Genomic DNA, 57,671 nt, shown 5'->3' with positions numbered 1-57,671 from the left:
AAAACTTCACTTAGATACGACGCTCCCTCTTACGGTTAAACGGTTTATGTTATTAAAGCTCGGTGCTCGTAAAGAGCATTTGTTACCTGCACTCGAAAGAGTCAAAGCAACGCATTTACTCGAGCAACCGATGCAAAAATTATCAGGCGGTGAAACTCAACGTGTTTTACTGGCTCGCGCCCTACTCAATAAACCTGACCTGTTAGTGCTCGATGAACCCGCTCAAGGTGTCGATATTACAGGCCAAGTTGCACTATATGATTTAATTAATCAATTAAGAACTGAGCTTAATTGTGCTGTATTAATGGTTTCCCATGACTTACATCTCGTGATGGCAAAAACAGATAAAGTACTTTGCATTAACGGCCATATTTGCTGTTCTGGCGCGCCAGACGTTGTTTCAAACCACCCTGAGTTTGTGGCAATGTTTGGTTATCGGGGTGCTCAACAACTCGGTGTATACCGTCATCAACATAATCATCAACATGATTTAGAAGGCAATATTATTGTTGGTCACCAACACAGCAAGGACTGCAAACATGATTGAGTTACTATTACCCGGCTGGGTAGCAGGCATGCTACTTGCCATTGCGGCAGGTCCTTTAGGCTCTTTTGTTGTGTGGCGCCGAATGTCCTATTTTGGCGATACACTAGCTCATGCTTCATTGCTAGGCGTCGCATTTGGGCTTCTATTAAATATCAACCCATTCTATGCTGTTATTGCTGTCACTTTGTTATTGGCCTTAATTTTAGTTTGGCTAGAAAAGCGGCCACAACTTGCTGTTGATACTCTACTGGGTATTATGGCGCACAGTTCACTGTCTTTAGGTTTAGTCGTTGTTAGCTTGATGGCTAATGTCCGTGTTGACCTAATGGCTTACTTATTTGGTGACTTACTCTCAGTCAGCTATGAAGATATTATAACGATTTTTATTGGCGTTATTGTCGTTTGCGGGTTGCTTTTTTATCGTTGGCGGGCACTTTTGTCCATAACGGTTAGCCCTGAACTTGCTTTTGTTGATGGCATTAATATTCAAAGACTCCGTTTATTACTAATGTTAGTTACCGCACTAACAATTGGCATTGCAATGAAGTTTGTCGGGGCGTTAATTATTACGTCTTTATTGATTATACCCGCAGCAACGGCTCGACGTTTTGCTCGAACACCTGAGCAAATGGCCTTTATCGCTATCTTAATTGGTATGATTGCTGTGACTGGTGGGCTAACACTTTCTGCTTTCTACGATACCCCTGCTGGGCCGTCTGTCGTATTGGTATCGGCTGTTCTATTCGTACTTAGCTTAACAATAAAAGCGAAAAATTAATTTAAGCTATGCATTTTAGTCATCACACGCTGTTTTTAGCACAGATGGCCCCAATATTGATAACAATATTGGGGCCATACTTATTTATTTTATATAATCAAATTTCTTTAGGGGTTAAACCAAAGTGGTTATATGCATGAACTGTCGCCATTCGGCCTCGAGGAGTGCGCTGAATAAAACCTTGCTGGATAAGATAAGGTTCTAATACATCTTCTATGGTTTCACGCTCTTCCCCGATAGCTGCTGCAAGGTTATCAACCCCGACTGGGCCACCCATAAATTTATCAATAATAGCAACTAAAAGCTTTCTATCTAAATAATCGAAACCAGCAGCATCCACATTTAACATGTCTAAAGCTTGGTTAGCTATTAGCCCATCAATTGAACCATCACCTTTCACTTGAGCAAAATCCCGCACACGACGTAACAAACGGTTGGTGATACGTGGAGTTCCCCTCGAACGCATAGCAACCTGTAAGGCCCCTTCTTCGGTGATATCTAACCCCATGTATTGGGCACTACGTTTGACAATATGTTGTAAATCGTCAACTTGATAAAATTCTAAACGTTGCACAATACCAAACCGGTCACGTAATGGTGATGTGAGCGACCCTGCCCGAGTCGTTGCACCAATTAACGTGAAAGGAGGGAGATCAATTTTAATAGAGCGCGCTGCGGGCCCTTCGCCTATCATGATATCTAGCTGATAATCTTCCATTGCGGGATAAAGTATTTCCTCAACAACTGGGGATAATCGATGAATTTCATCAATAAATAGGACATCATGGGGCTCTAAATTAGTTAACATGGCAGCTAAATCGCCGGCCTTTTCTAATACAGGCCCTGAGGTTGTACGTAGATTAACGCCTAATTCATTCGCAACAATCCCTGCCAACGTTGTTTTACCTAGCCCTGGAGGGCCAAAAATGAGTAGGTGATCAAGTGCATCGCCTCGCATTTTCGCTGCCTGAATAAATATCTCCATTTGGTCTTTAACCTGAGGCTGACCAATATACTCATTCAATAGCTTTGGCCTGATCGCACGGTCAATAGCTTCTTCATCTGACTGTAATACTTCAGCAGTTATTAGGCGATCGGCTTCAATCATATTAAAAATCTCTCAATCAAAGTGCTGCACGAAGGGCATCACGGATCAGTGTTTCAGAGTCACTATCCGGTTTTGCGACTTTACTCACCATACGGCTTGCTTCTTGTGGTTTATACCCTAAAGCAATCAGTGCGGCTGCGGCTTCCGCTTCGATATCAGCCATATTTGGTACTTTGCTATTTACACTTGGCAGATTAATATCGCTATTTTGATTAAATAAATCCCCATTGAGGCCTTTGAAGCGGTCTTTCATTTCGACCACTAAACGTTCTGCGGTTTTCTTACCAATTCCAGGTAATTTAACCAGTGATGCTATAGCTTCTTGTTCAATAGCGGACACAAATTGTTGAGCAGACATACCGGATAAAATTGCGAGGGCTAATTTGGGGCCAACACCATTTACTTTGATCAGCTCTTTAAATAGCGCCCTTTCTTGCTTATCATTAAACCCATATAGTAATTGAGCATCTTCACGAACAACAAAGTGAGTGAACACAATCGCTTCTTGACCAATTTCGGGCAACTCATAGAAACAAGTCATTGGCATATGGACTTCATAACCAACACCTTGTAGTTCTAATAATACGATTGGAGGTTGCTTTTCTAAAACAATACCACGTAAACGACCTATCACATTGAAGCCCTCTATTGCTATCTAAACCCTGAACATACTATCTAAACCCTGAACAGGTTGATTTATTATCATTAATACTGTTGTTTATACCATAAAAAATGCTGGATGCATATCCAGCTACGCGCTATTTATTAATAAGCAATTCTGTTTAAGATAAACTCGCTATCTTAAACGACCTCGAGTTAAAACTAACCGTGGGTCGCCAACTTTTAAAAGGTTTTGATTGAAATGGCAATGTGTTATCGCAATTGCCAAAGCATCTGCCGCATCAGATTGTGGACTCGCTGACAACTTCAGAATCGATTTAACCATATGTTGTACTTGGCTTTTTTCTGCGGCTCCTGTGCCTACAACTGTTTGTTTAACCTGACGAGCCGCATATTCAAATACGGGTATATTCATGTTTGCAGCGGCGACAATCGCAACTCCCCGAGCTTGCCCAAGTTTTAATGCTGAATCCGCATTCTTCGCCATAAAGACTTGTTCAATGGATAATATATCCGGTTGATATTGAGTGATAATTTCCGAGACGCCCGCGTAAATTCGTTGCAGACGACTTGGTAAATCATCAACTTGTGTACGAATACACCCACTACCTAAATACAGTAGTTGCCGGCCTTGTTGGCGAATAACACCGTACCCCGTAACACGAGAGCCAGGGTCAATACCTAAAATAATCGCCATATAAATTTACTTATGCCTCTTTATATTAATCATGTTGTTCTAATAAGCTTCATAATACTATCAATTTCAATCAAATAGCTATTTGAATATCAAATCCAACATTCAGAATAGTGATAATAAAGGCGAGTTATGGCACTGATACTTAGCCAAGTATAGCGAATAAAAGGAAGGAAAGCATCGAAGGCGTTAGAGAAAACAGGCTGCATCAGCCCGCTTTCTCTACGCGGATTATGCTAAATGACTAGGCCGCCATTTAGTGCCTCACAACTTACAGTGTGGCAGCGACTTCGTCAGAAATATCACCATTGTGGTAAACTTCCTGAACGTCGTCTGAATCTTCTAACATATCGATAAGACGTAACAATTTAGGCGCTGTTTCTGCATCTAACTCGGCTTTAGTTGATGGGATCATTGAGACTTCTGCAGCTTCACTGGTGAAACCCGCAGCATCTAATGCATCTTTCACTTCACCAAAAGTTTCTGGCGTTGTGTAAACATCGATTGCGCCATCATCATAAGTTTCAACATCATCAGCACCCGCTTCTAATGCCGCTTCCATGATCGCATCTTCATCAACACCAGGCGCATAAGTGATTACGCCGCGTTTAGTAAATAAGTAAGAAACAGAGCCGTCTGTCCCCAAGTTACCACCAGTTTTAGTAAATGCATGACGCACTTCAGAAACAGTGCGGTTACGGTTATCACTTAAACATTCAACCATAACAGCCGTTCCGCCTGGGCCATAACCTTCATAAATGATGGTTTCCATATTATCGTTATCATCATTACCCACACCACGAGCGATAGCACGGTTTAAGGTGTCACGAGTCATGTTGTTAGATAATGCTTTATCTACCGCTGCACGTAAACGTGGGTTTGTTGCGGGATCACCACCACCTAAACGCGCTGCAGTCACTAATTCACGGATAATTTTAGTGAAAATTTTACCGCGCTTAGCATCTTGTGCCGCTTTACGGTGTTTGGTGTTGGCCCATTTACTATGACCTGCCATGAAATATCTCCAAAAAACGTCAATAAATAATTAAACAGCAAATTCTAAAATAGCCTGACTGTTGCTCCAGGATTTCGTTAAGCTCGCCGCTTCATCTGGTGCTAGCCAACGATATTCGCTGTGTTCCGTCAGTAATGGCATTTTTTCTTCACTTTGCACCATTTTAAACCAATGTTCTTTGCAATGCGTAACATCGGGTGCATAACGATGCCTGAAATGTGGGAAAATTTCAAAGATGATACTGTGCGACAAATCTTGCAGCTGGTTTTGATCAACCTCAAAACCTGTTTCTTCTTTAATTTCACGACACGCCGTTTCATACGGTTTTTCATCAGGCTCCAAACTTCCAGTCACTGATTGCCAAAAGTCTGGGTCGTCTTTACGTCGTAACATAAGCACCCGTCCACTATTTTGAGCCACAATAATGACTAATACTGATTCTGGGTGCTTATATTTTTTCATTGAACTTACTCTTCGTCTTTCGCAACCACAGCGATAGCAAGTTCCGTTAATGCATCCGGGTTAGCATGGCTCGGTGCATTCGTCATTAGACACGCGGCCGCTGTTGTTTTCGGGAAAGCAATAACATCACGAATATTATCAGTTCCTGTTAACAGCATCACTAAACGGTCAAGACCAAATGCTAAGCCTGCATGTGGTGGTGTACCATATTTCAATGCATCTAATAAGAAGCCAAATTTTTCGCGTTGGTCTTCTTCATTAATACCTAAAATACTAAATACTGTTTGTTGCATTTCGTTGCGGTGAATACGGACTGAACCACCGCCAACTTCGTAGCCATTGATGACCATATCATACGCATTAGCAACGGCTTCTTCAGGTTTACTCGCCAGTTCTTCAGGTGAGAAATCTTTAGGAGACGTAAATGGATGGTGCATCGCAGTTAACCCGCCTTCACCATTATCTTCAAACATTGGGAAATCAATCACCCACAGTGGCTGCCAGCTATTTAAATCGGTTAATTCAAAGTCACGACCGACTTTCAAGCGTAGCGCACCCATTGAATCGGTCACCACATTTTTCGCGCCCGCGCCGAATAACAAGATATCGCCATCAACGGCACCAGTACGGTCTAATAACTGGTTAATCACGTCTTCACTCAAGAATTTTGCAACTGGACTTTGAATACCGTCAAGGCCTTTAGCTCGCTCGTTGACTTTCATCCAAGCCAAGCCTTTCGCACCATAAATACCAACAAATTGACCATATTCGTCGATTTGTTTACGGGTCATAACTGCGCCACCGGGGACTTTCAGAGCCGCAACACGACCTTTCGGGTCGTTTGCTGGGCCTGAGAACACCGCAAATTCAACATCTTTTACGATATCCGCAACATCCACCAGCTCCATTGGGTTACGTAAGTCTGGTTTATCTGAACCATAACGACGCATAGCTTCCGCAAAGGTCATGATTGGGAAGTTGCCTAAATCAACCCCTTTTACCTCTAACCATAAATTACGGATCATACGTTCCATAATTTCACGCACTTGCTCTGCGGTCATGAACGAGGTTTCAACATCGATTTGGGTGAATTCAGGTTGACGGTCCGCACGTAGGTCTTCATCACGGAAGCATTTTACGATTTGATAATAACGGTCAAAACCTGACATCATCAGCAATTGCTTAAATAATTGTGGTGATTGCGGTAATGCGTAAAATTTACCTTTATGAACACGGCTTGGTACTAAATAGTCACGAGCACCTTCTGGCGTTGCTTTGGTTAGCATTGGCGTTTCAACGTCCAAGAACCCTTCTTTATCCATAAAGTTACGAACAAAGCTGGTGATTTTAGCACGCGTACGCAGACGGTCAGACATCTCTGGGCGACGTAAATCTAAATAACGATATTTTAAACGACGCTCTTCTGTATTTGTTTGGTTGCTATCTAACGGCAGTGGCTCTGACTTATTAAAAACATTCAGTTCTTCAGCAAAAACTTCAATTTCGCCCGTTGCCATGTCTTTATTTTTTTGGCTATCTGGACGTGCGCGTACTGTCCCTGTGATTTGGATACAGAACTCATTACGCAGCTCTGACGCTTTTTCAAATATGTCTTTACGATCGGGATCGAAGAAAACTTGCACGATACCTTCACGGTCACGCATATCGATAAAAATCAAACCACCTAAATCGCGGCGGCGGTTTACCCATCCACTAAGAGTGACCTTTTGGCCTTCGTGAGCGATGTTTAACTGCCCACAATAATTAGTACGCATACAATATCCTTTTACTCAGCTGTTGTGCTTTTGCTTGCTGCGGGATTTTGGCATTTTGCTGAACCCTATTTATTTGCGAAACACGGGCTGAAAATTCAGAATGTCAAAAAGGCAGACATTATACAGGAAATTCTGTTAGACAAATAGTTACGTATTCTACATAACGCGTAAACCATTTTGTTTTTAATCATATTTTCATCAATTATTGTTTTACTAATCAACAATAATAAAATTGAATAGCGAGATAGACGTCTATCACGATGATCCTATCGATTTTAAGGGACTATCCGCACCATGTACATATTGCAGCAAAGGTTTATTTCATCAGCTCGAAGCCTTTTTGAGTAAAAAATCACCACTTAATGCATTCCAATTCAATTATTGATTAATAAATACCTCTTTAATCATTAATCTTTCTATTTCAGAATCGTTACCTTTTTCAGTTTGCTATAATCGCAATATATAGATATAACGCTGAATTAATCACCATCTGCAGTTTAAGGACTACCCATGAAAAAAATTATACTTGCCACTTCCATGTTCGTACTACTTGCTGGATGCCAAAACATGAAACCCGCAGAGACTGATAATACAAAAACTTTTTATATTGATTCTTCACTTGCTGATTGTATGGGCGTTGCCCCAATGAAGTGTATGAAAGTGAAAGAAAACCCAAGTGATGACTGGCAACTTTTTTATAGCTCAATTCAAGGCTTCGAATATCAACCAGGCTTCTCTTATACTGTACAAGTGAAGCAATTCGATGTACCTAACCCACCGGCTGATGCCCCAAGTATTCGTTATGAATTGATAAAAATCGTTGAAAAGAAATAGCATTTAAAAATTTAATTTAAGTCATTAAGTAATTTTATCAGTTTACTTAATGACTCACTTATAACCATAATTATTTTATCATCAGTAAATAATAGAGTGACCCTATTATGAGTGTTAAAATCATCGATAAGCTTGGGTTAATCACCCTATCAGATCACAAAATTGCGATGGTGCGTTCCCATAATAAAAGTTTGTTTTATATACCCGGTGGAAAACGCGAACAAGGTGAGACGGATGTACAAGCACTCTGCCGTGAGATTGCCGAAGAATTAAAACTCGACTTAGTTATCAGTTCTATCCGGTTTTATGGCGAGTTTATTGGCCCTGCTGATGGAAAATCAGATGGAACGCAAGTCCGTATTCGTTGCTACTTTGCGGACTATAGAGGCGAACCCCATCCTGCTGCTGAGATTGCCGAATTGGATTGGTTTAGCATTAACGATTTACCTCGCTGCTCAAGCACGGCAGTGACCATTCTGTCACAATTAAAAAAAGACGGATTAATTCAATAAAGCATATATGATTACTTAAAAAAGTTGTGATTTCATTTGTCGAACGGCTTTTTAGGATTTACAATTCACCAAATATTGTTAATACCCATTACTATAACTTATATTTTTAGGTGTTTTCATAGTTTGATTCGTTTTATGGTGGAGTAAAAAATGGTCAGCTCTTTGTACGCTGTACTGGGTGCCTTACTGCTGCTTAGATTATCCTTAAATGTTGTGAAGCTGCGTAATCAATACCGTATAGCTTATGGTGATGGCGGTTTTTATGAGTTGCAAACCGCAATCCGCGTTCATGGTAATGCCATCGAATACATTCCCATCTCTTTAATTTTATTGCTTTTAATGGAAATGAATGGCGCACAAGTGTGGATGATTCATATTTGTGGCTTGATCTTAATTGCAGGGCGAATACTGCACTCTTATGGTTTAAAAAATCACGATTACTCATATCGCCGTTCAGGCATGGTAGCAACTTACCTTGCTATGGCGCTGATGGTTATCGCCAATACTTATTACCTACCTTGGCTACAAATCGTTTCATTTAATCTTTAGTTTTTATTCTCTGTAACGGCACGAATTATTAATGTGCCGCTCATTATTTCATTGCTTATGGATTGATTTTCAGTAGACTGCCTTTCTGATACAATCCTTCCCTACTTTTGTTTTTGATTAATACAGAACTTATGTCAAACTCGGATCCAACCTCAAAAGACCGCCTTTTCTCTGCGCCTATCGCTAACCTTGGTGACTGGCAATTCGATGAAAAAGTTGCTGAAGTATTCCCTGATATGATCCAACGCTCCGTGCCAGGGTACTCTAATATTATTACGATGATTGGCATGCTAGCGGGTCGCTTTGTCAAACCCAACAGCCATGTTTACGATTTAGGCTGCTCTTTAGGTGCAGCAACCTTATCGATAAGGCGTAATATTACAGTAGAAAAAAGCAAAATTATTGCTGTTGATAACTCCCCTGCAATGGTTGAACGTTGCCGCCGCCATATTGATGCCTATCGTGCTGACACACCGGTTGAAGTTATAGAAGGTGATATTCGTGATGTAAATATTGAAAACGCCTCTATGGTTGTGCTCAATTTTACTTTGCAGTTTCTCAACCCAGAAGATCGCCAATTATTACTCAGTAAAATTTATCAAGGGCTACAACCCGGCGGTATTTTAGTCCTTTCTGAGAAATTTAACTTCGAAGATAAAGAAATCGGTGAGTTATTATTCAATATGCATCACGACTTCAAACGGGCGAATGGCTATAGCGAATTAGAAATCAGCCAAAAACGTAGCATGTTAGAAAACGTGATGCTCACAGATTCTGTTGAAGCACATAAAGCGCGTTTAAAAAATGCAGGTTTTACTCACTGTGAAGTTTGGTTCCAGTGTTTTAATTTTGGTTCACTGTTAGCGGTTAAAGAGGCCTAAGCATGATTGATTTTGGTCGTTTTTACCAACAAATTGCGGTTAGCCCCCTAAGTCATTGGCTTGAAACGCTTCCGGCACAACTTTCAGCATGGAAAAAACAAGGGTTACACGGTGGTTTTTCTTCATGGGAAAAAATGCTAGATAACCTACCTGTAATGGTCCCAACTGATTTAGATTTACGCAACAGCGTGACTGCTACACGTGAACCCGAGCTCACAGCCGGTGAAACTCGGCGCCTGAATAATATTCTTGAACAATTAATGCCATGGCGTAAAGGCCCTTTTTCTCTCTATGGTGTGAATATTGATACCGAATGGCGTTCTGACTGGAAATGGGATCGCGTATTACCCCATATTTCATCACTAAAGGACCGTTATGTCTTAGATGTCGGTTGCGGCAGTGGCTATCACATGTGGCGTATGTTAGGGCAAGATGCCAAATTTGTTGTCGGTATCGACCCAACTGAATTATTTTTATGCCAATTTGAGGCGGTGAGAAAATTATTGGGCGATGACCAACGTGCGCACTTATTGCCTTTAGGTATCGAACAACTGCCAGAGTTAAAGGCATTTGATACTGTGTTTTCAATGGGTGTACTTTATCACCGCCGTTCACCTCTTGACCATTTGTGGCAACTTAAGAACCAATTAGTGAGCGAAGGTGAATTGGTTTTAGAGAGTCTAGTTATTGAGGGGGATGAATTTCAGTGTTTGATCCCCGGTGACCGTTATGCTCAAATGCGTAATGTCTATTTTATTCCCTCCGCTAAAATGCTCAAAGTTTGGTTAGAAAAATGTGGTTTTGTTGATGTCCGGATTGTTGACCAAGAAGTGACCTCTTTGGAAGAGCAACGCCGTACACAATGGATGAAAACAGATTCATTGGCTGAATTTTTAGACCCTAATGATAAAACCAAAACTATCGAGGGCTACCCTGCACCATTACGCGCTATTTTAGTTGCTCGTAAACCATAAAAAAATGCCTATGGCAATTACGCCGTAGGCATTTTATTTCATTTTTATCAAGATATTACATTGTTATTTGCCATAAATTATAAAAGGCAATTCGGCCAGCTAACTCCGCTAAAATAACGGCTAGCGCACATAAGCCTAATATTACAGATGAGTTTCTTCCGCGATATAACAGAGCCGGATAAACGAACAGCATCACCGCTAATACGACTAACTGGAAGCTCCAAAAACCAGCTTGTTCAGCGCTAATCTCTGGTCCTGTTTCGCCTAAAAATGACACATAAGCGGCACGAGTGGCAAAAATAATAATTGAACCAATCAAAAATGCCATCGCCCCTAACCGCTGAGCACCGAATAGAATAGCCAATGCGCCACCAGCAATTAACAGAGTCATCCACATTTGTACTGTTGTGAAAACAGTAAACCAATTGGCTACCGTCGCAATATTATACACTTGAGGAATTGACCAGACGAATGCCAAACCAAAAATAACCGTGGCAACATTACACAGTTCACTCAGCGCTTTATTTTTAATAAACAAGGTGAATAATAAAGTTGCAGCCCCAAAAGCAACAAAAATACCACTAAGCAAAGCTTCATTACTCATTGGTGAACGGCCTACACCTAAAAGCATATTAAAGAAGCGCAGAGGCTGCCCAACGTGTAGCCCACCGATGGCTAGCGCAATGATCATAATGACAAATGCCGCTATATTGGAATGACGCAATTGGGTTTCGCTCAACATGCCCAGTTTTCGGCTCGCATATACCAATAAATATAAACCTGCTGCCGACTGCCCCAATACGGTGAAAAAAACGAGTGGAAGTTCGTGCATGTTATACCTCTGCTGGGTTTTGTAATTTACCGCTCTTGTCACCGCAAGGTTTAGCATCCTTGTGCGGCTTAATGACAATATTAGGATTAGTAAGAGCTGGGTTTGGCATGGGGGCAATCCCACTAATATTGCCATGGCGCTCGCGAAGAATGTTGATATCGTCAAAGTCCAATGCGCGTTGTGGACAAGATTCAACACAAACAGGTTTCATCCCTTTTTCGACCCGCTCATAGCACCCATCGCATTTACTCATCAATTTTTTCTTTTCGTCATACTGTGGTGCGCCGTATGGACAACGTAGTTCGCAGTAACGGCACCCGACACAAATGGTTTGGTCTACTACTACTAACCCATCTTGTTCACGTTTATGCATTGCACCGGTTGGGCAACCTGCAACACAGGTAGGGTTAGAACAATGATTACAGGAAATTGATAGATAGTAACTATAAATATTCTGTTGCCATATCCCCTCTTGCTGTTGCCAACTTCCACCACCAAACTCGTATACCCGACGGAATTTAGGCCCTAAATCAAGGTCCTTTTCATCCTTACAACTCACCTGACACGTTTTACAACCTGTGCATTTTGTTGAGTCAAAATAAAAACCATACTGTTTCATTCGTCACTCCTTATGCACGTTTCACGTCAACTAAGTTAGTATGTTGCGGATTTCCTTTAACGAGAGCGGAAGGCTGCTGTGTGGTGAGTGTATTAATACAGCCACCAATATCGACCCCCTCTTCATTGACTTCTCGCCAAGCACCTTGCGGAACTGCAATCACACCGGGTAATACGCGTTCTGTCACTTTTGCTTTAATATGCATACATCCACGGTCATTGAAAATTTCAGTCACATCACCATCTTGAATACCACGAGCAGACGCATCAATTGGGTTAATCCAATACTGGTGCGGAACGGCTTCGCGTAGCATCGCAATATTAAAATATGAAGAATGCGCATGGCCTTTATCGTGATAGCCAGTCATTTGCAGCGGGTATTTTTGTTTAGCTTGCTTATTTTCAACGCCTTCAGTATTCACACAATATTCAGGCACAGCAGGTATTCGCTGGTCAGCAGGGTAATCCCACTCTTTCGCTATCTTAGCGAGCCTTTCTGAATAAATTTCAATTTTACCCGATGGTGTTGGTAATGGTGAGGTTTCAGGTGAATCTCTGAATGGTTTTAAAGCAATATAATCTGCACTATTCGCCAATTTTCTATCAACAATTCCCATGTCATTCGTTTCTTCGAACGTTGGCAAATGTGGATTTTTTTCTCGCATCAAGTTATAGCAATGTTCTATCCACTGCTCATGTGTACGGCCTTCGGTAAATTGGTCTTTAATACCCAGTTTTTCAGCGATATCAGTTAAAACATCATAAGATTGGCGACATTCCCATAATGGCGTAATCGCATTTTGTAGGCGGATAGCATAATGGTAAGCACCACTGGCATACGAGTTATTAATTAAATCATTCGATTCAACACTGGTCACATCAGGTAAAATTAAATCCGCATATTTAGTCGATGGCGTCATATGCGTATCCCAAACCAAAATAAATTCACATAGGGACTCATCCGTTAGAATTTTGTGGGTTTTATTTAAGTCAGAATGTTGGTTACCCGTGACATTACTCGCATAGTGCCATAAAAATTTCACATTGGTTTCAAGTCGTTCTTTACCGAGCAGTGTCGAGTTTGTCGCGGTCATTTCGGTACCGCGCGCTATCGCATCTGTCCACATAAAACACGGAATTTTGGTTTTAACTGGGTTAGGAATAGCAAAACCTGGCACAGAATACGCTACGTTTCCTCCCCATCCCCCAGCATTCGTTCCTGGGCGTCCAATATGTCCCGTGACAATGGGTAACATCATCACAGCCCGTGCAGCTTGTTCACCTGATGCCGTTCTTTGTAACCCCCAACCTTGAGAAATCCACGCGGCTTTTGCATTACCCAGCTCACGAGCCAGTTGAATAATACGAGCTGGTGAGACGCCTGTAATTTGGCTAGCCCACTGCGGCGTTTTTTCAATACCATCATCACCGAGCCCTAAAATATAATCCTTATAGGAACCATTTTTTGGTGCGGACTCAGGGAGTGTCTGACTATCCCAACCCACACAGTATTGAGCTAAAAAGGCTTCATCCGTTAATTGTTCTTTAATTAATGTATGGATAATCGCAGCGACAAGCGCACCGTCAGTGCCCGGATAAATCGGGATCCATTCAGCACCTAGTGTTGTCACGCTATCAGTACGACGTGGGTCAATAATAATGACTTTAGCTTGGCTTTTTTCCAACGCTTTTAAGGTTTCGTAGAATTGCCCACCACCGGACATCCGTGTTTCCGCGATATTATGGCCAAACATGACGACTAAATCGCTATTGGCTATTTCAGATAACAGCGAATCATCCAACTTGCCATAAACATACGGAATAACACCGTTTATTTGTGCGGTTGAGTAGGTTCCATGTTGGTCAAGAAACCCACCTAATTGGCTTAATAACCGCTTGCAAGCATTACGTCCTTGTAAATTAGCACCGGTAGATCCTGAACCATACTGATAGTAAATCGCTTCATTGCCATATGTATCAATAGTTGAGCGCAATTTTTGTGCCACTATCGTCGTCGCTTCATCCCAACTGATCCGTTTAAACTTGCCTTCTCCCCGTTTACCTGTACGTAATAATGGGTATTTCAAGCGGTCTGGGTTATAGGTTTTCCAGCGAACAGAGCGCCCTCTCAAACAAGGACGTATTTGATGTAAACCAAACTGAGTGTCGTCATACATGGTTTCATTCGATATACGAGTAATGACGTCATCTTTCACATGTACTTTAAGTGGGCAACGACTGCCACAATTAACTAAGCATGCGCTGTATTTGATTTTTTCACTGACTTCATCTGGTTGAATTGTGATGGTTGGTGTTGCTTGAGCGGAAAAAGGTAGTGAGATGGAGCTGGCGATAGCCGTTGTTGTAGCGATAGAGGCAGAAGTTTGGATAAACTGTCGCCTACTCAGCGCTTTTTCCCTGATTTTATTGATCATTACATTGCTACCTTATTAATTATTATAAATTGAATTACTTAGTATTCTTATAGTAATTAGATAGTAGCCTTATAAAAAAAGTGGTTAATTGACATGCATCAACACAAGCAATAATTAAGCTATTAATGATAAATAAATCATATTATTAGTATTTCTATCGACTATTTTAGCAATAATTAACTGCATGGTAGCTAATAAACACTAAGAAAAACCAACTAATTGATTTTCCTTAGTGAATAACAATCTATTTAAAATTTCCATATCAAAGCCGTGCAGGTAAATAGTAAAGCTGCGTATTATGGCTAGCGGCAATTAAACGGAAACTTTTTCTGTAATAGAAATAAAGTCCTTCATCGCTTCTACTGTAGGGCCGTCCACACAATAGTGAGTAAATTCATCGGTTTCGCTATTAGAAGCCATTGTAACGCCTACTTTGCGGTAACTCATTGTTGATGGTACCGTTTTCCCTGCGGAACTGTGTACCTCAGATAAACCGATTTCCATGAATTTACTGAGGTTAGCTAAACGTACGCCCGCACCCGCCATAATTTGTGGGCCATTGATTTGCTGGCTTTTTTCTTGTAACTCTTTCAAGAGAGGTAAGCCCAACTCCGCGCTTTGTTGCTGCCCAGAAGTTAAAATGCGAGCCACGCCGAGTTCCTTTAATTGTTCTAAAGCTAACGATGGGTTAATACACATATCAAATGCGCGGTGGAAAGTAATATTCATCCCTTGAGCTATTTCCATCAACGTTTGCATCCTGTTGATATCAATACGCCCTTCGCTATCCAATATACCGATAACGGCGCCTGAAAAGCCCATTTCCTTAATCATGATTAAATCTTCACGGATCACATCAAACTCACTGATGTTATAGCAAAAATCGCCACCACGAGGACGAATAATAGGATGAACTGGAATATGTAGTTTCTCTTTCGCTAATTTCAGGTAACCATAACTGGGTGTCAGACCACCATCAGCGGCGCCAGAGCACAGTTCGATACGATCTGCACCATATTCTTGAGCCACTTGGGCACATTCAATTCCGAAACAACAGATTTCCAGTTTTGCCATGACAACCTCCGAAATAGAGCAATAAAACACTGGCTTTATGTGCCCAAAAAATAATGAAAGATTTAATGTCAAACGTTAACAATTCGCCTAATAATGCCATTTATCAAAAAATGTTATCGGATAGATATCACACCGCCAAAAGTTAACGGGTACTATTGATCAATAACGTTAATTACATCACTTATTTTTCACTTTCAATTATCTTTTTTAGCGGGAATGGATGGTATTTAACTGTTATCTCACCATTTGACACTGCTAATGTTGGATTTGGCAACCTTTCTTGCTGCCCTTTGGGTTGGCTCATTTTAATGCTATACCCTTGGGGTAAAGGTTCAGGTAATAACTGCAATGCCGCGGTTTCTAGCTGATTCGGCTCAACATCTATTACCATTTCGATGTGTTCCCAACTTTCTTTCGAGTAAATTTTGTCCTTTGGAAAAGGCAACTCAATGATAAATACATCTTGACCCTCGATATTTAATGGCTCACTTAGCTCATATAAACGAATCGGTCGGCCATTAATTATATTATCAGATAAAAGTTGGGCACATTGCATTAACCCTTGGTGCCAACGTTCTGCAGTTGCAATATGATGACAACGCACTGAAATATGGTCAATCGGAAAGGATGACAATAATACGTTTATCTCTTGCGCCATCTGTTGTAATTTACCTATGAATATAGGTAGGTCATCCCATAAATCTTGTAATTGCGAAATTTTGCTAAACTGTGGCACTTAACACCCCCTTTACAAAAACTTATCTGCTAAACAGTGGCGCAGACTGTAGCATGAGAGCCCCAAAATGTGGTATAAAACCTGCCGATTTTTCTCTTCCACCTTTTAGTTATGCGCATGTGATGGCACAATGCGGTAACTATGTTCGTAATTTAAGGTAATTCGGTGAATATTCAGGCGATTCTTTCAGATAAAATTAGTGCTGCGATGTTAGCAGCGGGTGCTCCAGAAGACAGTGATGCACTTGTGCGTCAATCCGCTAAAGCTCAGTTTGGTGATTACCAAGCCAATGGAGTGATGGGCGCTGCTAAAAAGATAGGGATAGCTCCGCGACAACTGGCTGAACAGCTTGTTAATCACTTAGATTTGGAAGGGATTGCCAGCAAAGTTGAAATTGCAGGCCCCGGCTTTATTAATATTTTCCTTGAGCCAGCTTGGGTTGAAAAGCATGTTGAAGATGCATTGGCTTCCCAGCGCTTAGGCATCGCGCCCGTCAAGCCTGAAACGATTGTCATTGACTATTCTGCGCCTAATGTCGCGAAACAAATGCACGTAGGCCACTTACGCTCCACCATTATTGGTGATGCTGCGGCACGCACTCAAGAATTTATTGGTCATAAAGTCATCCGTGCCAACCACGTCGGTGATTGGGGTACGCAATTTGGTATGTTAATTGCCTATCTTGAGAAAGTTCAAAATGAAGATGCCACCGATATGGCACTTGCCGACCTCGAAGAATTTTATCGCGAAGCCAAAAAACACTACGACGAAGATGAAGAATTCGCAGTCCGCGCTCGTGGCTACGTTGTGAAACTGCAATCCGGTGATGAATATTGTCGTCAAATGTGGCGCAAATTAGTAGATATCACTATGCAGCAAAACCAAGAAACCTATCGCCGTTTAAATGTCACTTTAACCGAAGATGACGTGATGGGCGAAAGCTTATATAACAGTATGCTACCCGGTATTGTTGCAGACTTAAAAGCCAAAGGTTTAGCTGTCGAGAGTGAAGGCGCGACGGTTGTTTTTCTCGACGAATTTAAAAATAAAGAAGGCGAACCAATGGGCGTGATCGTCCAGAAAAAAGATGGTGGCTTCTTGTACACAACAACTGATATTGCCTGTGCGAAATACCGTTATGAAACCCTTCATGCTGACCGCTCACTTTACTATATTGACTCTCGTCAACATCAACATTTAATGCAAGCATGGACCATCGTCCGTAAAGCAGGTTATATCCCTGAATCAATGGCACTTGAGCACCACATGTTCGGTATGATGCTAGGTAAAGATGGCAAACCATTTAAGACTCGTACAGGTGGTACCGTTCGTTTATCAGACTTACTGGATGAAGCGGTTGAACGTGCTCAAGCGCTGATCCGTGAGAAAAACCCAGATATGCCTGAAGATGAATTGCTCAATGTCGCAAATGTTGTCGGTATTGGCGCCGTTAAATACGCTGACTTGTCCAAAAACAGAACGACAGATTATATTTTCGATTGGGACAACATGTTAGCTTTCGAAGGAAATACCGCTCCGTATATGCAGTATGCGTATACTCGAGTGGCTTCTATTTTCAAGAAAGCCAATTTAACCCATGCAGACTTAACTCTGCCTATTTCATTACAAGACCCACGTGAAATTGCGCTTGCGACACGTTTGTTACAGTTTGAAGAAACCATTCTAACTGTCGCTCGTGATGGTACACCTCATGTGATGTGTGCTTATTTATATGAACTAGCTGGTTTATTCTCAGGCTTTTATGAGCACTGCCCTATCTTGTCAGCCGATGACGAAGCCCAGCGCCAAAGTCGCTTGAAATTGGCTGCATTAACTCAAAAAACTCTAAAAACGGGCTTAGATACTCTGGGCATTGAAACCGTTGAAAGAATGTAATTCAAATCAATAAATAGTCTATTAACGGTTCACTTTGGTGAGCCGTTTTTGTTTGCGCTGTTTCGCTAACTTTGTTGTTCGTTTTTGTAATTCATCGATATATTCATTTGCGCAATTACGGAGTACTAAGTTCCATTTACAAAGTATTTTTGCTTGTTCATAAAGTTCAGGGTTATTCGACAAACGGTTATTCTGTTGTAGCCAATCAGCAACACTCGCCCAGTCCCATAACGGGGATGTCCCTTTCAAACGTTGTACGGGTGTAGGGAAATGGCCTTTACCTCGAGCCCCATCTTTCAGCAAAGCCACTGCTTGACGGGTTAGCCCTGTCAATTCTGCAATATCACTTAACCCAACCAAAGCGGAATCAATAGATTCCACTTTTATATTCAGCGATGTACTTTCAACATCTGTAATCGCAGTTTCAATTGCAAGATCAAAAGATTCCGCTTCCCTATCAAATTCTAAATAAACCGATTTACCATAAAAGCACACCAATGCATCGCAACAGCCTGCGGCGAATAAGGTATCAACTAAGCCTTCCGTATCAGCAGTCACACCCGATAGTGTTAATGTGAAAGTAAATAGCGCCATAATTTCCCCATCTTACATAAATAAGCGGCCTAAGCCGCTTGGATTAACCTAAAAGAGCAATGCAGTGATTCACTTTACGTATTATCTGTTTAGCATGCACTTCCATAACTTTTGGCGTTGACCAGACACTCATCATATGTGTTTTGTGTTCACCCACTGCGTTACCACAGCGTAACTTGCAGAAAGTATGTGATGAGTTTCCTGCTGTAACCCAGACCCAGCCATTTTCTATCGCATATTCAATAGCTGCCTGAACATGCTTATTTGGGTGTTTTTTCATCGACCTCCTTGATACATAACATAGCCATTCCGTTGACATCGGTCAACAAGTAATATTCAATAAATTGAATACTCCCCTGAAATTAATTGCTGTCACAACAACCCAGTAAATATACCCCAGAAATAGAGCTGAATATTATTTTTATCAATGAAAACAATTAATTGAAATTTCATGAAATAATTTTGAAATTAATAATTCAGTTATAAAGAGAATAAATTTGAGTAGATAATTAGAAATTGAAGGGAAAGAATTTATGCCTGTTGGCACCTTAACTACGTAGATTACATAGATAAAAAAGCCCAATTTTATGAGCTCTCCTCATTAAAATTGGGCTTTTAAGGTCATTGACATACTTATTAATTAGGCAATACTGCGTTTCATAAAATCACGAGGGCGGAACCCGAGCACGTATAAAGCAACAAAATAACTTCCCGCACCAACAATCACGACGCCTATCAAACGTAGCATACGCATCAGCATATTACCTTCTTGCCAAGACGGCATAAAATGTAAGACACCAAATAGCACGGCACCCATTACAATTAACGCTATCAATAGTTTAACGATAAACCCTTTCCAGCCCGCTAAAGGCTGAAAAATATCTTGCTTGCGCAATTGCCAATAGAGAACTCCCGCATTAAAACAGGCAGCTAACCCAATGGATAAAGCTAAACCTGCATGTTGTAATGGCCCAATAAAGGCTAAATTCATCAGTTGCGTTAAGATTAACGTGACAATCGCAATTTTCACTGGGGTACGAATATCTTGGCGTGAATAAAAACCTGGTGCCAAAATTTTCACCAAAATCATCCCAGTTAACCCGACACAATAGGCAATTAAGGCATATTGTGTCATAAGTGAGTCATGCGCCGTAAAATTACCGTATTGGAATAAAGATACGGTTAATGCTTCAGAGAGTATCGCCAACCCTAACGCACAAGGTAGTGCCAGTAGCAGACAAAGGCGTAGCCCCCAATCCATCAAGTGACGATATTCGTTTTGGTTGCCACTCGTAAAGCTTTTCGCAAGTGATGGCAATAAAATCGTTCCAAGAGCTACTCCAAGTACCCCTGATGGTAACTCCATTAGCCTATCGGCGTAGTACATCCATGATACTGAACCAGATTGTAAAAAAGAGGCAAATATCGTATTGATAATCAAAGAAATTTGCGCGACAGAAACCCCGATAATAGCGGGACCCATCATTTTCATTACACGCCAAACCCCACTATCACGAAATGATAAGCGCGGTAGCACTAACATGCCCACCTTTTTAAGGTGTGGTAGCTGATAGACCAGTTGCAAAACACCGCCAACCAGCACTGCCCATGCTAATGACATTATGGGTGGGTTAAAGTATGGGGCTGCAAAAGCAGCAAAAATGATCATACTGACATTGAGCAATGTTGGCGCGAATGCAGGGACTGAGAAACGGTTCCAAGTATTCAGGATAGCCCCAGCGAGAGAGGCCAGAGAGATCAGAAAAATATAAGGGAATGTGACTCGTAAAAGATCTGTCGTCAGCGCAAATTTGTCAGCATCGTCAGTAAATCCAGGTGCGGTGACATAAATGATCCAAGGGGCAGCAATCATACCAAGGATAGTTACAATCGCCAAAGCAAGGGTTAGCATCCCAGCAATATAAGCGACAAATGTACGAGTGGCCTCTTCTCCCTGCTGATTTTTGTATTCCGCCAATATTGGGACAAAAGCTTGTGAAAATGCACCTTCGGCAAAAATTCGACGTAAAAGATTCGGTAGCTTAAATGCGACAAAAAAGGCGTCCGCCGCGGCTCCTGCACCAAAAACTCGAGCGATAATGGCGTCGCGAATAAACCCAAGCACACGAGACATCATGGTCATGGAGCTTACTGCCGCCAACGATTTTAATAAATTCATGATTGATAGACTAAAAGAATACAATCGCATCAGTTTAACAGCGAGCGCTGCAACTGACTACGATTGAAAAGTAAATTAGGAATTTAGGCTTTATTCAGCGCCCAAGTGTTATCTGTCAATGCCGTCAATACATGGTCACGCCACTCACCATTAATTTGTAAGTATTGCTTTGCATAGCCTTCACGTTCAAAGCCAAGCTTAGTCAATAAATGACCACTACGCATATTATGAGGCATATAATTTGCCATAATTCGGTGCATTTTTTGGTGTTGTTGCATATAACGAATCGCTTGGGTTAGCGCTTCATACATTAGACCTTGTCCTTGCCATTTTTCACCTAGTGAATAGCCTAAGTAACAGGCATAAAATGAGCCGCGCAATACATTACTAAAGTTCGCTACCCCCATAACTTCGTTTTCTTCTTTATCTAATAGTAAGAAATGGAAAGCACTTCCTTCTCGATGCATTTCATTCATGACTTGTAACCGATTATGCCAGCCAGCGGGCTGGTAATGAGAGTTGTCCCTGATGGGTTCCCACGGAATTAAAAAGTCTTTGTTCAGACTGTAATAATCAGCTAGTCGATAATTATCACGTTCGTAAGTCAAACGAATAACCATTCTATCAGTGACAAGACGCACTTTCGGTACATTTGAACGATAACCAAACATCGTTAACCCTTAATTAATAAAAAGCCAGATATTTTCTTTAGTTCCAAGCCAATAACTTAGAACGTTAAAGTGTAGCTTACAATTCATTCACGAAAAATATGTTACATAAATTAAAATATGAATACATCACTAGATGCCTTCATTGTGAAGCATACTCAAGTATGTGACCCAAGGAGCCAAACGCAGTCAACACCGTCACAAAGTGAAGTATGGCCCCCTATCAATATTCTAAATAATTCGCTCTGTGACTAGGCGACCAGAGAGGATAGCTTGGGGAGCATACTCAAGTATGTGACCCAAGGAGCCGAACGCAGTCAACACCGTCACAGAGTGAAGTATGACGAATATTTATCGATAAAAAAATATCATCTATCAAACCTCAATATACTGATATTATTAATAACTAATTTTAAGCATCATTCCCTCTTTGCTATTTTTCTGATGGTGTCTCATGGCGCAGGTGTCACGGGCAAGAAGCCTTGGTAAGTATTTCCTTTTGCTTGACAACATGTTGGTTGTCCTCGGCTTTTTTGTTGTTTTTCCGCTTATTTCCATTCGTTTTGTTGATCAACTGGGTTGGGCCGCCGTGGTGGTGGGTTTTGCCTTAGGGCTTCGTCAGTTTGTTCAACAGGGTTTAGGTATCTTTGGCGGTGCTATCGCTGACCGGTTTGGTGCGAAACCCATGATTGTTATTGGAATGCTATTACGTGCCAGTGGTTTTGCAGTGATGGCAGTGGCCCATGACCCTTGGGTTTTATGGTTATCTTGCGTCCTTTCTGCACTGGGTGGAACCTTGTTTGATCCCCCACGAACCGCATTAGTTATTAAATTAACTCGCCCTTATGAACGCGGCCGTTTTTATTCTTTACTCTTAATGCAAGACAGTGCTGGAGCCGTTATTGGCGCGTTGATTGGTAGTTGGTTATTACAATATGACTTCCATTATGTCTGCTGGGTTGGCGCTGCTGTTTTTATTATTGCTGCTATCTGTAATGCTTGGTTGTTACCTGCTTATCGAATATCAACCATCAGAACCCCTATTAAAGAAGGTATGGGCCGCGTACTAAAAGACAAACGCTTTGTGACTTATGTAGTCACTTTAGCTGGCTATTTTATGTTGTCAGTACAAGTGATGCTTATGTTTCCTATTGTTGTCAATGAGTTAGCAGGGACGCCAACTGCCGTCAAATGGATGTATGCGATTGAAGCAGCGATATCCTTAACATTGCTTTACCCTATTGCTCGTTGGAGCGAAAAACATTTTCGCCTTGAGCAACGGCTCATGGCCGGGCTATTTTTAATGAGTCTCAGCATGTTTCCAATTGGCATGACAACCTCACTCAACACGCTATTTGCCCTTATTTGCCTATTTTATTTAGGTACTGTGACTGCCGACCCCGCTAGAGAAACACTAAGCGCATCACTTGCTGACCCAAGAGCCAGAGGGAGCTATATGGGCTTTAGCCGCTTAGGCCTTGCTTTAGGCGGAGCTGTCGGTTACACCGGTGGCGGCTGGATGTACGATATTGGCCACCAATGGAATATGCCACAATTACCTTGGTTCTTATTAGGGATCATCGGTTTTATCACTTTATGGGCACTGCATAAGCAATTTAACCGTAAAAAAATTGAAACAGTCATGTTGAGTGGGCAGTAATGCGCTAAACTAGCGGTATTACTGTAAAAGGAGTCTTTATGAAGAAGTTTATAATCGCCGCTATGGTGGGCTTTCTCACTCTCTTATCGGGTTGTAGTCAATTATCTGAGTTTAGTATTAGTGAATCACAAATTAATGATTATCTTGCTAATAAAGTAAAATATGACCACAAGGTCGGCATTACTGGCTTTGCTGATGCGGATATTCAACTCGCTAATTTAAAATCAGAAATCGGCCGCAGTGAGCCTGGAAAAGTCGCGTTGACAGGGGATGCAAGCGTTAAATTAGACTCGCTGATTGGTAAAGCAGAAGCACAAATTAACCTGACCCTCACTGCTCGTCCTTATTTTGACGCCAAAACCGGCTCAATTTACTTAAAAGAGTTAAATATTAGCAGTTACAAGGTAACACCCGAAAATATGGATACGGCAATGTCAGCTGTTATTCCTTACTTAAATAGTTCCCTTGAAACTTTCTTTGAAACTCAGCCTGTTTATGTGTTAAATCCAGATAATGGTGCTGCTGAAGCAACTGCGAAGAAACTCGCTAAAGGTCTTGAAATCAAACCGGGCAAACTGGTCATTCCATTAGTTGATTAATTTTAACCATAAATTATTTCGATTGATAAAAGCATGAAAGGCAACAAAAAGTCTGTTGCCTTTCTAACTTATTCAATCTTCAAACAAAATTATTAATCAATACCGCTGACTAAAACATAAGTAACATCATCATAAAAAAGTGACGGCGTCACAGCTATTCGGTTTCTGAGTCAAGCTCATCACGCAGAGCAATAACTGCATCACGCGTAATTTGAGCTAAAGTACGATAGAACGTGGTTGTAGCATGCGCTTCAACTTTACCTAAAAAGCTGCCATACCAGCTAAGAATATAGCTATCAAATAATTCTTCTTGGGCGGCTGTTTCATCTTCTGCCGCTTGGTCTTCCAACCAAGAAGCCGCGAGTAGTAACGCACCAAAAGCATCCGCAGGTGCATTCGTCAGGGACATTCCTCTCACAGTTAAAAATTCGCGAACTTCTGCTTCTGTAATTTCAGAATCGTAATCATTCGCTAGCATTGAAACTGCTGGGGATTCACCTACAAACAGGGCTTGGTAATCCGCATTAACCGCATTGATATCGAGATCTTTTGCCATGCGCGACCATAATTCATCTTGCTCCAATGGCCATGATCCTTTTAATTTATCTTGAGCAATCATATCAATAAGCGGCTTTACGAGGCTATCAGAGGGACTACGTTGAAATAGTGTCCCCAAAATACGGCAGACGATTGAAAATTCGTTCATATATTATCCTATTTTTCAGATTCAGTAGTCACACCTCGTGACCGAAGCAGTTACTTTCAGTATATCGAAAAAATAGGAAAGATATTAGGGGTGATGATTGCGAGTGTTCATAAAGACCACTCGCAACAAAGAAGTGACTAATAACCGCGTTGCATATCAACCACACCAATAGGAGCTTGGCCAGCTTCGATGCGCTGGATATTACTGACAATCATATCCATGGCTTCTTTCGGTTTTGTAAAGGCGGCAACATGGGGCGTGATAGCGATGCGTGGATGCGTCCAGAACGGGTGCATTTGCGATAACGGTTCACTCGCAAAAACATCAAGCGCAGCACCTGCAACTTGCCCTGATTCAAGCGCTAAAAGCAAATCTTGCTCAATCAGATGAGCACCACGTGCAAGGTTGATAACATATGCCCCTTGCTCTAATTGGCTAAATAGTTGCTGGTTTAAAATTCCCACCGTTTCTGGCGTGCTTGGCAGAAGATTAATAATCACACGGGTTCCAGAAAGAAAGCTAGCTAATTGGTCATTACCAAAATAGCTTTTTACGTTATCAAGTTGTTTTTCAGAGCGACTCCATGTTCTTACATGAAAACCAAAGCTGACTAAGCGTTTTGCAACCGCTTGCCCTAATGCCCCTGCTCCCATAACACCAATGACAAAGTCTTCGTGTTGGTAGGCTGGTAATTGCTTCCATTGTCGCTGTGATTGTAATTGGCGGTACTCATCCATACGACGAAAGTAGCTTAACACTTTTGCACAAGCGTATTCTTCCATTTGAATCGCCATTCCAGTGTCTTCCAAACGCATTACAGGAACGCCTGCCGGTAAGGTCCCAGGTTTGTCTTGTTCTTGCTTTAAAATAGCATCCACACCCGCACCTAACGCGAAAATACCTTTTAAATCACTGCGACCAGCGAGACATTCATAAGGCGGTAACCAAACCATAGCGTAATCTGCACTTTGGTTATCCCCTTTTTCCCATTGGCGAATATTCACTTGGGGTAATCGCGCTTTCATGCCCTCAATCCACTGTTTTGAATCAAAAAATGGATGGTAAAATAAAATATTCATGGCAACTCCTCTTTAGTTTCTAACAGAGTGTGCCGAATGGCATTTCTTTTCAAGTTAATCAAGCCGATACACTGTATTCAATCAGAATTTTGTTAACTAGCTAACGCTTTTTATCTTCACGACTTGCCGTTTCAAATTAACATTAAACGTATTATTTACCTTAGCTGATAACATTTAAGATTAGATAATAATCAAATTGTTTTTTATTTAGCTAAACAGCAACAAAAGTCGGAAAAAGGATAAATAGGGAGTTGACGTTAGACGCTATTTTCCCTATAGTAGCGCCCCGTTGCAGAGCAGGTTTTTATTCCCTACTCCACAACAGATTTAGAAAAACGGTGAGGTGTCCGAGAGGCTGAAGGAGCACGCCTGGAAAGTGTGTATACGGCAACGTATCGAGGGTTCGAATCCCTCCCTCACCGCCATTTTTCTTCTAGTTTTTCCTCTCTTCTTCTTGATATGCCATCCCTTGATTTTTTTTCTCTTTCGGTTCTATACCAATTCCTTGTTCGTGATATTCGCGGCTTATATCTTCCCAGAGTTCTGCATTTTCTATCCCAGCGACTTTGGGGTCAAACACCGGATCAACGCCTAGTTTTTCCTGCCGCTCAAAGTCACGCAGTGCTCGTAATGCAGGTTTTGACAGGAAGACTATGGCAATAAGATTAAGGTAACTCATACTACCGAACCCAATATCGCCAAGGCTCCACATTAAGCTAACTGACTGGACGCTTCCCATAAAAACAATAATCAGAAATACAAACTTAAGTATCAATTTCAAAATAGGGTAACGCAATTTTCTATCGAGATAAACAATCGTGGTTTCTGCAATATAGTAATAGGCCATCAAGGTTGTGAAAGCGAATAAAAATACGGCGATTGAGACAAATCCCGACCCTGCAGAAGTAAAGACTGTTGATACCGCCATTTGTGTCCATGCGGTCCCCGCGGCAACCCCGGGAACATATTCGACTAAGGCAGTCGCCGAACCATCTGGAAAAACGTTATACATATTGGTGACAAGGATCATCAAACCTGATGCTGTACACACAACGACAGTATCGATATAAATAGAAAACGCTTGAATTAACCCTTGTTTTACAGGGTGGCTTACCTCGGCCGCCGCAGAACTAAATGTGGCTTCACCCGCACCTGCCACGTTGGAAAAAACGGCACGGCGCACACCCCATGAGACAGCCGTACCAACAATACCACCGAATACAGCGTCCATTCCCATCGCACTACGGAAAATTAAACTGAACATACCCGGCACTTGTTCGTAATGGCTACCCAAGATGATCACCATCATGACGATATATGCCAATGCCATAATTGGCACGATCTTGTCTGCTGCACTCGCAATACGTTTTACACCACCAAAGATTAACCATGCCATCAGCACTGTCACAATGCCGCCTGTCGCAATTGGGGGTAAGTTAAATGCAGTTTGAAAGGAATCAGCAATGGTATTGGCTTGAATACCCGGAACCAGTACTCCATAAGATAGGCAAATAACCGCAGCCACTATAATGGCAAATGGTTTCAGTTTTAACCCTTTCTCGATATAGTAAGGGGAGCCTCCGCGGTATTGGCCATCAGAGCGCTGTTTGTATACTTGAGCAAGTGTGGATTCGATAAATGCGCTTGCTCCCCCCAATAGCCCCATGACAACCATCCAGAAGATTGCACCGGGGCCGCCTGCGGCAATGGCTGTCGCCACCCCCGCAATATTACCTACCCCTACACGCCCTGATAATGCTAAACAGAATGCTTGGAAGGAGGAAATTCCTTCTTTTGACGCTTTATTTTCCTTTAACAAACATACCATTTTAATGAGATAGCGAAACTGTACACCGCGAGTCGCTAATGTAAAATAGAGCCCAACACCTAGCGATAACACCACTAATGCATTACCCCAGATGTAACCAACGATTGTATTAACGATGGCTTCCATTTTGTACTCCTTCGTTATTGTAATTGTTTATTTGTATTTGCAGGGTAAAAAAAACCTGAGTCCAATAAGGTACTCAGGTCAACGTTTTTATTGATGAATAAACCAGATAACCTTGGTTTGAGTGTATTGTTCAAATGCCTCTAAACCGTTGTCTTTACCGCCAAAGCCTGATTGACGAAAGCCACCAAACGGCGTTGTAATATTGCCTTCACTAAAACCATTGACTGAAACGGTGCCTGCATTAATGCGCTGTGCAATTTGCATGGCTCGGTGAATATTTTGGCTATAAAATGAAGCCGCTAAACCATATTGAGTGTTATTGGCCAAAGCAACCGCTTCATCATCAGTTTTAAAAGACGTAACGGCTAAAATAGGGCCAAAAACTTCATGCTTAAATAGTGACATTTCAGGAGTGACTTCATCAAAAATTGTCGGTTCGATATACCATCCAGCCCCCAATTCATGATGGACCTTCCCACCAGCAATGAGTTTTCCGCCCTCTTTTAATGTGGAATCTAAAAATGATTTCACTTTTTCAAAGTGAGCTTGTTCGACCATTGGCCCAATTGAAATATCCGCATGCCTTGGGTCGCCGACTTTCCATTCTTTAACGGCGACGGCAAGTTTCTCTAATAGTGTTTTTTTGATGCTTTCATGCACAATTAAGCGAGAACCGCAGCTGCAATTTTCACTCATATTCCAAAAGGCAGCCGCCATAATATGCGGAATTGCCGCCTCAATATTGGCATCTTCAAACACCACTTGAGGGCTTTTTCCCCCACATTCGAGTACAATTTCTTTTAAGTTACTTTCTGCTGAATATTTTAAGAATAAACGCCCTACCTCTGTTGAACCGGTGAATGACACAACATCCACATCATGATGGCGGCCAAGAGCTTCCCCGACTTTTTCACCTAACCCACAGACTAGACTTAATGCGCCTTTAGGGACTCCTGCCTCATAGGCCAGTTCCACCATACGATAAGCACTTAATGAGGTTAATTCGGCAGGTTTCACAATCACCGAGTTGCCTACCGCGAGAGCGGGTGCCACTTTCCATGCAAACATCTGAGCAGGGAAATTCCACGGCAACACTGCACCAACCACGCCAATAGGCTCATGCACTATCAACCCCAATTCTTGATGGCTTGTTGGTGCAATTTTACCAAACAGTTTGTCAATCGCTTCGGCATACCAATAAAAGGTGTCAATCGTTGCGGGTAAATCCGTATTTAAGCATTCAGTGATAGGCTTACCTGCATCAATACAATCTAGCGCAGCAAGTTCTTCACTGTGTTTTTCAATGAGATGAGCCCATTTAAGCATGACAACTTTACGTTCTTGAGGCGATAACCCGCGCCATTCACCTTGATTAAATGTGTTACGCGCTACCTGTACCGCGGCATTAATATCGTTCGCATCACCGTCAGCAATAAAACCAATAACGCTATTATCGATTGGGGTACGGTTTTCTAATTTATTTTGCTGTTCTGGGTGCCCTGCAATTAAATTGCCCGCCCACAGTTTCCCTTGTTTTGCACGTTCAAACACCTGCTGTTGGGTCATGGTCATATTTCCCCCTAGCGTTTAATTAATTTAATGAATTCATCGCGTTCTTGAGACGCTAGATTTGACAGAGGCAAACGAACCGGGCCAACATTGAACGTTCCATTCAAGCAACCCGCCTTGGCTTTTTGGTTATAGTTCCCTGACTCCATTGAGTAAATTGCAGGATAGATTTCAGTCATAATTTGCTTCGCTTGTTGCCAGTCACCCGCCTGCGCTGCATTAAAAATAGCAACTTGCTCTGCGGGGAATACGTTCCCCGCACCCGCTATCCAACTTTTCGAACCCCAAAAGAAGAAATCCACAGGTTGGTCATCACAACCACAAATGACCTCAAAATTTTTGAATGGTGTTTGTAATAGATGCAGTGCTCGGCTAAAGCTACCGCTGCTTTCTTTGATGGCGACAACATTGTCAATTTCAGCTAACTTAATGACCGTTTCAATGTCGATTTCAATACCAATCCGAGCGGGAAAATTGTACATAATAATGGGTAATGGTGTTGATTTTGCGACTTTTTCATAGTGGGCATACACCCCTTGCTGGTCCGGCAGACTATACGGCGGAGGCGATAACATTAACCCTTCATAACCGAGCTCTTGAGCTTGTTTCGCGCGTGCGATTGCCCCCTCGGTTGATAAGTCGTTAATGCCCGCAATTAATGTCACTCGCCCTTTTGCAATCTTGCAAACGGTAGATAGCACGGTTTTACGCTCATCTTCATTTAATGCGTAATATTCCCCTGTTGTCCCACAAACTACTAAACCAGTAACACCTTGCTCAATAAGTTTTTCAGTTAATTCAGCAAGTGCACTGACATTTAGTGTTAAATCATCATGAAACGGGGTCACTAAAGGAACAAGAATGCCATGGAAATTCATTTGAATTCTCCTCAAAATTAAAGAAATCGTTCAATGGAAAAAGGGGTACAGTCGATACTTGTCGGCTGCTGATGTATAAAACTATTTACAATATCTGCGGTGATCGCCGCTTGGGTTAACCCCAAGTGTTGGTGACCAAATGCAAAAATATAGGGGCCTTTGTGGTCTAAAACTGGCAATGAGTCTGATGTGGATGGGCGAAACCCCATCCATGATGTCGATTGTTGGCTATTTAATGCTTCTTTGAGCATTGGTTGTGCTAACGGAAGAAAATGTTGAGCACGCTGCATATTTGCGGGGCGCTTTAGTCCTGCGTATTCCACGGTTCCTGCAAGGCGTAGACCTTGAGACATTGGCGTCATAATAAAACGCCTATCCATACTTGATACTGGTATTGATAAACGGCCTAATTCATTCGGCAACATCAAGTGATAACCACGCTCTGTTTCAAGTGGCACTTTGATGCGGCTGACCATTTTGACTAATGATTTAGAGAATGCGCCACCTGCAATAACAATTTTTTGTCCTGTGAACTGCCCTTGGGTCGTTGTCAATACTGCTTGTTGATTCGATGTTGATATAATTTCTGTTACTTCACAGTGGGTTAATACTTGCCCACCCGCTTGTAAAAACGCCTCGGTCAACTTTTGGTGTAATGCACATAAATCCACAACATGGCCTGTATCTGGATAAAAAATGCCCCCAATTTGGCTTTCAGATAAAGCAGGTTCGCGTGTGAGTAGCGCATCTTGACCAATCAATTGATTTGTCACACCAATACTTTGTAGGTACTCACTGTGCTGACTTAATTTATCGAGAGTTTCTTTTTTCTCAGCCACCAACAGTGACCCCTTCATTTTGACAAGGTCACTTAATTGCCATTTTTGAATAAATGCTTGCCATGAATCAAAAGCGGCACTATTTAATGTCGTCAAAGTGTGATGAATATGGGTAAAAGGCTTATGGCGCATATTACCCAATAATTTTATTAACCAAGGGGTTAAGGGTAATAGATAACGCCAATCCAAACGCAAAGGCCCTAATGGGTCAAGTAGCATTTTTGGAAGTGATTTTAAGACACTCGGGTCAGCAATCGGAAAAACTTGTTCTGTCGCAATATGCCCTGCGTTGCCAAATGAGGCGCCTTGGCCAATTTCATGTTTATCAAGCAACAATACGTTTGACCCATTAGCTTGAACTGTCAGCGCAATACTCAGGCCAATAATACCGCCACCCACTACAATCACTGGATATTTGCGTTCCATTTCATTCCCCTATGCCACCGAAATTCCAAACCGAAATGGGTCTTGTTCATCTATCAATAAGGTATTTTTCCCACTGATATAGGCATGTCCGCGAATAGTAGGAATAATGCCGTTTTCATCTGCCTGCTGAAAACTGGCTTGAAATTGGCTACCAATAACACTGGCTTGATGCCAAATTTCACCAGCTGCCAGCTTTTTATCTGCCGCTAAGCAGGCAAGTTTGGCGCTAGTCCCTGTTCCACAAGGCGAGCGGTCATAAGCGCCACCAGGGCACAAAACAAAACTTTGGCTATTAGCATTGGGGTGTGAACCGAATAATTCGATATGGTCAATTTCTTGGTCATCTTTACCGTAGATACCTTGATCAGCTAAGGCTTGTTTAATCTTTAAGCTGACTTCTGTCAGTAATTTAATATTTTGGTAATCAATGGCGACTGGTGACTGTTCAACAAGAAAAAACCAATTTCCGCCCCAAGCAATATCCCCAGTAATGGGGCCGAGGTCTGGAACATTAACTTGTACCGCTTTGCGATAACGATATGAATAAACATTCTGAATGCTCACGCTACCATCTTGGTGTAGTTGCGCCGTCACATCTCCTACCGGAGTTTCAATAAGATGTTTGCCATAAGTGATATGACCGAGAAAATGCAACGAAGCCACTAAACCGATAGTGCCGTGGCCACACATTCCCAGATAACCTTGATTGTTAAAAAAAATCACACCTGCTGTTGCCGCTGGGTTTTGTGGTTTGCAGAGTAATGCGCCAACAAGAATGTCATTGCCACGTGGCTCTAAAATGGTGGTTTTACGCCATACATCATGTTGCTTGCGTAATTGCTCCAATCTCGATGCCATGCTTTGTTGCCCTAAATCAGGGAATCCATCAATGACTAGCCGAGTTGGCTCGCCTGCGGTATGGGAATCGATAACTTCAATTTTGGTATATTGAGATTGCATCAGCTAGCATCCTATTTATTATCATTGTTAATAGAATGCTTGATTTTTGTTAACAACTCTTGATATCTTTCTAACAAACTTATGCGGTTTTCTGCACAATCTCAAAATATTTAACAGAATTAGTAAGATTAATTTAATATTTCGGAGCGCAGCATGATCAATCTAAATAAATTGCTATTGATTAGTCAGGAAAATATGCTGTTTCCCGTTGATAATATTGACGTTTTATTAAATCATTTAGGTTTAATTATGCCTCTAATTAATACCTTGCCTAATGTGACTTTTTTTATAAAAGACCATAATGCAAAGTATTTATTGGCTAATGATAATCTAGCTACTCGTTGTAAAATCGACAGTGTTAATCATCTCGTTGGTAAAGGCGCTGAGGATATTTTTCATTCGGAACTCGGCCAAAGCTATAGTTCTCAGGACTATTTAGTGATGGAAAAGAAAATTAGCGTCATTAATAAACTAGAGCTTCACCTGTATAAAGCGGGTTTGTTGGGATGGTGCTTAACGACTAAGGTTCCTATTTTTAATACACGTAACCAGGTTATTGGGGTTGCAGGAATTTCAGTGGATTTACAAGATGTAAAATCTGTCAGTCCTAAGCTGAACAACCAGCTTAGCCGTGTTGAACGCCATATTAGTGAACATTTTGATACCGCTATAAAAATGACAACTCTTGCTGAAATATCTGGCCTATCCCTTTCCCAATTAAACCGCCAGTTTAAAGCTATTTTTTTGATAACCCCTCAGCAATATATTCAAAAAATGCGGCTTGAACATGCTATTGAACTGCTCGAAGATTATTTTTCAATCACTGAGATTTCCAGTAAATGTGCCTACGCTGATCACAGCGCTTTTTGCCGTAAATTCAAAGAAATGACCACAATGACACCCAGCCAATTTAAACGAATGCGTTCAAAAATCGATAAACAAAAGATATTGACGTGATCGGGTATCATATTGTTAATCTGTTTTCCTCAACGTGAATAAATCCATTCCATTTAATTTCATTAAATGTTTTTAGTTAATTATTCAAATAGTTAGAATAATTTTTTTACTAAAATTACACGGCTATATTCCTTGGTTATTTTCTAACTTAAGATAGCTCTTATTGCAGACATCAATCAATCGGGTATTGATATATCCCAAAGCTGCATCATTGTGCAGTGACGAGAAAGGAACACTCAATGACCATTTACGATCTGAAACCTAAATTTCAAGATCTGCTTCGTCCAATTGTTCATAAGTTATTTAGTGTGGGAGTTACCGCCAACCAAGTCACCTTGGCGGCTTTACTTTTATCCGTGATCAGCGGAATGCTATTACTGTTCATTCCAAATCCGCACCTGTTTATTTTATTACCTTTCGTTCTGTTTATTCGTATGGCACTCAATGCGATTGATGGCATGTTAGCAAGAGAACACAACCAGAAAAGCGATCTGGGTGCAATATTAAATGAGCTTGGTGATGTCATTTCAGATGTCGCACTCTACTTACCATTTGCCGTTATTTTCCCTCAAGCATTTTGGCTTATTTTATTAATTCTATTTCTTGCGCTACTCACTGAGTTTATTGGCGTTATCGCTCAATCAATTGGTGCATCTCGGCGTTATGACGGCCCTATTGGTAAAAGTGACCGAGCCTTTATTTTTGGTACGCTAGGACTGCTCGTTAGCATTTTTCCACAGATTATCTTTTCTAGTTGGGTAAATTATCTGTTTATCCTTTTAACTTTGTTGCTGTTTTATACTTGCTATAACCGTATTCGCCGTGCTCTTTGTGAATTATCTACACCTGCGAATAATAATTAAGGAAGAATTATGAACGTTCAGACAGATTATCTGACGCAACGTCCCGTTATTGAGTCCCAATTTACCACCAGTGACCATACTTCTCTTTTTTATCGACATTGGCCAACAGAAACGCCGACCAACAAAGCGATTATTTTATTTCATCGAGGCCATGAACATTCCGGCCGAGTCGCCCATTTAGTCGATGAACTCAATTTACCTGACTATGCTATGTTTGCATGGGATGCCCGTGGCCATGGTAGAAATGATGGCCCTCGAGGTTATAGCCCTTCACTAAGCACATCCATCAATGATGTCGATGAGTTTGTGCGTTACATTTCCGCTGAATATAATATTCCGTTAGAAAATATCATTGTCATTGGGCAAAGTGTTGGTGCCGTTCTTGTCTCCGCTTGGGTTCATGACTACGCCCCCAAAATTCGAGGGATGGTACTCGCCTCCCCTGCATTTAAAGTTAAATTGTATGTTCCATTTGCCCGAACAGGGCTTGCTTTAATGCAAAAGGCTCGAGGCTTGTTCTATGTAAATTCGTATGTTAAAGCTAAATTTCTCACTCACGATGCACAACGAATTGATTCGTTTAATCGCGACCCATTGATCACTCGCCCTATTGCCGTCAATATTTTACTTGAGCTGTATAAAACGGCTGATCGCATCGTTGCTGATGCGGGTGCAATTACTTTGCCCACTCAACTATTTATTTCGGGTAGCGACCACGTTGTTCACCACCGGCCTCAACATCAGTTTTTTGAAAAATTAAACACCCCAATAAAAGAAAAGCATATATTACCCGGTTTTTATCATGACACTTTAGGTGAAAAAGAACGCCATATCCCACTTGAGAAAATCCGTGAGTTTATTGGCAAATTATTCGCCTTACCGCGCTACCAACATAATTATCAATATGAAGATACGTGGAGTGTCAGCGCTGAAAAATATCGTTCACTCATGACTCCATTACCTAAATGGTGCCCCAAAAACCTTGCTTATAAAATTATGAGCAAATCAATGAGCACACTTGGCAAAGCTTCTGAAGGTATTCGTATTGGTTATGATAAAGGGTTTGATTCAGGTTCGACCCTTGATTACGTATATCGCGATAAAGCGCAGGGGAAAGGCTTGTTTGGCCGTGTGATTGATAGGCAATATCTCAACAGTATTGGCTGGCAAGGAATACGCCAACGCAAAGTCAATATTGAAAACATCATTCGGCAGGCTATTCGTGACCTAACAGAGAAAGGGACTCCCGTGCGAATTATGGATATTGCCGCAGGCCAAGGTCGTTATATTTTTGATGCGATTAATGACTATGGAAAAGTCGAGTCCGTCCTGCTAAGAGACTATAGCCCTATCAATGTTGAGCAAGGGCGATTACATATAAAAGAACGTTACCTTGAAGACAAAATCCAATTTACTGAAGGTAATGCTTTTGATGCCGATGATCTAGCTGCGGTTTCACCATCGCCAACAATTGGCATCGTCAGTGGTTTGTATGAGCTGTTCCCCAATAATGAAATGATAAAGGCTTCATTAAATGGGCTTTCTCGGGCAATTCCATCTGGCGGGCTATTAATTTATACCTGTCAACCATGGCACCCTCAAGTTGAAATGATTGCCCGGGTACTCCCTAGCCACCAAGGTGGGCAAGCATGGGTTATGCGTTGCCGTAGCCAAGGCGAAATGGATGCTTTAGTTGAAGAAGCGGGCTTTGAAAAACTAAACCAATCTATTGATAACTGGGGCATATTCAGCGTATCTATAGCTAGACGGCGTTAATCTATTTATTCCTCCAGAGTGATTGATGACACATTATTGACATCAATCACTAACATCAACTTTAGATGATAGCCGTTGTTTATTGTTAGCAAAGCACCTATGCTGCTTAGCGTTATTTGTTTTCCCAATCATTTACTAATATCACCACCAGTTCGTTGACATTTAAGGAATAGGATAAAGGATGATAACTGCAACCCGCGAACCTCAACAGGTTGTACCTCGACGCAAAATAATACTGTCTGGTTTGCTATGGTTAGTTTTTCTAGCACCTTTTTTCTTCTTAACTTATGGCCAAGTCAATACCTATACCGCAACGTTAGACCAGGTTCCCTCTATCGTTTTTTCTTGGGAAACACATATCCCATTTCTTCCTTGGACTATCATTCCCTATTGGAGCATTGACTTATTCTATGGGTTATCATTATTTATTTGCACGACCTGTAAAGAACAAACCATCCACGGCTTACGGCTGATCACGGCTTCTCTTGTTGCTTGTATTGGTTTTTTGCTATTTCCACTAAAGTTTAGTTTCCCTCGACCAAGCACTGATGGCCTATTTGGCTGGATGTTTAACAGCCTAGAGCTATTTGATCTCCCCTTTAACCAAGCCCCTTCATTACATATTATTTTATTGTGGATCCTATGGTTACGTTTTCGAGCACATACACCAACAAAATGGCGCTGGTTGCTTCATAGTTGGTCTGTTTTAATTTTAATTTCAGTTCTAACCACATGGCAACACCACTTTATTGATGTCATCACTGGCTTTGTCGTTGGCCTATTAATTAGCTATTTACTTCCTATACAAACCCATTGGCAATGGCATTACACAGGTTCTCCTCGCAGTTTTAAAATGAGTAAAAACTATGGAACCAGTTCTCTTGCTTGTTTTATTCTTGCTTTTACCTTCCAAGGGTTCGCTTGGTTACTATTATGGCCTGCTATTGCCCTCTTTTTTATTACCCTTGGCTACTTAGGAGCCGGAGCCAGCGTTTTCCAAAAAACACCGGAAGGTAATATTTCCCCTTCAGCTGCTATTTTATTACTGCCATACCGACTGATTGCTTGGGGAACCTATCATTACTTCGCTAAGCACTGCGCACAACCCAGTATTGTCAGTAAACATATTGTTTTGGGAGGGCGCCCGCTTTACGCTTTGCAAACTCAAGCTGTTTTAGATATGACTTGCGAATGGCCTCGCAATTCTTACAGTAAAGGGCTGAAATATTGTAGCCAACCGCAAATTGATTTGTTACCTCTAAGCGCGGAAGATATCGAAAAGTCAGTCCATACTATGGATGAGTTGGTAAAACACGGTGCGGTATATATTCATTGCAAATTAGGTTACTCACGAAGTGCGACTGTGGCTGTTGCATGGCTGGTACATCATGGTGATGCTAAAAATATAGAAGGGGCCGTAGCATTAGTTGAGCAAACTCGCCCACAAGTGATTTTAAATACAGCAACGATAGAGCAGCTGAATTATTGGTATACCCATTACCACCTAAACCGAGTGAAAAAATGAATATATTGATGAATAAACAACAAGGTGAAGTCATCACTATTTTGACTCATAGTTGGCGTTATTTCGCTGTAGGGTCTGTATTAGCATTATTTTGCCAATTAAGTTTATTTTTGGATTCTAATTACCCTAAATATATTTTATTCGTCAATGTAATTATATTTATAATTTGCCAATATTATATATATCGCCTATGGCTAGATAACCATTTCTTTAAAATTATCTACACACATAATGAAACAGAACATTTTGATAACGCTTTAAATTTTTTATTTCCAAGCAAAATTAAACATTGTACGATGCAGCAAAGGTGGTCTGGGACTAAACGTCTTCTCATACGTGCTCTTGGGCTAGTACTACTGCAATGGATAGGATTATTGGTAGCAATCATAACAATCTAGCCATTATACGTGTTGACTAATTATTTATTTATAATGATTTATAATTACTACTTAAAAAATAAAATTACGATTACATCATTCACATATACAGTCTAAAAAAGAAAAATAGCCATATAAAATGTACTCTAACTATTTTTCTTTATAATATAACGGTTTTTTACTTTTGTTACTGAAAACGTTATGATAATTGCAGATTCATTGATACATAACAGATTTTTTTTAGATTGCTGAGCGTATCCTTATAGGTACATCTTTCGTTTATTTTTCACCCTGTTATTTGGTAGGGTATAATGAGTACAAAAAAAATTAATAGGTTGCGCCCTTTTAGTGCGCTAATAGATTCTTGTTGGAAAGAAAAATATACGGCTACCCGCTTTATTAAGGATTTAATCGCGGGTATTACCGTGGGTATTATCGCTATCCCCCTCGCAATGGCTTTGGCTATCGCTAGCGGTGTTCCGCCTCAATATGGGCTTTATACTGCCGCGATTGCTGGGATCGTCATCGCGGTAACTGGTGGGTCACGCTATAGCGTTTCAGGCCCCACAGCGGCTTTTGTGGTGATCCTCTATCCTGTCTCTCAACAATTTGGGTTAAGTGGGTTATTAGTCGCCACATTGATGTCGGGTGTCATACTTCTTGCGATGGGGTTTGCTCGCTTTGGTAAGTTTATTGAATACATACCCGTTTCTGTCACCTTAGGCTTTACTTCGGGAATTGCTATCACCATTGCTACCATGCAAATTAAAGATTTCTTTGGCTTGCAAATGGCGCATGTCCCAGAAAACTATGTTGATAAGCTCATTGCTATTGGCAATACCTTCCCCACTTTTCAGTACAGTGACACACTAATTGGTCTTTCAACCCTTTTGGTGCTTATCTTCTGGCCTAAACTAAAATTAAAACTTCCCGGCCATTTGCCAGCCCTTATTGTCGGGACTTTCGTCATGTGGGTACTTTCATTATTTGGTATGGAAGTCGCGACTATCGGTTCTGAATTTAGCTATTTATTGCCTGATGGTACTGAAGGTAATGGTATTCCCCCTATCCTACCGCAGTTTATTTTGCCATGGGAACTCCCCGGAAGTGCGCCAATCAACTGGGCGATGATCACCGCATTAATGCCTGCAGCATTTTCTATGGCGGTACTTGGCGCAATTGAGTCACTGTTATGTGCTGTAGTATTGGACAACATGACAGGAACCAAGCACCATTCCAATAGTGAACTTATTGGCCAAGGTGTGGGGAACATTGCGGCGCCTTTTTTTGGTGGGATCACAGCAACCGCTGCAATAGCACGCTCTGCAGCTAACGTCCGTGCAGGTGCTACATCCCCCATTTCTGCGATTATTCACTCAATACTGGTGATACTTACATTATTAGTTCTTGCACCAATGCTCTCTTATCTGCCATTAGCCGCAATGTCTGCATTACTATTGATTGTGGCTTGGAACATGAGTGCTGCGGGCAAAGTCGTTTACCTGATTAAACGCGCGCCAAAAGATGACATTATTGTATTAGTACTATGTATGTCTCTAACTGTTCTATTTGATATGGTTATTGCTATCACTGTCGGGATTGTTCTCGCGTCATTATTGTTCATGCGGCGTATTGCCAATATGACCCGTTCAACACAACTCGCAGAAACAGACGAAGAGCGAAGCCGTTTAGTCGTAAGAATAAATGGCCCGTTATTTTTCGCTGCTGCTGAGCGTATTTTCGATGAATTGCGTGTCAAAAGCGCAGGTTATGAAACCATTATTATGCAATGGGACGCAGTGCCGGTTTTAGATGCAGGTGGTTTAGAAGCTTTCGAAAAATTCATAGATGCCGTACGCAAAGATACCCATGTCTTAGTTTGTGACATTCCGTTCCAGCCATTAAAAACTTTGGCAAGAGCGAAAGTGACACCTATTGAAGGCGTATTGAGCTTTTATAATTCAATGGATCATGCACTTGAAGCCGTTAAAGCTATCGAACAGACGGGTTCTATCGACACAGAAAAGCCAACAACAACGCCTTAACTTAGGTATCAAAGCAAACCGCCATGCTATTTCACATGGCGGTTTAGCTATCACTCACTAAAACAAAACATCTCATTCCCTGCATTTTTTCCTTTTTCGCAGGCTATTTCCCTTAATTTTTTTGCTTTAACTTGGTCGATGGTCACCGTTCCTGTGTTATCTTCAGAAAATCTAAACGCAGCCATCCACTCTGCATAGCCTGGATAAGTCATCTCATTTGCTTTATCAAACCATTGCTGTGCTTGCTTTTCGTCTTTTGCAACGCCTTTACCATCTAAATAGATAACACCAAGTAAAATTGGAGCAATAAAATAATCCGGGTTATTTAACGCATTAACTTCATTAAGAAGTTCTATAGATTGTTGATAATCCGTTTTGCCTGCAATTGGATTTATCAATGACTCTGCTAAACTGATTTTTCCGCGCGTACTGCCCATTTCAACCGCTTTTGTCGCGTATCTACGGGCATCAGCCAATTCCTGCGAAAAGTAACTATCACTTAATAGATTGATATCCGCCAATAATGCATAACCATCCGCATTACCGTTTTTTGCCGCTTCATTTGCCCATAAACGCGCACTATTAAAATTTTGTAGGACACCTAAACCGGAAAAATACATTTGAGCAAGTTGGTACTGAGCAAGGGCATCTTTCTTGACTGCTTTTTGGTGAGTTTGTACAAATTTTTGTTTATCTTCAGGAGTAATATCAAGTTGAGCGGCAGCTTGAAAAGAAAACGTAATTAGAGATGAAACGATAATAGCTTTATAAAAATTTGATTTCATAGTTGTTCTCATTAAAGAAGTCAAAGCGCGGAGCCTTGCCCTCCCCATTTTAAGAAATATTGATATAAATTATTCATTCCCACCCAATGATTTTCACACCAGTTCGGGGCGAGCAAAGTTGGCTTTCTTGCACTTGCACTGATACGGTGGTAGACAATGTCAGTCGGAGTATGACGTACCATTTCACCAGCAGTTTGGGTATATTCATCAAGAGAAAGCGTTGCCAAGCGCCCTGCTCGCCAACTTTTGGCCATCACACTGCCTTCAACAATATGTAACGGATGTAATTTGATACCATCCGTTCCGCATTCAAGCACTTTATCAAGTGTTTCCATGTTCATTTGGCCATTTTCCCCGGGTAATCCACAAATCAAATGCGTACACACTTTTAATCCAAGGCTACGGGCTTTTTGCGTTGTTTGTCGGTATGCATCAAAACCATGGCCACGATTAATACGATGTAGTGTTTTATCATGAGCACTTTGTAAACCTAGCTCAAGCCATATTTCATAGCCTTTCTGTTGATACTGGCCTAACAAAGACAAAACGGATTCAGGGACACAGTCAGGGCGAGTTCCTACGCATAAACCAACAATATCGGCTTGCAGTAAGGCTTCTTCATAAAGTTGTTTTAATAGGCTTACTTCGGCATAAGTGCTGGTATAGGCTTGAAAATAAGCTAAATAACGTTTTGCGCGGGAAATTCGGGTGATCTGTTGGTGAATTTGTTCACTAATAGTTTGAGATGACTGACTTTCATCAGCAAAAGAGGCCACATTACAAAAAGTGCAGCCTCCTCGCCCAAGGGTGCCATCACGATTCGGGCAATTAAAGCCACCATGTAAGGTGATTTTATAGATTTTTTCACCATATCGGCGCTGTAAATCAGCGCCGAACATAGAAACGACTTCAGTGAGTTGCATAAACCGCCTAACTTAGCGACTTGTATCTAACTCTGGGAAGCTTTTTACAACTTCGTCAATTGCTTTCATTTGTTTCAGGAATGGTTCCAGCTTATCTAATGGCAGTGCTGATGGGCCATCGCAACGTGCGTTGTCTGGGTCTGGATGCGCTTCAAGGAATAAACCTGCTATTCCAACCGCCATTCCAGCTCTTGCCAACTCAGCAACTTGGCCACGACGGCCACCAGATGCTGCACCGAACGGGTCGCGGCATTGCAGTGCATGGGTTACGTCGAAAATGACAGGACAGCCTTTTGATGCTTGGACCATGACATTAAAGCCAAGCATATCAACCACTAGATTGTCATAACCAAAGTTCGCACCGCGGTCGCAAAGAATAATTTTATCATTACCGCCTTCGATAAATTTCTCGACGATATTCCCCATTTGCCCTGGACTGATAAACTGTGGTTTTTTAATATTAATTACTGCATCTGTTTTAGCCATTGCCGCAACTAAATCTGTTTGGCGTGCTAAGAACGCAGGTAATTGGATAACATCAACGACTTCAGCAACAGGGGCGGCCTGTGCTGGCTCATGAACATCCGTAATGATTTTTACGCCAAATGTTTGTTTCAACTCTTGGAATATTTTCATTCCTTCTTCAAGACCTGGACCACGGTAAGAGTGAATTGATGAGCGATTTGCTTTATCAAATGACGCTTTAAAAACATAAGGAATTCCCAGCTTTTGTGTCACCGTGACATAATGCTCACACACTTTCATCGCCATATCGCGGGATTCTAATACATTCATTCCACCAAATAACACAAACGGCAAGTCGTTCGCGACATTGATATCACCAATATTGACTACTTTCTGTTGCATACTCTTACCTTAAATATTAAAACAGGGGATAGGCCTGTATGTTAATTAATGTAATACGACCGGATGGTTATCCAGCGAATAAATTTGTATTTTAATCATTTCAGAAACAGGGTCTTCTGGGCAATGCTCAATAAAATAATTGAGATCGCTCAATGCCACATGATTACAGTCTAAATGTGCCAGAATTAACCCTCGGTCACGAATTTCGTAAGGGTCTTCAGGGTCAAGAGTCAGAAGCGTTTCACAAACCCGCAACGCTAATTCCATCTTTTTCTCTTCCATTAATGACGCTTTTAATGTGTCAAAAATTTTACGAATGACAACGCTGTTTTCTGCTACATCCAGTTGGTCATGGTAAAATTCAGAAAAAGGATCAACTGTTCCTTTGAGCCATAAATTTAATGTGTGTAATGATAAAGACTCGCCATTAACAGGGTTAATTACCCATTGGCTGCCATCATTTCTTTCACTGATAAATAATAATTGCGTAGGAAAAATAGCGGGATAAATCGCAATACCAAGGCGTTCGGCAACATACAAGAAGATAGCACCGAGTGTCACTGGTGTACCTTGCTTAGATGACAATACTTTATCTAACCACAGCATATCCGATAACAAATAAATTCCTTCAGCTGGACCAAACGACCATTCTTGGTAGAAAAGTGAAGTCAATTGCTGAATTTTTGTTTCATTATCAGCAGTTAAATCGATACAAGACTTGGCTGATGATACTAAGCTATCTAACTGAGCTTGCACTTTCATCAGCGGGAAATCATGACGGATACATTGTGACACAGTCATGATCCCTTCACTTAAAGGGAGTTGATTAAACTCTATATTCGCTATGGTTTTCATTACATTCCCACTGCTACGCCACTTAACCATTCCATTGACCGAGTGAAATTCGCTCTCTTCCACCATAATCAAGACAAGTCTCAATTTTGGTGTACCCATGTACTTTAAATAAATCACGCACCGCAAGACCTTGTGTCCAGCCATGCTCAAGAAGCAACCACCCTTGATTTTTAAGATACTTTTTAGATTCTTTAATGATATGCATTAAATCAGCTAAGCCTTCATCCTTCGCCACTAGAGCGGTTAACGGCTCAAATCGCACATCACCTTCACTGAGGTGCATATCATTTTCATCAATATAGGGTGGATTACTGATAATCATATCAAATTGTTGAATTGATAGTGAAGAAAACCAATTACTTTGTATAAATTTGACATTTGAAATATTCAAACGCTGCTGATTTCGTTGTGCTAAAGCAACTGCATCAGGGTTAAAATCAACACCAATAACCTGACTTTGTTGCATCTCTGACGCCAAAGCCAATGCAATCGCCCCTGTCCCAGTGCCTAAATCTAAAATTTGATTTTTTTGCTCTGTTAGCCTAGATAATGCTTGTTCAATAATGCATTCAGTATCTGGCCTAGGTATTAGTGTTGCAGGAGAGACATAAAGAGGAAGAGACCAGAACTCACGTTCACCGATAATATAGGCGATAGGCTCACCTTTCTCACGGCGTTGTAAAAGTAATTCAGCTTGTTGGAATTCTTCGGCTTTGAGTTCTGTTTCACCAAAAGCAAAAAGATAGGTACGACTGCGGCCTGTGACATGTTCCAGTAAAATTTCAGCGTCTCGCTTTGCACTGTCACTTGCAGACAGCCGATTCGCTGCCTGCTTGACCCATTCGATATATTGCATTATTCCTGCTCAGACAACGCAGAAAGTTGGTCTGCCTGGTATTCATTGATGATAGGTTGGATAAGTGAATCCAGTTTTCCTTCCATCACTTCATCCAAACGGTATAACGTTAAGTTGATACGGTGGTCAGTCACTCGGCCTTGAGGGAAATTATAGGTACGAATACGGTCAGAACGGTCACCAGAACCCAACAGGTTACGACGTTCAGAGGCTTCCGCGGCTTGGCGTTTATCCATTTCTGCTTGGCGAATACGCGCACCTAACACAGACATCGCTTTCGCTTTGTTTTTATGTTGTGAACGTTCATCTTGGCACTCAACAACGATACCTGTTGGAATATGGGTAATACGAATTGCAGAATCTGTGGTGTTAACGTGCTGACCACCCGCTCCCGATGAACGGAAGGTATCAATACGTAAGTCCGCAGGGCTGATCTCAGGTAACTCAGCTTCTGGCAGTTCAGGTAAAATAGCCACAGTACAAGCAGAAGTGTGGATACGGCCTTGAGATTCAGTTTCAGGGACACGTTGAACACGATGACCGCCTGACTCAAACTTTAAGCGACCATAAACGCTATCACCGGAAATTTTCGCGATAACTTCTTTAAAACCGCCATGTTCACCATCACTCGTGCTCATTAATTCAACGCGCCAGCGGTTGTTTTCTGCATAGCGGCTATACATACGGAATAAATCACCCGCAAAAATTGCCGCTTCGTCTCCCCCTGCTCCCGCACGGATTTCAACGAAGCAGTTATATTCATCATCAGGATCTTTCGGAAGCAATAACAATTGTAATTGCTGTTCGAGCTCTTCATTGCGCGCTTTGGCTTCTTTAAGCTCTTCTTGAGCCATTTCTTTCATTTCAGGATCGTCTAACAACATTTCAGCTGTTTCGATGTCATCCTGTACTGTGCGCCATGCGCTAAAGCATTTAGCGACATCAGACAATTGAGCATATTCTTTTGATAAAGCACGAAAACGGTCTTGATCGGCAATTACACCTGCATCAGCAAGGTGCGCTTCAATTTCTTCGTAGCGTTCTTGTAATGCTTCTAGTTTTGCGACAATAGAAGGCTTCATTCGTTATATAAGACCTATGATTAAAATGTGGTTATTGATGGTCCAGCCCTAAGCTGTCCCTAAGTAGATTTAGACGCTCTACATCCCCATTTCCTGCAGCTTGCTGCAAAGATTTGGTTGGAGCGTGAATAAGGCGGTTGGTTAATTGTTGCGATAATTGCATGATCACTTGCTCAGGGTCTGCACCTTGACGGATAGCCGTCAACGCTTTTTCAGTCATATTTGCCCGAATGGCCTCAGCTTGTTCTCTGTAATCGCGAATTGTAGACACTGCCGCTTGTGAGCGCAACCAATCCATAAAGTGGCTACTTTCTTGCTCAACAATGTATTCAGCTTCAACGGCTGCGGCTTTTCGCTGAGCAAGGTTCTGTGCAATGATAGATTCCAAATCATCCACAGTATAGAGATAAACATCTCTTAATTTTTCAACATCTTGTTCGATATCACGAGGAACGGCAATATCAATTAATAACATCGGCTTACTACGACGTATTTTCATAGCACGCTCGACCATCCCTTTCCCTATAATGGGTAAAGGACTCGCCGTTGAACTAATGACAATATCCGCTTCAGCTAAACGGTTATCAATATCCGATAACGAAATAACTTGTGCATTCACCTCATTGGCCAATAGCTCCGCACGTTCACGTGTTCGGTTAGCTATCATCATTTTTTGTACGCCGTGTTCGCGCAAATGACGAGCCACAAGTTCAATAGTTTCCCCTGCGCCAACTAACAAAATATTTAAATGCTTAAGTGATTCAAATATTTGACGAGCAAGTGTACAAGCAGCAAATGCCACAGAAACTGCATTCGCTCCAATATCGGTTTCTGTACGCACACGTTTTGCAACAGAAAATGATTTTTGGAAAAGACGCTCAAGTTCGCTTGATAACGAATGGTTACCTTGCGAAAGTGCAAACGCCTTTTTTACTTGCCCTAATATTTGTGGCTCTCCCAAAACTAATGAATCCAAGCCACTCGCCACACGCATTAGGTGGCTCACCGCTCGGTCGTCTTGGTGCCAATATAAACTTGGCTGTAAATCTTTTTGGGTTATACCATGAAAATCACACAACCATTTTACTAGCTGTTCTTGAGCTCGTTCTTGTGATTCAAGGCTCAAGTAAAGCTCAGTTCTATTACAGGTAGACAGCACAACGCCACCATTCACTTGAGGCTGTTTGAGAAGTTCCTCAAGTGCATGGTCAATTTTTTCAGGACCAAATGTCACCCGCTCACGCAGGGCTACTGGTGCTGTTTTATGGTTGATGCCTAAGGCTAATAAGGTCATTGTGCTTTACGACTTACTCACATTGCTTACAGTGCTAATTATTTTCAGTAATGCTCGATGGGTATTCCCCACCAATTTAGCAATACTGTTATTTATATTGTTCTATTGTAGATGATCCGCGTCTCTCTTTCTACGGTTTACATAAGCCTATCCTTCAGAAAGATGACCCACGCCAAAAAATAAACCGAAAAAAACAGACGTAATGGTTATTTTACCAATCACAACTGATCGTAATTTTATCGTTTATTTATGCTATATGAAACTGATTATCAGCCATATCATTATTTACAATGATAAATTAACTACAATAAGATGCATAGAGAATGCAATTATTTCGCACAGAAAGCAAATGGTGACTGGTGAGGTTTATCCTGATAACTTAACGCCACATGAACCCAAACTGGATTGGCCTAATAACATTTTTAAGGAACCATTTTCCCTGTCAATACACTATGTTATTTGTATACAAACGGTAAATCACTTACAGGTTTTTATCCGCAAGGTATATCATCTAGTGTAATAGATGACTCTGATGGCCTTAACGCGCTAAACTGAACTTCTTTAAATGCAAGTAACTCAATTAGAGACTGCTATCAGCGCCCAATACAACTTTGAGATTTGATATGCAATTAACTCAAACTTTGCCCTTTATGCACATAAATAAGCATTTTTTTCGCCTATTGCCACTTTCATGCGTCTTGCTAACCGCATGCGTGACAACGTCACAAACGACCACAAAAGGAACCAGCTCCGCATCCGATGCGAAATGGAAAGCACATCAACAGGAATTAAGTCAGTTACGTGACTACCAAACCCGTGGATCATTTGCCTATAACGGCGGAGAAACAAAAACGTATGCTAAGTTTTTCTGGCAACAATATACACCTGAAAAGTACCGTTTGTTGCTGACCAACCCATTAGGTAGCCGCGAACTTGAGCTTACCGTTGAACCTGATTTAGCTCGGTTAACCACTAAAGATGGCCAAACCCATATGAGTGACGTTCCAAGCGAGCTTATCTATCAACTTACTGGTATGGAAATTCCAATTGATGACCTAACTGCATGGTTAACAGGCTCACCGGGACGTGCAACAGACTTTACCTTAGATGAAAACCACCTGCTGAAAAGTGTCACGTTTAAAAGCAATGGTGAAACTTGGCAGCTCAACTACATTTCGTATGACAGCAAAACGGTACCTATGCTGCCAAACTACCTAGAGCTACGCCAAGGGGACAGGCTTATCAAATTAAAAATGGATAGTTGGACACTGAAGAAATGACGTTAACATGGCCATCTCCGGCAAAATTAAATCTTTTTTTGTACATCACAGGCCAACGCTCTGATGGCTACCATGAATTACAAACTCTATTTCAATTTGTTGATTATGGCGATGAAATCACCATTACAGCACGTGATGACGACCAACTGAATTTATTGACTGACATGCAAGGGGTTCCCCCCGAAAAAAACCTAATTTTACGGGCAGCTAAATTATTACAATCCTATTGCCGCGATACCTTACAGCACTATGGCCCATTAGGGGCTGATATTTGTATTCATAAAGTATTGCCCATGGGCGGTGGTATTGGTGGGGGCTCATCAAACGCAGCAACAACCTTAATTGCGCTTAACGAACATTGGAAAACACAGGTTTCTGATGAAGTCCTTGCAGAATTAGGTGCATCATTAGGTGCTGATGTTCCAGTGTTTGTTCGTGGACATGCCGCTTTCGCTGAAGGGATTGGTGATATTTTAACCAAAGCTTCCCCTGAAGAGAAATGGTATCTCGTCGCTCATCCCGGAATTGAAATATCAACCCCGATGATCTTCACAGATCCACAATTAAATAGAAATTCTCCAAAACGCTCCCTAGCCGCATTATTACTGGCTCCGTACGCAAATGACTGTGAACCAATCGCAAGAAAACGTTTTCGTGAGGTTGAACAGCTTGTTTCTTGGCTGTTAGAATATGCTCCGTCTCGCCTTACAGGAACAGGCGCATGTGTTTTTTCTGAATTTGAAACACAAGCGGATGCCCTGCAGGTGTTAAATAAAGCCCCATCGTGGGTGCAAGGGTTCGTCGCTCAAGGCGTTAACGTTTCCCCACTGCACAAGTTCCGCGCTGGGATAACCTGTGTATTGCACCAATAAGCCTTGTCGCTATTGGTCAACAATATCTCTCTGGACGCAAGCCTGAGGTTTTTCTCGTGCCCGATATGAAGCTTTTTGCTGGTAACGCTACACCGGAACTAGCACAACGTGTTGCTAACCGCCTTTACACTAATCTTGGAGACGCGGCTGTTGGTCGTTTTAGCGACGGCGAAGTCAGTGTTCAAATTAATGAAAATGTTCGCGGTGGTGATATTTTTATCATCCAGTCAACTTGTGCACCAACCAATGATAACCTGATGGAACTGGTTGTTATGGTCGATGCGCTACGCCGTGCATCTGCTGGTCGTATTACCGCTGTTATCCCTTACTTCGGTTATGCAAGACAGGATCGTCGCGTACGTTCTGCCCGTGTACCAATCACCGCTAAAGTTGTTGCCGATTTTCTGTCAAGTGTAGGTGTAGACCGTGTGCTCACTGTCGATTTACACGCAGAGCAGATCCAGGGCTTCTTTGATGTTCCTGTGGATAATGTATTTGGTAGCCCTATTCTTCTGGAAGATATGTTACAGAAGAATTTGGAAAACCCAATCGTTGTATCTCCAGACATCGGCGGCGTGGTACGTGCTAGAGCTATCGCAAAACTCCTGAATGACACTGATATGGCCATTATTGACAAACGCCGCCCACGTGCGAACGTTTCTCAAGTTATGCATATCATTGGTGATGTTTCAGGTCGTGATTGCATCTTAGTGGACGATATGATTGATACCGGTGGTACTCTGTGTAAAGCAGCTGAAGCACTGAAAGAACGTGGTGCTAAACGTGTATTTGCATACGCAACACACCCGATTTTCTCAGGTAATGCTGTAGACAACATCAAAAATTCAGTCATTGATGAAGTCATTGTTTGTGACACTATACCTCTTTCTCCTGAAATCAAGGCGCTGAGCAATGTTCGCACCTTAACGCTTTCAGGTATGTTAGCTGAAGCTATCCGTCGTATCAGCAACGAAGAGTCAATTTCAGCAATGTTTGAGCACTAATTCTCCAATATTGGGTTTTAGCGTTCAACCATAATGAAAAAGTCACAATAAAAAATATAAGCCCCTGCAATGTAATTTGCAGGGGCTTTATGATTTTGGCAGGAAAGAAACCATCGATGCCTATGTTTATATTCTATCGCCAATCATAGTGGTGATTTCACGTAATAAAACGATAAAAATAGCCATCTAAAATAACTCACAATCTTCACGACAAAAGAGCAAAATTCTTTGGAATTTCACTCTTCTTAATGCCTAATTATCAAACTTGTTCACCATTATCAGCAATTAATTGCTCTAGGCTATTTATGGATAGCGGTGATTATCTCTGCGTGAATGATATTGTTGTTTTAACTGCCAGTAACGGTCTGCAACTTTTTCACGGCCGCCGATCCTTGCACCGACTAACCATACCATCGCACCGATAAAAATGCCGAATAAGGAACCATTGGTAATAAGTTCTGAAAGGCCTAAGTTAACAATATGAGAGAATAAGTTGACACCAATACTCCCGATCATCAACACCATTCCGATTCCCATGAAGACATTACCAAGAAGATGAGCGCTTTTCCGTTTCATATATACCTCCAGTACCAGTAAACTGATAAGCAAGCATGTGTAAATAAATTCGGTCATACTTTATATTTATGTAATGATTATAGTGCATTAAGTAAAATTTTTTGCGATAGACATCACAAGGAAGGAAGTTAGCAAGAATATCTGTACAAAAAGTGCTTTTTATCAAAAACCCAGAAAATCCGAATAGTTTATTCGGCAATTATAATCATAGTGACTTTTATCTATCACAATTTTGTACATCCTGTATTTCACAAGGTAAACTAAGGCATTATTTTCATAACTGATAGTGAAATCATCGCCGTGAGCAAAATTAAGTTAATTGTTGGACTTGCCAATCCAGGTGCTGAATATGCACAAACGCGCCATAATGCAGGTGCATGGTATGTTGATTTACTGGCTGAGCGCCATAATCAGCCATTGAAAGAAGAAGCTAAATTTTTTGGTTATACCGCTCGCATTAATATGAATGGTAACGATATCCGTCTGCTGGTTCCAACCACATTTATGAATCTAAGTGGTAAATCTGTTGCCGCTATAGCTAATTTTTATCGCATCAATCTCGATGAGATCTTAGTCGCCCATGATGAGCTCGATTTACCACCAGGTGTGGCTAAAATGAAGTTAGGTGGCAGTAATGGCGGGCACAATGGGTTGAAAGATATTCAAAGCAAATTCGCCAATAACCCGAATTTTTATCGTTTACGCATTGGTATTGGTCATCCGGGTGATAAAAATAAAGTTGTTGGTTTTGTTTTGGGCAAACCGCCTTTATCTGAACAAAAGCTCATTGATGATGCGATTGATGAAGCAGCTAGGTGCACAGATATTCTCCTGGCTGATGGGATGGACAAAGCCATCAATCGTTTACATGGTTTTAAAGCAACCTCATAAGAGTTCATTTCATCCGAATCAACTTTTTGTGTATAATCAGCGCCAATTTCTAAACATTGGGTGCAGCGTGAGGCTGCCCCTTGCTATTAAGGTGAGAAACATATGGGTTTTAAATGCGGTATCGTTGGTCTGCCTAACGTGGGTAAATCCACCCTATTTAATGCATTGACCAAAGCCGGCATCGAAGCAGCCAACTTCCCTTTCTGTACAATTGAACCAAACACGGGTGTTGTGCCAATGCCAGACCCACGTCTTGATCAATTAGCTGAAATTGTGAAGCCACAGCGTATATTACCAACGACTATGGAATTCGTTGATATCGCGGGCTTAGTGAAAGGTGCATCCAAAGGTGAAGGCCTAGGTAACCAATTTTTAACGAATATCCGTGAAACCGAAGCCATTGGTCATGTTGTTCGTTGTTTTGAAAACGACAATATCATTCACGTTGCAGGCCAAGTTGACCCTGCCGCAGATATTGAAGTCATTAATACTGAATTAGCACTTGCTGACCTTGATACTTGTGAGCGCGCTATTCATCGTGTCCAAAAACGTGCAAAAGGCGGCGATAAAGACGCAAAAGCGGAATTAGAAGCATTAGAGAAATGTTTGCCGCACTTAGAGCAAGCAGGCATGTTACGCACATTAGATTTATCTAATGAAGATAAAGCGGCTATCCGCTACTTGAGCTTCTTAACATTAAAGCCAACCATGTACATTGCTAACGTTAATGAAGATGGTTTTGAAAATAACCCGTTCTTAGATGTGGTGTATAAAATCGCAGAAGCTGAAGGCTCTGTGGTTGTTCCTGTCTGCGCAGCGATTGAGTCTGATATCGCAGAACTTGAAGACGAAGAGCGCGATGAATTTATGGCGGATTTAGGTATTGAAGAGCCGGGTCTTAACCGTGTTATTCGTGCTGGATATCAGTTATTAAACCTGCAAACCTATTTTACTGCCGGTGTTAAAGAAGTGCGTGCGTGGACTATCCCTGTTGGTGCAACTGCGCCACAAGCTGCGGGTAAAATCCATACTGACTTCGAAAAAGGCTTTATTCGCGCGCAAACTATCGCATTTGATGACTTTATCCAATACCGTGGCGAACAAGGTGCTAAAGAAGCAGGTAAAATGCGCGCAGAAGGAAAAGATTACATCGTGAAAGACGGCGATGTACTCAACTTTTTGTTTAATGTGTAAGCCTATATTTTAGATTTGCACCCAACTAAAAAGTATCATTAATCAAAAAACAGCATAATATTTAATTTATAAATATAATACTATGCTGTTTTCCCTCCTGTTATATCATAAAAACTCACTATTGGTTCTCCTTCTCTTTCTAAATAAATAGAATCTAGCTTACTTTCATAACAATTTGAATTTACAGGCTAACAAAGCCAAGTTAAAAAATATCAGATTAATGACCGCCCTAAGTCATATCTTAAAATAAAACATTATGGTAAAAAACGACACATATCCGTACTTGTTTACTACTCTGCAGTAACTCTCTTACTAGATATAAAGTAAGCTAGAAGAGCCCGTAACAAAAAATTTAAGCAGATAGAACCCTATAGTGTCTCGGCTATGGAGGTATAAATATTTAGATAAGTAAGGCTATTGATGTAATGATAAGAAGCCACACATCATCTCTACTAGCTACTATAATGATTTAATTGTATTTTTTTGTAGATTTTTACTCCAAATGAGAGTATTAATTAATCACTTGATTTTGCTGTCTTTTTTCTAAAGTCTTTCGTTTTTCAAATTACATAATCACTCCTTATGTGTGTGTTTTTGATTAAAATCAAGTTATTTTGTTACAATTTAAGAGGATTTATTAAAATTTGTTAATTTCAGATAAAAATACTTTTTTTTATGTCAAACCAAGCCTAATAAACTAACAAGCTAACTTCTAAATTTGATTTTAAAAAAATTGTTAAAAACTTTAAATGTTTATAACTTATTGTTAGATAAGAAAAACAACTGAATTGTAAAAAGTGTAAATATAGCCAGTTAAATAGACTCTATTCTTTTTCGTGGTTTGATTTAAAAAATACTACTCATTATAATTGTAAGCACTTAAAGGGAATATATAAGAGCACAACAAATTATAAATTATTAAACTGAGACCTTGTTATTAATTATGAGTAAAGTTAATAGAGTCATATCCAAATATGAAACACAAGATAATCTATTTTCTATTTACTGTGGATTAGTTATAAGAAAAATACGTAAAGAGAATGGTATTTCTGCTTGTGAACTAGCAAAACAAGTAAATGTTTCACAGCAACAAATGTCACGTTATGAACGTGGAATAAATAAAATTAGTATTGATATGTTATTTAATTTAAGCGTAGCACTCGATTGTCCATTTGAAAGAGTCATTAAGCTTATTATTGCTGAAGTTCAAAAATCCCCTTCGGATGATGTAATTTCTTTAAAAAATAAGATATCAGCATCTGATACAATTTATTTTTATTAGTCCATTTAAATATATTTTATTTAAATATTTTTTTATTAAAAAAATGCATATAAATATTTATATGTATATCTATACTTATCGTTTGAGGAAAAAATGAAAAAAATTATTTTAGCAACTATGATTTCTGGTTTAATGAGTACATCTGCTTTAGCTGTTAATGCAGGGAGTGGTACGGTAACATTTTCTGGTTCTATTATTGAAGCGCCATGCTCTATTGCTCCTGGTGAAGAGAATCAAGAAGTTCCATTAGGCCAAGTATCTAATGTGACTTTAGATAACGGTGGTGAATCATCAGCACAACCATTTCAGATTAAATTAGAAGGCTGTAACCTAAAAGGTGATAATCAAGTTGCGGTAACTTTCAAGGGAACTGAAGCGGGGAAAGATACAGGTTATTTACAGATTACAGGTGATGCTACTGGTGCCGCAGTGAAGATCATGAATTCATCGGGTACTCAAATTAAAGTTAACTCTGGCGCAAAACAAAATTATGTTGAAGGGAATAACACATTAAAATTCCAAGCATCATTAATTGGACTTCAGCTAGTTGATGCGCAAAGCAAAGTTATTCCAGTAACACCAGGGAAATTCCAAGCAGTTACTAATTTTACATTAGCATATAATTAAATAAATTTTAATAAGATGCTATCTCACCACGGGGTTGATAGACCTCGTGGTGTATATTTTAATGGTTATAATATGATAACAAAGAAAAAAGAAATTATTTTATCATTGTGTTTTTTTTTACTATTACCCTTTTTTAAGAATGCTTCTGCAAATAACTCAATGGATCTGATAATGCAAGGTAGCATTATGGATACGGCATGTAGTATTGATACTGGTTCTTATGAACAATCCATTGACATGGGAATTTTACCACTATCATTAATACAGCAAAAAGGACAAGGACAAGCACATGATTTTTTTATTACATTAATTGGTTGCAAACTAACATCTTATACAGGTGAACCATGGAAAACATTTGAAGTTTCATTTGATGGGCCTGCTAATGGGGATTTTTTTTCAGTATCGGGGTCAGCACAAGGTATAGCACTATTATTAACTGATTCGAAAGGAGTACATATTTACCCAGGAAAAAAAACACTACCGAACGATATAAAAGCTGGGAAATATATTTTGAATTATCAGTTAAAAGTTATTTCAGATAAAACACCTTTACGTGCTGGGCAGTATCAAACATCACTGCGTTTTAAACTAGATTATTACTAAATAATAAATAAATTATTGTTAGATTTTAGGAATGTTTTATGTCTTCGTTACCTATTTATACACCAAAATTAAAATGGTTAAGTATTCTTATTGGATTAACAATCAGTTGTGTGACTTTAACTATCAATGCAGATAATCATATTGAATTCAATACTGATGTTTTAGATTTAGAAGACAAAAATAACATTGATTTAAACCAATTCTCTCGTGCGGGTTATATTATGCCCGGAGTTTATAACTTTACGCTAAAAATCAATAACGAACAAATATCTGACATTAGCATCCCCTATTATTCTGGTGAGTATGATCCTGATAATAGTCAGCCTTGTTTATCTCCAGAAATAGTTAAGCTACTCGGGCTTACTTCTGAGTCGCAAAAAAAATTAACATGGTGGCATGAAGGGCAATGCCTTAATGAAAACAGCTTGCCAGGATTATTGCTGCGCGGTGATTTAGCTACGTCATCTCTATATGTCAGTATTCCACAAGCGTACCTAGAGTACACATCAGAAAACTGGGATCCCCCTTCTCGCTGGGACAATGGAATATCAGCATTACTTATTGATTATAATGTGAATGCTAATGCCACTAATTCCTATAATGGAGGAGCAAATTCATCCTCAGTAAATAGTAATGGTGTTGCAGGTATCAATTTAGGTGCTTGGCGGTTTAGAGCTGATTGGCAAAGCCGCTATAACCACACAACAGGAAGCCAAGGACGTGACCAATCTGATTTCACATGGAACCGTTTTTATGCATACCGAGCTCTATCTGAATTAAAGGCTAAACTCGTACTGGGTGAAGACTATTTGGCTTCAAATATTTTTGATGGCTTTAGATTTATTGGTGCAAGCTTGCAATCTGAATTAAGCATGATGCCACCAAACTTGCGTGGATATGCCCCTGAAATAACAGGGATAGCACAAAGTAATGCTACAGTGACGGTCATGCAACAAGGACGGATACTGTATGAAACACAAGTTGCGCCGGGTCCCTTTCGTATCCAAAATTTAAGTGATGCCATAACAGGAACTTTAAATGTTGCCATTAAAGAGCAAGATGGTTCAATTCAAGAGTTTCAAGTTGATACCGCAAATTTGCCATATTTAACAAGACCTGGGCAAGTTCAATATAAATTTGCGCTAGGCCAGCCAACGAATACCGAGCGCCAAAGTGAAGGGGAAAATTTCATTACAGGTGAATTTTCTTGGGGTATTAGTAATGGTTGGTCTTTAATTGGCGGTAGTTTGAATAGCCAAAATTATAATGCGCTATCAATGGGATTTGGGCGGGATTTACTCGTATTCGGTGCACTTTCATTTGATGTTACTCAGTCTATCGCCCGTTTATCCGGTGAAGGGACATTAAGTGGGAGCTCATACCGAGTTAACTATTCTAAACGATTTGAAGAGTTCGATAGCCAGATACAATTTGCAGGTTATCGTTTTTCAGAACGAAGTTATATGAGCATGAGTGATTTCTTAAATACCCAACGAACAGGGCTACGCAATTATGGAAGCAAAGAGCTATACACTATATCTGTAAATAAGAATTTCCAGGATATAGGGTTATCATTATATTTAAATTATAACCATCAGACGTATTGGGATAAAAAAGATAATGATTATTACAGTTTAATGCTATCGAAATATATGGATATCGGTCCAATAAAAAATATGAGTATTAGCTTATCTGCAAATCGTAGTTTTTATAATGGTGTGACCGATGATAGCGCTTATGTATCATTATCTTTCCCACTAAGTAATGGGGCAAATGTTGGTTATTCGATGAATACAAGCCGCTATGATACGACTAATCGTGTTTCTTATTATGACCGATTGGATGATAGAACAAATTATCAGGTAAGTGCAGGTGCAAATCGAAAAGGTGGAACCGCAAGTGCTTTTATTTCACATCAAGGGGATAATGCTCGTTGGTCAGCCAATGCGAATCATATAAATAACCAATATAGTGCTTTTGGCCTTTCCACTTCAGGTGGCTTGACCTTAACAGGGAAAGGTACGGTTGCACATAGAATAAATAATCTCGGGGGAGCACGTATATTAGTTGATACTGATGATGTTCCAAATATTACGATTCGTGGTATTGGTGTTCCTGTTGAATCAAACCGATTTGGGAAAGCAGTTATTTCAGATGTCAGTAGCTACTATCGAAATAAAGCGCAAATTGATTTAAATAAGCTACCTGATGATATTGATGCCCAACAATCTGTTATTCAAGCAACATTAACTGAAGGTGCTGTTGGATATCGTTCATTTTCGGTTATTTCAGGTCAGAAAATTATGGCTGTTATCGTACTTACTGATGGTACTCATCCACCATTAGGAGCTCAAGTAACAAATCATAAAAAGCAAAACGTTGGGATTGTAGGTGATTTAGGTAATACTTATATAAGCGGTGTCCATCCTTCAGAAATAATGAATGTTACATGGGGTAAAAATATGTCATGTGAAATAATTTTTCCCTCTGAATTAATGAATCGAGAAATTCAAGATAATTTATTACTTCCATGCAACGAGGTAGTAAAAGCAATAGTCAAATGATTATTTAGTTTAAATAGATAAAAGTAATATGAAAGGTAATAACCAAATGAATATCAAAAAGACATTAATGAGTATTTTTTTAGGGCCTTTAACCCTAAGTGCTTTTTCAGAGGCTGCGGTA

At 40.7% G+C, this 57,671-nt stretch carries 55 protein-coding genes and 1 tRNA gene (2 of these 56 running past the window's edge); 26 read left to right on the top strand and 30 right to left on the bottom strand.

Annotated features, from left to right (window positions below; genetic code table 11):
* Together znuC and znuB are read left to right on the top strand one after the other, a co-directional pair.
* On the top strand, nucleotides 1–547 hold the 3' portion of the coding sequence (znuC, locus tag PR834_RS11640; protein WP_004255015.1) for a zinc ABC transporter ATP-binding protein ZnuC. It extends 221 nt beyond the left edge of the window; only the last 547 of its 768 coding nucleotides appear in the window; its start codon lies off the left edge, out of view; its stop codon occupies nucleotides 545–547.
* The gene (gene znuB, locus PR834_RS11635) at nucleotides 540–1,325 is read left to right on the top strand and encodes a zinc ABC transporter permease subunit ZnuB (RefSeq protein WP_094962966.1); all 786 of its coding nucleotides are present in this window, start codon (nucleotides 540–542) and stop codon (nucleotides 1,323–1,325) included. Before znuC ends, znuB begins: the two co-directional genes overlap by 8 nt.
* Nucleotides 1,326–1,422: 97 nt before the next feature.
* On the opposite strand, the gene ruvB is transcribed toward znuB, so the two are convergent.
* The 6 genes from ruvB to aspS form a co-directional block, all read right to left on the bottom strand.
* Nucleotides 1,423–2,433 (bottom strand): Holliday junction branch migration DNA helicase RuvB, encoded by a 1,011-nt coding sequence (ruvB, locus tag PR834_RS11630; RefSeq protein ID WP_004255021.1) that lies wholly within the window; start codon nucleotides 2,431–2,433, stop codon nucleotides 1,423–1,425.
* Between the two features lie 16 nt (nucleotides 2,434–2,449).
* The gene (ruvA, locus tag PR834_RS11625) at nucleotides 2,450–3,067 is read right to left on the bottom strand and encodes a Holliday junction branch migration protein RuvA (RefSeq protein WP_004255023.1); all 618 of its coding nucleotides are present in this window, start codon (nucleotides 3,065–3,067) and stop codon (nucleotides 2,450–2,452) included.
* A 162-nt stretch (nucleotides 3,068–3,229) separates the two neighbouring features.
* Nucleotides 3,230–3,751 carry a crossover junction endodeoxyribonuclease RuvC gene (ruvC, locus tag PR834_RS11620; protein ID WP_004255028.1) on the bottom strand — a complete coding sequence of 174 codons (522 nt, stop codon included), beginning with the start codon at nucleotides 3,749–3,751 and terminating at the stop codon, nucleotides 3,230–3,232.
* 268 nt (nucleotides 3,752–4,019) lie between these two features.
* Nucleotides 4,020–4,763, bottom strand: a complete 744-nt coding sequence (locus PR834_RS11615) for a YebC/PmpR family DNA-binding transcriptional regulator (protein WP_004255032.1) — start codon at nucleotides 4,761–4,763, stop codon at nucleotides 4,020–4,022.
* A 30-nt stretch (nucleotides 4,764–4,793) separates the two neighbouring features.
* Nucleotides 4,794–5,225 (bottom strand): dihydroneopterin triphosphate diphosphatase, encoded by a 432-nt coding sequence (gene nudB, locus PR834_RS11610; protein ID WP_181489651.1) that lies wholly within the window; start codon nucleotides 5,223–5,225, stop codon nucleotides 4,794–4,796.
* A 5-nt stretch (nucleotides 5,226–5,230) separates the two neighbouring features.
* Nucleotides 5,231–7,000: an aspartate--tRNA ligase gene (gene aspS, locus PR834_RS11605; RefSeq protein ID WP_196724821.1), complete on the bottom strand. Its 1,770-nt coding sequence runs from the start codon at nucleotides 6,998–7,000 to the stop codon at nucleotides 5,231–5,233.
* A 510-nt stretch (nucleotides 7,001–7,510) separates the two neighbouring features.
* On the opposite strand from aspS, the gene PR834_RS11600 reads away from it, so the two are divergent.
* The 5 genes from PR834_RS11600 to cmoB all read left to right on the top strand — a co-directional run bounded on the left by PR834_RS11600 (nucleotide 7,511) and on the right by cmoB (nucleotide 10,750).
* A complete protein-coding gene (locus tag PR834_RS11600; protein WP_110591669.1) occupies nucleotides 7,511–7,834 on the top strand; it encodes a DUF4377 domain-containing protein in 324 nt (107 codons plus the stop codon).
* A gap of 107 nt (nucleotides 7,835–7,941) precedes the next feature.
* Nucleotides 7,942–8,346, top strand: a complete 405-nt coding sequence (locus PR834_RS11595; RefSeq protein ID WP_004255045.1) for an NUDIX hydrolase — start codon at nucleotides 7,942–7,944, stop codon at nucleotides 8,344–8,346.
* A gap of 150 nt (nucleotides 8,347–8,496) precedes the next feature.
* Nucleotides 8,497–8,895, top strand: coding sequence for an MAPEG family protein (locus PR834_RS11590; RefSeq protein WP_004255048.1), 399 nt, complete (start codon nucleotides 8,497–8,499; stop codon nucleotides 8,893–8,895).
* A gap of 131 nt (nucleotides 8,896–9,026) precedes the next feature.
* Nucleotides 9,027–9,776: a carboxy-S-adenosyl-L-methionine synthase CmoA gene (gene cmoA, locus PR834_RS11585; protein ID WP_004255051.1), complete on the top strand. Its 750-nt coding sequence runs from the start codon at nucleotides 9,027–9,029 to the stop codon at nucleotides 9,774–9,776.
* A 2-nt stretch (nucleotides 9,777–9,778) separates the two neighbouring features.
* On the top strand, nucleotides 9,779–10,750 hold the full coding sequence (gene cmoB, locus PR834_RS11580) for a tRNA 5-methoxyuridine(34)/uridine 5-oxyacetic acid(34) synthase CmoB (protein ID WP_094962962.1): 972 nt from the start codon (nucleotides 9,779–9,781) through the stop codon (nucleotides 10,748–10,750).
* 55 nt (nucleotides 10,751–10,805) lie between these two features.
* Here cmoB and PR834_RS11575 read toward each other — a convergent pair whose 3' ends face one another.
* The 5 genes from PR834_RS11575 to PR834_RS11555 all read right to left on the bottom strand — a co-directional run bounded on the left by PR834_RS11575 (nucleotide 10,806) and on the right by PR834_RS11555 (nucleotide 16,445).
* Entirely contained in the window at nucleotides 10,806–11,582 is a 777-nt protein-coding gene (locus PR834_RS11575; protein WP_196724820.1) for a dimethyl sulfoxide reductase anchor subunit family protein, read from the bottom strand.
* Between the two features lies 1 nt (nucleotide 11,583).
* The gene (locus PR834_RS11570; RefSeq protein WP_196724819.1) at nucleotides 11,584–12,201 is read right to left on the bottom strand and encodes a DMSO/selenate family reductase complex B subunit; all 618 of its coding nucleotides are present in this window, start codon (nucleotides 12,199–12,201) and stop codon (nucleotides 11,584–11,586) included.
* A 10-nt stretch (nucleotides 12,202–12,211) separates the two neighbouring features.
* Entirely contained in the window at nucleotides 12,212–14,635 is a 2,424-nt protein-coding gene (locus PR834_RS11565; RefSeq protein ID WP_136134773.1) for a DMSO/selenate family reductase complex A subunit, read from the bottom strand.
* A 312-nt stretch (nucleotides 14,636–14,947) separates the two neighbouring features.
* Complete coding sequence (cutC, locus tag PR834_RS11560) at nucleotides 14,948–15,709, bottom strand: copper homeostasis protein CutC (protein WP_196724817.1); 762 nt, start codon at nucleotides 15,707–15,709, stop codon at nucleotides 14,948–14,950.
* 181 nt (nucleotides 15,710–15,890) lie between these two features.
* Nucleotides 15,891–16,445 carry a VOC family protein gene (locus PR834_RS11555; RefSeq protein ID WP_272536668.1) on the bottom strand — a complete coding sequence of 185 codons (555 nt, stop codon included), beginning with the start codon at nucleotides 16,443–16,445 and terminating at the stop codon, nucleotides 15,891–15,893.
* A gap of 165 nt (nucleotides 16,446–16,610) precedes the next feature.
* Between PR834_RS11555 and argS the strand changes: the two genes are divergently transcribed.
* Complete coding sequence (argS, locus tag PR834_RS11550) at nucleotides 16,611–18,341, top strand: arginine--tRNA ligase (RefSeq protein ID WP_272536667.1); 1,731 nt, start codon at nucleotides 16,611–16,613, stop codon at nucleotides 18,339–18,341.
* Nucleotides 18,342–18,362: 21 nt separating this feature from the next.
* Here argS and PR834_RS11545 read toward each other — a convergent pair whose 3' ends face one another.
* The 4 genes from PR834_RS11545 to rimJ all read right to left on the bottom strand — a co-directional run bounded on the left by PR834_RS11545 (nucleotide 18,363) and on the right by rimJ (nucleotide 21,785).
* Nucleotides 18,363–18,935, bottom strand: a complete 573-nt coding sequence (locus PR834_RS11545; RefSeq protein ID WP_004255079.1) for a helix-turn-helix transcriptional regulator — start codon at nucleotides 18,933–18,935, stop codon at nucleotides 18,363–18,365.
* Nucleotides 18,936–18,978: 43 nt separating this feature from the next.
* Nucleotides 18,979–19,215: a hypothetical protein gene (locus PR834_RS11540; RefSeq protein WP_004255083.1), complete on the bottom strand. Its 237-nt coding sequence runs from the start codon at nucleotides 19,213–19,215 to the stop codon at nucleotides 18,979–18,981.
* A 360-nt stretch (nucleotides 19,216–19,575) separates the two neighbouring features.
* Nucleotides 19,576–21,114 (bottom strand): murein biosynthesis integral membrane protein MurJ, encoded by a 1,539-nt coding sequence (gene murJ / locus PR834_RS11535; RefSeq protein ID WP_094962954.1) that lies wholly within the window; start codon nucleotides 21,112–21,114, stop codon nucleotides 19,576–19,578.
* An 83-nt stretch (nucleotides 21,115–21,197) separates the two neighbouring features.
* Nucleotides 21,198–21,785, bottom strand: coding sequence for a ribosomal protein S5-alanine N-acetyltransferase (gene rimJ / locus PR834_RS11530; protein ID WP_094962953.1), 588 nt, complete (start codon nucleotides 21,783–21,785; stop codon nucleotides 21,198–21,200).
* 451 nt (nucleotides 21,786–22,236) lie between these two features.
* Here rimJ and mdtH point away from each other — a divergent pair, with 451 nt between their 5' ends.
* Nucleotides 22,237–23,442, top strand: a complete 1,206-nt coding sequence (mdtH, locus tag PR834_RS11525; protein WP_004255096.1) for a multidrug efflux MFS transporter MdtH — start codon at nucleotides 22,237–22,239, stop codon at nucleotides 23,440–23,442.
* 38 nt (nucleotides 23,443–23,480) lie between these two features.
* Nucleotides 23,481–24,041: a lipoprotein gene (locus tag PR834_RS11520; RefSeq protein ID WP_094962528.1), complete on the top strand. Its 561-nt coding sequence runs from the start codon at nucleotides 23,481–23,483 to the stop codon at nucleotides 24,039–24,041.
* Between the two features lie 154 nt (nucleotides 24,042–24,195).
* On the opposite strand, the gene PR834_RS11515 is transcribed toward PR834_RS11520, so the two are convergent.
* Together PR834_RS11515 and ghrA are read right to left on the bottom strand one after the other, a co-directional pair.
* A complete protein-coding gene (locus PR834_RS11515) occupies nucleotides 24,196–24,747 on the bottom strand; it encodes a TorD/DmsD family molecular chaperone (RefSeq protein WP_096864844.1) in 552 nt (183 codons plus the stop codon).
* A gap of 137 nt (nucleotides 24,748–24,884) precedes the next feature.
* Nucleotides 24,885–25,826, bottom strand: a complete 942-nt coding sequence (gene ghrA, locus PR834_RS11510) for a glyoxylate/hydroxypyruvate reductase GhrA (protein ID WP_004255104.1) — start codon at nucleotides 25,824–25,826, stop codon at nucleotides 24,885–24,887.
* 337 nt (nucleotides 25,827–26,163) lie between these two features.
* Here ghrA and PR834_RS11505 point away from each other — a divergent pair.
* A tRNA-Ser gene (locus PR834_RS11505) sits at nucleotides 26,164–26,251 on the top strand.
* An 8-nt stretch (nucleotides 26,252–26,259) separates the two neighbouring features.
* Here PR834_RS11505 and PR834_RS11500 read toward each other — a convergent pair.
* From PR834_RS11500 to PR834_RS11480, 5 genes are all read right to left on the bottom strand, one after another.
* The gene (locus PR834_RS11500) at nucleotides 26,260–27,780 is read right to left on the bottom strand and encodes an alanine/glycine:cation symporter family protein (protein ID WP_004255107.1); all 1,521 of its coding nucleotides are present in this window, start codon (nucleotides 27,778–27,780) and stop codon (nucleotides 26,260–26,262) included.
* Between the two features lie 87 nt (nucleotides 27,781–27,867).
* The gene (locus tag PR834_RS11495; RefSeq protein WP_206277313.1) at nucleotides 27,868–29,352 is read right to left on the bottom strand and encodes an aldehyde dehydrogenase; all 1,485 of its coding nucleotides are present in this window, start codon (nucleotides 29,350–29,352) and stop codon (nucleotides 27,868–27,870) included.
* A gap of 8 nt (nucleotides 29,353–29,360) precedes the next feature.
* Nucleotides 29,361–30,227, bottom strand: coding sequence for a 4-hydroxy-tetrahydrodipicolinate synthase (dapA, locus tag PR834_RS11490; protein ID WP_272536666.1), 867 nt, complete (start codon nucleotides 30,225–30,227; stop codon nucleotides 29,361–29,363).
* 17 nt (nucleotides 30,228–30,244) lie between these two features.
* The gene (locus tag PR834_RS11485; protein ID WP_112307013.1) at nucleotides 30,245–31,492 is read right to left on the bottom strand and encodes an NAD(P)/FAD-dependent oxidoreductase; all 1,248 of its coding nucleotides are present in this window, start codon (nucleotides 31,490–31,492) and stop codon (nucleotides 30,245–30,247) included.
* A gap of 9 nt (nucleotides 31,493–31,501) precedes the next feature.
* Nucleotides 31,502–32,452, bottom strand: coding sequence for a 4-hydroxyproline epimerase (locus tag PR834_RS11480; RefSeq protein WP_094962523.1), 951 nt, complete (start codon nucleotides 32,450–32,452; stop codon nucleotides 31,502–31,504).
* 153 nt (nucleotides 32,453–32,605) lie between these two features.
* On the opposite strand from PR834_RS11480, the gene PR834_RS11475 reads away from it, so the two are divergent.
* From PR834_RS11475 to dauA, 5 genes are all read left to right on the top strand, one after another.
* Nucleotides 32,606–33,409, top strand: coding sequence for a helix-turn-helix domain-containing protein (locus tag PR834_RS11475; protein WP_272536665.1), 804 nt, complete (start codon nucleotides 32,606–32,608; stop codon nucleotides 33,407–33,409).
* Between the two features lie 239 nt (nucleotides 33,410–33,648).
* On the top strand, nucleotides 33,649–34,272 hold the full coding sequence (locus PR834_RS11470) for a CDP-alcohol phosphatidyltransferase family protein (RefSeq protein WP_272536664.1): 624 nt from the start codon (nucleotides 33,649–33,651) through the stop codon (nucleotides 34,270–34,272).
* Between the two features lie 9 nt (nucleotides 34,273–34,281).
* Nucleotides 34,282–36,048, top strand: a complete 1,767-nt coding sequence (locus PR834_RS11465) for a bifunctional alpha/beta hydrolase/class I SAM-dependent methyltransferase (protein ID WP_004255121.1) — start codon at nucleotides 34,282–34,284, stop codon at nucleotides 36,046–36,048.
* A 181-nt stretch (nucleotides 36,049–36,229) separates the two neighbouring features.
* A complete protein-coding gene (locus tag PR834_RS11460; protein WP_272536663.1) occupies nucleotides 36,230–37,573 on the top strand; it encodes a phosphatase PAP2/dual specificity phosphatase family protein in 1,344 nt (447 codons plus the stop codon).
* Nucleotides 37,574–38,261: 688 nt separating this feature from the next.
* Entirely contained in the window at nucleotides 38,262–39,995 is a 1,734-nt protein-coding gene (gene dauA, locus PR834_RS11455) for a C4-dicarboxylic acid transporter DauA (RefSeq protein WP_180311980.1), read from the top strand.
* A gap of 50 nt (nucleotides 39,996–40,045) precedes the next feature.
* Here dauA and PR834_RS11450 read toward each other — a convergent pair whose 3' ends face one another.
* Genes PR834_RS11450 through hemA form a run of 7 tightly spaced genes read right to left on the bottom strand, consistent with a single transcriptional unit; the run spans nucleotide 40,046 to nucleotide 46,657 of the window.
* Nucleotides 40,046–40,780, bottom strand: a complete 735-nt coding sequence (locus PR834_RS11450; protein ID WP_136134761.1) for a tetratricopeptide repeat protein — start codon at nucleotides 40,778–40,780, stop codon at nucleotides 40,046–40,048.
* Between the two features lie 20 nt (nucleotides 40,781–40,800).
* Nucleotides 40,801–41,703, bottom strand: coding sequence for a TIGR01212 family radical SAM protein (locus PR834_RS11445; RefSeq protein WP_094962515.1), 903 nt, complete (start codon nucleotides 41,701–41,703; stop codon nucleotides 40,801–40,803).
* Nucleotides 41,704–41,715: 12 nt separating this feature from the next.
* Nucleotides 41,716–42,570, bottom strand: a complete 855-nt coding sequence (gene kdsA, locus PR834_RS11440) for a 3-deoxy-8-phosphooctulonate synthase (protein WP_004255137.1) — start codon at nucleotides 42,568–42,570, stop codon at nucleotides 41,716–41,718.
* Nucleotides 42,571–42,615: 45 nt separating this feature from the next.
* Complete coding sequence (sirB1, locus tag PR834_RS11435; protein WP_036958727.1) at nucleotides 42,616–43,425, bottom strand: invasion regulator SirB1; 810 nt, start codon at nucleotides 43,423–43,425, stop codon at nucleotides 42,616–42,618.
* 22 nt (nucleotides 43,426–43,447) lie between these two features.
* Nucleotides 43,448–44,281 carry a peptide chain release factor N(5)-glutamine methyltransferase gene (gene prmC, locus PR834_RS11430; RefSeq protein WP_094962514.1) on the bottom strand — a complete coding sequence of 278 codons (834 nt, stop codon included), beginning with the start codon at nucleotides 44,279–44,281 and terminating at the stop codon, nucleotides 43,448–43,450.
* On the bottom strand, nucleotides 44,281–45,363 hold the full coding sequence (prfA, locus tag PR834_RS11425) for a peptide chain release factor 1 (protein ID WP_004264135.1): 1,083 nt from the start codon (nucleotides 45,361–45,363) through the stop codon (nucleotides 44,281–44,283). Before prfA ends, prmC begins: the two co-directional genes overlap by 1 nt.
* A 31-nt stretch (nucleotides 45,364–45,394) precedes the next feature.
* Nucleotides 45,395–46,657 (bottom strand): glutamyl-tRNA reductase, encoded by a 1,263-nt coding sequence (gene hemA, locus PR834_RS11420; protein WP_004264133.1) that lies wholly within the window; start codon nucleotides 46,655–46,657, stop codon nucleotides 45,395–45,397.
* A gap of 623 nt (nucleotides 46,658–47,280) precedes the next feature.
* On the opposite strand from hemA, the gene lolB reads away from it, so the two are divergent.
* From lolB to prs, 3 genes are read left to right on the top strand one after another with little or no spacing between them, the layout of a single operon-like run.
* Entirely contained in the window at nucleotides 47,281–47,937 is a 657-nt protein-coding gene (gene lolB / locus PR834_RS11415) for a lipoprotein insertase outer membrane protein LolB (protein ID WP_004264131.1), read from the top strand.
* On the top strand, nucleotides 47,934–48,809 hold the full coding sequence (gene ispE / locus PR834_RS11410) for a 4-(cytidine 5'-diphospho)-2-C-methyl-D-erythritol kinase (protein WP_272536662.1): 876 nt from the start codon (nucleotides 47,934–47,936) through the stop codon (nucleotides 48,807–48,809). Before lolB ends, ispE begins: the two co-directional genes overlap by 4 nt.
* A 56-nt stretch (nucleotides 48,810–48,865) precedes the next feature.
* The gene (prs, locus tag PR834_RS11405; protein ID WP_004910604.1) at nucleotides 48,866–49,813 is read left to right on the top strand and encodes a ribose-phosphate diphosphokinase; all 948 of its coding nucleotides are present in this window, start codon (nucleotides 48,866–48,868) and stop codon (nucleotides 49,811–49,813) included.
* Between the two features lie 303 nt (nucleotides 49,814–50,116).
* Here prs and ychH read toward each other — a convergent pair whose 3' ends face one another.
* The gene (ychH, locus tag PR834_RS11400) at nucleotides 50,117–50,389 is read right to left on the bottom strand and encodes a stress-induced protein YchH (protein ID WP_004910602.1); all 273 of its coding nucleotides are present in this window, start codon (nucleotides 50,387–50,389) and stop codon (nucleotides 50,117–50,119) included.
* A 300-nt stretch (nucleotides 50,390–50,689) separates the two neighbouring features.
* Here ychH and pth point away from each other — a divergent pair, with 300 nt between their 5' ends.
* The 7 genes from pth to PR834_RS11365 all read left to right on the top strand — a co-directional run.
* Nucleotides 50,690–51,280 (top strand): aminoacyl-tRNA hydrolase, encoded by a 591-nt coding sequence (pth, locus tag PR834_RS11395; RefSeq protein WP_094962512.1) that lies wholly within the window; start codon nucleotides 50,690–50,692, stop codon nucleotides 51,278–51,280.
* A gap of 102 nt (nucleotides 51,281–51,382) precedes the next feature.
* Complete coding sequence (ychF, locus tag PR834_RS11390) at nucleotides 51,383–52,474, top strand: redox-regulated ATPase YchF (RefSeq protein WP_094962511.1); 1,092 nt, start codon at nucleotides 51,383–51,385, stop codon at nucleotides 52,472–52,474.
* 943 nt (nucleotides 52,475–53,417) lie between these two features.
* The gene (locus tag PR834_RS11385) at nucleotides 53,418–53,756 is read left to right on the top strand and encodes a helix-turn-helix domain-containing protein (protein WP_004264112.1); all 339 of its coding nucleotides are present in this window, start codon (nucleotides 53,418–53,420) and stop codon (nucleotides 53,754–53,756) included.
* A 93-nt stretch (nucleotides 53,757–53,849) separates the two neighbouring features.
* Nucleotides 53,850–54,383 carry a fimbrial protein gene (locus tag PR834_RS11380; RefSeq protein WP_272536661.1) on the top strand — a complete coding sequence of 178 codons (534 nt, stop codon included), beginning with the start codon at nucleotides 53,850–53,852 and terminating at the stop codon, nucleotides 54,381–54,383.
* Between the two features lie 72 nt (nucleotides 54,384–54,455).
* The gene (locus PR834_RS11375; RefSeq protein WP_272536660.1) at nucleotides 54,456–54,986 is read left to right on the top strand and encodes a fimbrial protein; all 531 of its coding nucleotides are present in this window, start codon (nucleotides 54,456–54,458) and stop codon (nucleotides 54,984–54,986) included.
* A 38-nt stretch (nucleotides 54,987–55,024) separates the two neighbouring features.
* On the top strand, nucleotides 55,025–57,550 hold the full coding sequence (locus PR834_RS11370) for an outer membrane usher protein (protein WP_272536659.1): 2,526 nt from the start codon (nucleotides 55,025–55,027) through the stop codon (nucleotides 57,548–57,550).
* Nucleotides 57,551–57,578: 28 nt separating this feature from the next.
* A protein-coding gene (locus PR834_RS11365; RefSeq protein WP_136135199.1) for a fimbria/pilus periplasmic chaperone crosses the window boundary here: on the top strand, nucleotides 57,579–57,671 show its 5' end (the start). The gene runs 669 nt beyond the window's last position; the window shows 93 of its 762 coding nt (coding positions 1–93); its start codon is at nucleotides 57,579–57,581; its stop codon lies beyond the right edge, outside the window.

It is taken from the genome of Providencia sp. PROV182 (genome assembly GCF_028480325.1).
GTDB classification, from domain to species: domain Bacteria; phylum Pseudomonadota; class Gammaproteobacteria; order Enterobacterales; family Enterobacteriaceae; genus Providencia; species Providencia hangzhouensis.
Note: the sequence above shows the minus strand (reverse complement) of the source record. Positions and strands in the feature narration are given on the sequence as shown.

What these genes read in the sequence shown, in the direction of transcription:
- dauA (WP_180311980.1), top strand. Translation starts at nt 38,262, where the DNA reads ATGAGTACAAAAAAAATTAATAGGTTGCGCCCTTTTAGTGCGCTAATA.
- PR834_RS11590 (WP_004255048.1), top strand. Translation starts at nt 8,497, where the DNA reads ATGGTCAGCTCTTTGTACGCTGTACTGGGTGCCTTACTGCTGCTTAGA.
- prfA (WP_004264135.1), bottom strand. Translation starts at nt 45,363, where the DNA reads ATGAAGCCTTCTATTGTCGCAAAACTAGAAGCATTACAAGAACGCTAC.
- PR834_RS11465 (WP_004255121.1), top strand. Translation starts at nt 34,282, where the DNA reads ATGAACGTTCAGACAGATTATCTGACGCAACGTCCCGTTATTGAGTCC.
- PR834_RS11595 (WP_004255045.1), top strand. Translation starts at nt 7,942, where the DNA reads ATGAGTGTTAAAATCATCGATAAGCTTGGGTTAATCACCCTATCAGAT.
- murJ (WP_094962954.1), bottom strand. Translation starts at nt 21,114, where the DNA reads ATGAATTTATTAAAATCGTTGGCGGCAGTAAGCTCCATGACCATGATG.
- PR834_RS11475 (WP_272536665.1), top strand. Translation starts at nt 32,606, where the DNA reads ATGATCAATCTAAATAAATTGCTATTGATTAGTCAGGAAAATATGCTG.
- PR834_RS11565 (WP_136134773.1), bottom strand. Translation starts at nt 14,635, where the DNA reads ATGATCAATAAAATCAGGGAAAAAGCGCTGAGTAGGCGACAGTTTATC.
- PR834_RS11540 (WP_004255083.1), bottom strand. Translation starts at nt 19,215, where the DNA reads ATGAAAAAACACCCAAATAAGCATGTTCAGGCAGCTATTGAATATGCG.
- mdtH (WP_004255096.1), top strand. Translation starts at nt 22,237, where the DNA reads ATGGCGCAGGTGTCACGGGCAAGAAGCCTTGGTAAGTATTTCCTTTTG.
- dapA (WP_272536666.1), bottom strand. Translation starts at nt 30,227, where the DNA reads ATGAATTTCCATGGCATTCTTGTTCCTTTAGTGACCCCGTTTCATGAT.
- cmoB (WP_094962962.1), top strand. Translation starts at nt 9,779, where the DNA reads ATGATTGATTTTGGTCGTTTTTACCAACAAATTGCGGTTAGCCCCCTA.
- PR834_RS11485 (WP_112307013.1), bottom strand. Translation starts at nt 31,492, where the DNA reads ATGGAACGCAAATATCCAGTGATTGTAGTGGGTGGCGGTATTATTGGC.
- PR834_RS11480 (WP_094962523.1), bottom strand. Translation starts at nt 32,452, where the DNA reads ATGCAATCTCAATATACCAAAATTGAAGTTATCGATTCCCATACCGCA.
- aspS (WP_196724821.1), bottom strand. Translation starts at nt 7,000, where the DNA reads ATGCGTACTAATTATTGTGGGCAGTTAAACATCGCTCACGAAGGCCAA.
- PR834_RS11575 (WP_196724820.1), bottom strand. Translation starts at nt 11,582, where the DNA reads ATGCACGAACTTCCACTCGTTTTTTTCACCGTATTGGGGCAGTCGGCA.
- ruvC (WP_004255028.1), bottom strand. Translation starts at nt 3,751, where the DNA reads ATGGCGATTATTTTAGGTATTGACCCTGGCTCTCGTGTTACGGGGTAC.
- sirB1 (WP_036958727.1), bottom strand. Translation starts at nt 43,425, where the DNA reads ATGAAAACCATAGCGAATATAGAGTTTAATCAACTCCCTTTAAGTGAA.
- znuB (WP_094962966.1), top strand. Translation starts at nt 540, where the DNA reads ATGATTGAGTTACTATTACCCGGCTGGGTAGCAGGCATGCTACTTGCC.
- rimJ (WP_094962953.1), bottom strand. Translation starts at nt 21,785, where the DNA reads ATGTTTGGTTATCGTTCAAATGTACCGAAAGTGCGTCTTGTCACTGAT.
- PR834_RS11385 (WP_004264112.1), top strand. Translation starts at nt 53,418, where the DNA reads ATGAGTAAAGTTAATAGAGTCATATCCAAATATGAAACACAAGATAAT.
- PR834_RS11450 (WP_136134761.1), bottom strand. Translation starts at nt 40,780, where the DNA reads ATGAAATCAAATTTTTATAAAGCTATTATCGTTTCATCTCTAATTACG.
- PR834_RS11515 (WP_096864844.1), bottom strand. Translation starts at nt 24,747, where the DNA reads ATGAACGAATTTTCAATCGTCTGCCGTATTTTGGGGACACTATTTCAA.
- PR834_RS11495 (WP_206277313.1), bottom strand. Translation starts at nt 29,352, where the DNA reads ATGACCATGACCCAACAGCAGGTGTTTGAACGTGCAAAACAAGGGAAA.
- lolB (WP_004264131.1), top strand. Translation starts at nt 47,281, where the DNA reads ATGCAATTAACTCAAACTTTGCCCTTTATGCACATAAATAAGCATTTT.
- ispE (WP_272536662.1), top strand. Translation starts at nt 47,934, where the DNA reads ATGACGTTAACATGGCCATCTCCGGCAAAATTAAATCTTTTTTTGTAC.
- PR834_RS11370 (WP_272536659.1), top strand. Translation starts at nt 55,025, where the DNA reads ATGTCTTCGTTACCTATTTATACACCAAAATTAAAATGGTTAAGTATT.
- PR834_RS11445 (WP_094962515.1), bottom strand. Translation starts at nt 41,703, where the DNA reads ATGCAACTCACTGAAGTCGTTTCTATGTTCGGCGCTGATTTACAGCGC.
- nudB (WP_181489651.1), bottom strand. Translation starts at nt 5,225, where the DNA reads ATGAAAAAATATAAGCACCCAGAATCAGTATTAGTCATTATTGTGGCT.
- ghrA (WP_004255104.1), bottom strand. Translation starts at nt 25,826, where the DNA reads ATGAATATTTTATTTTACCATCCATTTTTTGATTCAAAACAGTGGATT.
- ruvB (WP_004255021.1), bottom strand. Translation starts at nt 2,433, where the DNA reads ATGATTGAAGCCGATCGCCTAATAACTGCTGAAGTATTACAGTCAGAT.
- PR834_RS11375 (WP_272536660.1), top strand. Translation starts at nt 54,456, where the DNA reads ATGATAACAAAGAAAAAAGAAATTATTTTATCATTGTGTTTTTTTTTA.
- PR834_RS11570 (WP_196724819.1), bottom strand. Translation starts at nt 12,201, where the DNA reads ATGAAACAGTATGGTTTTTATTTTGACTCAACAAAATGCACAGGTTGT.
- PR834_RS11545 (WP_004255079.1), bottom strand. Translation starts at nt 18,935, where the DNA reads ATGGCGCTATTTACTTTCACATTAACACTATCGGGTGTGACTGCTGAT.
- PR834_RS11520 (WP_094962528.1), top strand. Translation starts at nt 23,481, where the DNA reads ATGAAGAAGTTTATAATCGCCGCTATGGTGGGCTTTCTCACTCTCTTA.
- ychF (WP_094962511.1), top strand. Translation starts at nt 51,383, where the DNA reads ATGGGTTTTAAATGCGGTATCGTTGGTCTGCCTAACGTGGGTAAATCC.
- PR834_RS11470 (WP_272536664.1), top strand. Translation starts at nt 33,649, where the DNA reads ATGACCATTTACGATCTGAAACCTAAATTTCAAGATCTGCTTCGTCCA.
- PR834_RS11460 (WP_272536663.1), top strand. Translation starts at nt 36,230, where the DNA reads ATGATAACTGCAACCCGCGAACCTCAACAGGTTGTACCTCGACGCAAA.
- PR834_RS11500 (WP_004255107.1), bottom strand. Translation starts at nt 27,780, where the DNA reads ATGGAAGCCATCGTTAATACAATCGTTGGTTACATCTGGGGTAATGCA.
- cmoA (WP_004255051.1), top strand. Translation starts at nt 9,027, where the DNA reads ATGTCAAACTCGGATCCAACCTCAAAAGACCGCCTTTTCTCTGCGCCT.
- hemA (WP_004264133.1), bottom strand. Translation starts at nt 46,657, where the DNA reads ATGACCTTATTAGCCTTAGGCATCAACCATAAAACAGCACCAGTAGCC.
- PR834_RS11615 (WP_004255032.1), bottom strand. Translation starts at nt 4,763, where the DNA reads ATGGCAGGTCATAGTAAATGGGCCAACACCAAACACCGTAAAGCGGCA.
- PR834_RS11380 (WP_272536661.1), top strand. Translation starts at nt 53,850, where the DNA reads ATGAAAAAAATTATTTTAGCAACTATGATTTCTGGTTTAATGAGTACA.
- prmC (WP_094962514.1), bottom strand. Translation starts at nt 44,281, where the DNA reads ATGCAATATATCGAATGGGTCAAGCAGGCAGCGAATCGGCTGTCTGCA.
- kdsA (WP_004255137.1), bottom strand. Translation starts at nt 42,570, where the DNA reads ATGCAACAGAAAGTAGTCAATATTGGTGATATCAATGTCGCGAACGAC.
- PR834_RS11600 (WP_110591669.1), top strand. Translation starts at nt 7,511, where the DNA reads ATGAAAAAAATTATACTTGCCACTTCCATGTTCGTACTACTTGCTGGA.
- ychH (WP_004910602.1), bottom strand. Translation starts at nt 50,389, where the DNA reads ATGAAACGGAAAAGCGCTCATCTTCTTGGTAATGTCTTCATGGGAATC.
- cutC (WP_196724817.1), bottom strand. Translation starts at nt 15,709, where the DNA reads ATGGCAAAACTGGAAATCTGTTGTTTCGGAATTGAATGTGCCCAAGTG.